The organism is Aeromonas allosaccharophila (assembly GCF_000819685.1).
Classification (GTDB): domain Bacteria; phylum Pseudomonadota; class Gammaproteobacteria; order Enterobacterales; family Aeromonadaceae; genus Aeromonas; species Aeromonas allosaccharophila.
Genome location: NZ_CDBR01000082.1, coordinates 57,672 through 115,342, shown reverse-complemented (window position 1 = coordinate 115,342; position 57,671 = coordinate 57,672). Strand labels below are relative to the sequence as shown.

General features: G+C 59.8%; 46 protein-coding genes, 1 pseudogene and 1 riboswitch (1 of these 48 only partly in view). Of the genes and pseudogenes, 21 read left to right on the top strand and 26 right to left on the bottom strand.

What is annotated here, in order from left to right:
- From BN1115_RS14225 to dcuC, 3 genes are all read left to right on the top strand, one after another.
- Positions 1-1,202: the 3' portion of a C69 family dipeptidase gene (locus tag BN1115_RS14225; RefSeq protein WP_042657665.1), read on the top strand. The gene continues 295 nt to the left of window position 1, outside the view; only the last 1,202 of its 1,497 coding nucleotides appear in the window; its start codon lies off the left edge, out of view; its stop codon occupies positions 1,200-1,202.
- 483 nt (positions 1,203-1,685) lie between these two features.
- Positions 1,686-2,924, top strand: a complete 1,239-nt coding sequence (gene pepT, locus BN1115_RS14220; protein ID WP_042657664.1) for a peptidase T — start codon at positions 1,686-1,688, stop codon at positions 2,922-2,924.
- A gap of 9 nt (positions 2,925-2,933) precedes the next feature.
- Entirely contained in the window at positions 2,934-4,307 is a 1,374-nt protein-coding gene (gene dcuC, locus BN1115_RS14215) for a C4-dicarboxylate transporter DcuC (RefSeq protein WP_042657663.1), read from the top strand.
- Between the two features lie 100 nt (positions 4,308-4,407).
- Here dcuC and BN1115_RS14210 read toward each other — a convergent pair whose 3' ends face one another.
- The 5 genes from BN1115_RS14210 to BN1115_RS14190 form a co-directional block, all read right to left on the bottom strand.
- Positions 4,408-4,932, bottom strand: coding sequence for an acyloxyacyl hydrolase (locus BN1115_RS14210; protein WP_042657662.1), 525 nt, complete (start codon positions 4,930-4,932; stop codon positions 4,408-4,410).
- Between the two features lie 247 nt (positions 4,933-5,179).
- On the bottom strand, positions 5,180-6,844 hold the full coding sequence (asnB, locus tag BN1115_RS14205; protein WP_042657661.1) for an asparagine synthase B: 1,665 nt from the start codon (positions 6,842-6,844) through the stop codon (positions 5,180-5,182).
- Between the two features lie 216 nt (positions 6,845-7,060).
- Entirely contained in the window at positions 7,061-7,429 is a 369-nt protein-coding gene (locus BN1115_RS14200) for a cupin domain-containing protein (protein WP_042657660.1), read from the bottom strand.
- 141 nt (positions 7,430-7,570) lie between these two features.
- Complete coding sequence (locus BN1115_RS14195; protein ID WP_042657659.1) at positions 7,571-9,145, bottom strand: cation:proton antiporter family protein; 1,575 nt, start codon at positions 9,143-9,145, stop codon at positions 7,571-7,573.
- A gap of 54 nt (positions 9,146-9,199) precedes the next feature.
- Positions 9,200-9,949, bottom strand: a complete 750-nt coding sequence (locus BN1115_RS14190; protein ID WP_005337281.1) for an HAD-IIA family hydrolase — start codon at positions 9,947-9,949, stop codon at positions 9,200-9,202.
- 197 nt (positions 9,950-10,146) lie between these two features.
- Between BN1115_RS14190 and BN1115_RS14185 the strand changes: the two genes are divergently transcribed.
- Entirely contained in the window at positions 10,147-11,211 is a 1,065-nt protein-coding gene (locus BN1115_RS14185; RefSeq protein WP_042657658.1) for an adenosine deaminase, read from the top strand.
- A 113-nt stretch (positions 11,212-11,324) separates the two neighbouring features.
- Here BN1115_RS14185 and BN1115_RS14180 read toward each other — a convergent pair whose 3' ends face one another.
- The 4 genes from BN1115_RS14180 to BN1115_RS14165 form a co-directional block, all read right to left on the bottom strand.
- Positions 11,325-12,311, bottom strand: coding sequence for a zinc-binding dehydrogenase (locus tag BN1115_RS14180; protein WP_042657657.1), 987 nt, complete (start codon positions 12,309-12,311; stop codon positions 11,325-11,327).
- Between the two features lie 148 nt (positions 12,312-12,459).
- Positions 12,460-13,581 (bottom strand): alkene reductase, encoded by a 1,122-nt coding sequence (locus tag BN1115_RS14175; RefSeq protein WP_042657656.1) that lies wholly within the window; start codon positions 13,579-13,581, stop codon positions 12,460-12,462.
- A gap of 196 nt (positions 13,582-13,777) precedes the next feature.
- Positions 13,778-15,313 (bottom strand): TerC family protein, encoded by a 1,536-nt coding sequence (locus BN1115_RS14170; protein WP_042657655.1) that lies wholly within the window; start codon positions 15,311-15,313, stop codon positions 13,778-13,780.
- Positions 15,314-15,613: 300 nt separating this feature from the next.
- Positions 15,614-16,540 (bottom strand): cation diffusion facilitator family transporter, encoded by a 927-nt coding sequence (locus BN1115_RS14165; RefSeq protein ID WP_042059343.1) that lies wholly within the window; start codon positions 16,538-16,540, stop codon positions 15,614-15,616.
- A 163-nt stretch (positions 16,541-16,703) separates the two neighbouring features.
- On the opposite strand from BN1115_RS14165, the gene ydiJ reads away from it, so the two are divergent.
- From ydiJ to BN1115_RS14145, 4 genes are all read left to right on the top strand, one after another.
- Positions 16,704-19,781 (top strand): D-2-hydroxyglutarate dehydrogenase YdiJ, encoded by a 3,078-nt coding sequence (ydiJ, locus tag BN1115_RS14160; RefSeq protein ID WP_042657654.1) that lies wholly within the window; start codon positions 16,704-16,706, stop codon positions 19,779-19,781.
- Positions 19,781-20,269, top strand: a complete 489-nt coding sequence (locus BN1115_RS14155) for a hypothetical protein (protein ID WP_042657653.1) — start codon at positions 19,781-19,783, stop codon at positions 20,267-20,269. Before ydiJ ends, BN1115_RS14155 begins: the two co-directional genes overlap by 1 nt.
- Positions 20,270-20,437: 168 nt before the next feature.
- A complete protein-coding gene (locus tag BN1115_RS14150) occupies positions 20,438-20,899 on the top strand; it encodes a hotdog fold thioesterase (protein ID WP_042657652.1) in 462 nt (153 codons plus the stop codon).
- A 181-nt stretch (positions 20,900-21,080) separates the two neighbouring features.
- A complete protein-coding gene (locus tag BN1115_RS14145; RefSeq protein ID WP_042059352.1) occupies positions 21,081-22,991 on the top strand; it encodes a DEAD/DEAH box helicase in 1,911 nt (636 codons plus the stop codon).
- A gap of 600 nt (positions 22,992-23,591) precedes the next feature.
- On the opposite strand, the gene BN1115_RS14140 is transcribed toward BN1115_RS14145, so the two are convergent.
- The 3 genes from BN1115_RS14140 to BN1115_RS14130 all read right to left on the bottom strand — a co-directional run bounded on the left by BN1115_RS14140 (position 23,592) and on the right by BN1115_RS14130 (position 26,709).
- Entirely contained in the window at positions 23,592-24,914 is a 1,323-nt protein-coding gene (locus tag BN1115_RS14140) for a Na+/H+ antiporter family protein (protein ID WP_042657651.1), read from the bottom strand.
- Positions 24,915-25,188: 274 nt separating this feature from the next.
- The gene (gene rnt / locus BN1115_RS14135; RefSeq protein WP_042657650.1) at positions 25,189-25,866 is read right to left on the bottom strand and encodes a ribonuclease T; all 678 of its coding nucleotides are present in this window, start codon (positions 25,864-25,866) and stop codon (positions 25,189-25,191) included.
- A 99-nt stretch (positions 25,867-25,965) separates the two neighbouring features.
- Positions 25,966-26,709 (bottom strand): phosphatase PAP2 family protein, encoded by a 744-nt coding sequence (locus BN1115_RS14130; protein ID WP_042657649.1) that lies wholly within the window; start codon positions 26,707-26,709, stop codon positions 25,966-25,968.
- 247 nt (positions 26,710-26,956) lie between these two features.
- Between BN1115_RS14130 and BN1115_RS14125 the strand changes: the two genes are divergently transcribed.
- From BN1115_RS14125 to BN1115_RS14085, 9 genes are all read left to right on the top strand, one after another.
- Positions 26,957-28,078 (top strand): 4-phosphoerythronate dehydrogenase, encoded by a 1,122-nt coding sequence (locus BN1115_RS14125; RefSeq protein ID WP_042657648.1) that lies wholly within the window; start codon positions 26,957-26,959, stop codon positions 28,076-28,078.
- A 192-nt stretch (positions 28,079-28,270) separates the two neighbouring features.
- A complete protein-coding gene (locus tag BN1115_RS14120) occupies positions 28,271-29,287 on the top strand; it encodes an aspartate-semialdehyde dehydrogenase (RefSeq protein ID WP_042657647.1) in 1,017 nt (338 codons plus the stop codon).
- A 270-nt stretch (positions 29,288-29,557) separates the two neighbouring features.
- Positions 29,558-31,765, top strand: a complete 2,208-nt coding sequence (locus BN1115_RS14115; protein WP_042657646.1) for a FimV/HubP family polar landmark protein — start codon at positions 29,558-29,560, stop codon at positions 31,763-31,765.
- Positions 31,766-31,964: 199 nt separating this feature from the next.
- Positions 31,965-32,774: a tRNA pseudouridine(38-40) synthase TruA gene (gene truA, locus BN1115_RS14110; RefSeq protein WP_005333773.1), complete on the top strand. Its 810-nt coding sequence runs from the start codon at positions 31,965-31,967 to the stop codon at positions 32,772-32,774.
- A gap of 119 nt (positions 32,775-32,893) precedes the next feature.
- A complete protein-coding gene (gene accD / locus BN1115_RS14105) occupies positions 32,894-33,757 on the top strand; it encodes an acetyl-CoA carboxylase, carboxyltransferase subunit beta (protein ID WP_042657645.1) in 864 nt (287 codons plus the stop codon).
- A 2-nt stretch (positions 33,758-33,759) separates the two neighbouring features.
- Positions 33,760-35,019 carry a bifunctional tetrahydrofolate synthase/dihydrofolate synthase gene (folC, locus tag BN1115_RS14100; RefSeq protein ID WP_042657644.1) on the top strand — a complete coding sequence of 420 codons (1,260 nt, stop codon included), beginning with the start codon at positions 33,760-33,762 and terminating at the stop codon, positions 35,017-35,019.
- 74 nt (positions 35,020-35,093) lie between these two features.
- Entirely contained in the window at positions 35,094-35,894 is an 801-nt protein-coding gene (gene dedD / locus BN1115_RS14095; protein ID WP_042657643.1) for a cell division protein DedD, read from the top strand.
- A gap of 171 nt (positions 35,895-36,065) precedes the next feature.
- Complete coding sequence (locus BN1115_RS14090; RefSeq protein ID WP_042657642.1) at positions 36,066-36,383, top strand: heavy metal-binding domain-containing protein; 318 nt, start codon at positions 36,066-36,068, stop codon at positions 36,381-36,383.
- Between the two features lie 288 nt (positions 36,384-36,671).
- On the top strand, positions 36,672-37,274 hold the full coding sequence (locus BN1115_RS14085; RefSeq protein WP_042657641.1) for a hypothetical protein: 603 nt from the start codon (positions 36,672-36,674) through the stop codon (positions 37,272-37,274).
- Positions 37,275-37,388: 114 nt separating this feature from the next.
- On the opposite strand, the pseudogene cysG reads toward BN1115_RS14085, so the two are convergent.
- Both cysG and BN1115_RS14075 read right to left on the bottom strand, forming a co-directional pair.
- Positions 37,389-37,535, bottom strand: a pseudogene (cysG, locus tag BN1115_RS22690) (siroheme synthase CysG); the annotation flags it as partial.
- A 297-nt stretch (positions 37,536-37,832) separates the two neighbouring features.
- Entirely contained in the window at positions 37,833-38,675 is an 843-nt protein-coding gene (locus BN1115_RS14075) for a patatin-like phospholipase family protein (protein ID WP_042657639.1), read from the bottom strand.
- 269 nt (positions 38,676-38,944) lie between these two features.
- On the opposite strand from BN1115_RS14075, the gene BN1115_RS14070 reads away from it, so the two are divergent.
- Complete coding sequence (locus tag BN1115_RS14070; protein WP_042657638.1) at positions 38,945-39,961, top strand: S66 family peptidase; 1,017 nt, start codon at positions 38,945-38,947, stop codon at positions 39,959-39,961.
- Between the two features lie 59 nt (positions 39,962-40,020).
- On the opposite strand, the gene BN1115_RS14065 is transcribed toward BN1115_RS14070, so the two are convergent.
- The gene (locus BN1115_RS14065; RefSeq protein WP_042657637.1) at positions 40,021-42,276 is read right to left on the bottom strand and encodes an LTA synthase family protein; all 2,256 of its coding nucleotides are present in this window, start codon (positions 42,274-42,276) and stop codon (positions 40,021-40,023) included.
- A gap of 255 nt (positions 42,277-42,531) precedes the next feature.
- Between BN1115_RS14065 and BN1115_RS14060 the strand changes: the two genes are divergently transcribed.
- Complete coding sequence (locus tag BN1115_RS14060) at positions 42,532-43,617, top strand: protein kinase family protein (protein ID WP_042657636.1); 1,086 nt, start codon at positions 42,532-42,534, stop codon at positions 43,615-43,617.
- A gap of 81 nt (positions 43,618-43,698) precedes the next feature.
- Here the strand turns inward: BN1115_RS14060 and lysC are convergent, their stop codons facing one another.
- Together lysC and argA are read right to left on the bottom strand one after the other, a co-directional pair.
- Positions 43,699-45,051, bottom strand: coding sequence for a lysine-sensitive aspartokinase 3 (gene lysC / locus BN1115_RS14055; protein ID WP_042657635.1), 1,353 nt, complete (start codon positions 45,049-45,051; stop codon positions 43,699-43,701).
- 90 nt (positions 45,052-45,141) lie between these two features.
- Positions 45,142-45,365, bottom strand: a riboswitch (Lysine riboswitch).
- 107 nt (positions 45,366-45,472) lie between these two features.
- Positions 45,473-46,801: an amino-acid N-acetyltransferase gene (argA, locus tag BN1115_RS14050; RefSeq protein ID WP_042657634.1), complete on the bottom strand. Its 1,329-nt coding sequence runs from the start codon at positions 46,799-46,801 to the stop codon at positions 45,473-45,475.
- 269 nt (positions 46,802-47,070) lie between these two features.
- On the opposite strand from argA, the gene msrA reads away from it, so the two are divergent.
- Positions 47,071-47,703 carry a peptide-methionine (S)-S-oxide reductase MsrA gene (gene msrA, locus BN1115_RS14045; RefSeq protein ID WP_042063404.1) on the top strand — a complete coding sequence of 211 codons (633 nt, stop codon included), beginning with the start codon at positions 47,071-47,073 and terminating at the stop codon, positions 47,701-47,703.
- A 261-nt stretch (positions 47,704-47,964) separates the two neighbouring features.
- On the opposite strand, the gene BN1115_RS14040 is transcribed toward msrA, so the two are convergent.
- The 3 genes from BN1115_RS14040 to BN1115_RS14030 are packed head-to-tail and all read right to left on the bottom strand — an operon-like array spanning position 47,965 to position 49,214.
- Positions 47,965-48,300, bottom strand: coding sequence for a DUF3802 family protein (locus BN1115_RS14040; protein ID WP_042063403.1), 336 nt, complete (start codon positions 48,298-48,300; stop codon positions 47,965-47,967).
- 57 nt (positions 48,301-48,357) lie between these two features.
- A complete protein-coding gene (locus BN1115_RS14035; protein ID WP_042657633.1) occupies positions 48,358-48,834 on the bottom strand; it encodes a GNAT family N-acetyltransferase in 477 nt (158 codons plus the stop codon).
- A complete protein-coding gene (locus BN1115_RS14030; RefSeq protein ID WP_042657632.1) occupies positions 48,831-49,214 on the bottom strand; it encodes an MmcQ/YjbR family DNA-binding protein in 384 nt (127 codons plus the stop codon). The genes BN1115_RS14035 and BN1115_RS14030 overlap by 4 nt, the downstream gene beginning before the upstream one ends.
- A gap of 118 nt (positions 49,215-49,332) precedes the next feature.
- On the opposite strand from BN1115_RS14030, the gene BN1115_RS14025 reads away from it, so the two are divergent.
- A complete protein-coding gene (locus tag BN1115_RS14025; protein ID WP_042657631.1) occupies positions 49,333-50,145 on the top strand; it encodes an alpha/beta fold hydrolase in 813 nt (270 codons plus the stop codon).
- Between the two features lie 37 nt (positions 50,146-50,182).
- On the opposite strand, the gene BN1115_RS14020 is transcribed toward BN1115_RS14025, so the two are convergent.
- From BN1115_RS14020 to BN1115_RS13995, 6 genes are all read right to left on the bottom strand, one after another.
- The gene (locus BN1115_RS14020; protein WP_042657630.1) at positions 50,183-51,367 is read right to left on the bottom strand and encodes a DUF6161 domain-containing protein; all 1,185 of its coding nucleotides are present in this window, start codon (positions 51,365-51,367) and stop codon (positions 50,183-50,185) included.
- Between the two features lie 33 nt (positions 51,368-51,400).
- Entirely contained in the window at positions 51,401-52,000 is a 600-nt protein-coding gene (locus BN1115_RS14015; RefSeq protein ID WP_042657629.1) for a hypothetical protein, read from the bottom strand.
- Positions 52,001-52,522: 522 nt separating this feature from the next.
- Positions 52,523-53,005, bottom strand: a complete 483-nt coding sequence (locus BN1115_RS14010) for an MgtC/SapB family protein (RefSeq protein ID WP_170872271.1) — start codon at positions 53,003-53,005, stop codon at positions 52,523-52,525.
- Positions 53,006-53,253: 248 nt separating this feature from the next.
- Positions 53,254-54,294: a lipocalin-like domain-containing protein gene (locus BN1115_RS14005; protein ID WP_175566094.1), complete on the bottom strand. Its 1,041-nt coding sequence runs from the start codon at positions 54,292-54,294 to the stop codon at positions 53,254-53,256.
- A gap of 185 nt (positions 54,295-54,479) precedes the next feature.
- Entirely contained in the window at positions 54,480-56,903 is a 2,424-nt protein-coding gene (locus BN1115_RS14000; RefSeq protein ID WP_042657628.1) for an ABC transporter permease, read from the bottom strand.
- A gap of 30 nt (positions 56,904-56,933) precedes the next feature.
- On the bottom strand, positions 56,934-57,614 hold the full coding sequence (locus BN1115_RS13995; RefSeq protein ID WP_042657627.1) for an ABC transporter ATP-binding protein: 681 nt from the start codon (positions 57,612-57,614) through the stop codon (positions 56,934-56,936).
- Positions 57,615-57,671: the final 57 nt, after the last annotated feature.

Below are 57,671 nucleotides of genomic sequence, written 5' to 3'. Positions count from 1 at the left end.
AGCTGCACGGCGCTACCGGGTTCAACGAGAAGGGGGTAGGGGTGAGCGGCACCGAGTCCATTTTCGCCTCACCCGACGCGCTCGCCTTTGACCCCTATGTGGAAGACAAGGGGATCACCGAGGATGACATTCCCGATGTGCTGCTCTCCCGGTCCACCTCGGCCCGCGAGGCGATAGCCTTGCTTGGCAACATCATCGAGACCATAGGCGCGGGAGAGGGATTTGGCGTTGCCGTGGTGGATGACAACGAGCTCTGGTATCTGGAGACCGCCACCGGCCACCACTGGATGGCGCAGCGCCTGCCGAAAAATCACTACTTCGCCTCTGGCAATCAGGGCCGCCTGCAGCAGTACGATCCGGCCAGTGTTGACATGATGGGCTCGAAAAATCTGATTGAATTTGCCACCGAGAAGGGGCTCTACCATCCGCAAAAAGATGGGGCGTTCAACTTCTCGAAAGCCTATACCCGCGATGACGAGCGGGATCGCACCTATAACGATCCGCGGGTCTGGACCATCCAGCAGATGTTCAACCCCTCGCTCAAGCAGGCGGTGGATGCCGGTCGCCAGTTCCCGGTCACCCTCTCCCCAGAGAAGAAGATGACGCTGGAGGAGGTCAAGGCGGTGCTGCGCAATCACTATGACGGCACCGAGCACGATCCCTACAGCAAGGGGTTGAATGGTCAGGAGCCGTGGCGCCCCGTCAGCGTGTTTCGCACCTATGAGTCCCATGTGATGCAGGTACGCCCCTGGATGCCGCGTGAGGTAGGGGAGGTGACCTATGTGGGCCTCGGCATGGCGGACTTGACAGCCTTCGTTCCCTACTACAGCGGTCTGGAAGCCTATCCGGCGCACTATGCCATGGGTAGCGACAAGGCCGACAGCGACTCCATCTACTGGAAATATCGCAAGCTGCAGACCCTGGTGATGACCGATTACCCCAAATTGGCCCCCATGGTGAAGCAGGCGTACCAGAGCTGGGAGGCGAAGATCGCCAAAGAGCAGAAAGAGATGGAAGCCAACTATCTGAAAACGGTCAAAACCGACAAGGCCGCTGCCAACAGCATGCTCAACGACTTCAATCTGCGGGTGATGCAGGAGGCCGAAACGCTGACCGACGATCTGACCAACCAGATCTTCACGGTGCGCACCCAGGATATTCAGGCCGATATCTTCTTCGCCAACAAGGCGAAAAAGGATTAATCGCGACGCACTCATCATGCCAAAGAGGGGCCCAGATGGTCAGCCTGAGCGGCCGCCGGGCTGACCGGTTCCTCTGATCACTTTCCCTCTATCGATGCCGGAGCCTGTGCTCCGGCATTTTTCCTCTATGACATCCCGCCAATGTGTCTGGCCCGGGCAGTGGATTTCGCTACCCAATACGAAAGCAGAGACTTTCATTCAGGTTTTTATTTCGCCTTTCAGCATATCAGGCATGTGATCAGCTACCCACTTTTGGTTATCTGATGGCTTTTATGCAGCTTTTCTGTGTTATTTATCACTACCCATTGATTCGACTGTGATGGGCACTCTCTTTATCCATCTCATTTTTTCTCGTTAATCCAAGGCGTTATCGCTTCATCAGACGGCTGTTTGCAGAAAAAGCGGCTGCTTTCTGAATAAGGTGACCGCGCCGCCGGATCTCGTCACGGCATCATATCCGTCACTACTCACAGGACTACCGCAATGCAGATTGTCGACCGATTTTTGGGATACACCGCTATCAATACCACCACCAACCGTGAAGCGGGCGCCGCCGGGGTGATGCCCTCTTCTCCTGGGCAGCGGGTGCTGGCTGACAAGGTGGCAGAGGAGCTGATTGCCCTGGGGCTGACCGTGGAGGTGGCGGACAACGCCATCCTGACTGCCACACTTCCAGCCAATGTGGCGGGGGATCTGCCCACCGTGGCCTTCTTTGCCCATCTCGATACCAGTGCCGAACACACCAACGATACCCATGCCCAAGTCGTGGCCTATGAAGGGGGGGATATCTGCCTCAATGCCGAGCTGCAGATCACCCTGCGCCAGAGCGAGTTTCCCGAGCTGGCCAACTATGTCGGCGATCGGATCATCGTGACCGACGGCACCAGCCTGCTGGGGGCCGATGACAAGGCGGCCATCGCCGCCATCGTCAATGCGGTGGCCTATCTGCAGGCACACCCGGAGATCCCTCACGGCACCATCAAAATTGGTCTGGTACCGGACGAGGAGCAGGGGCTGCGCGGCGCCAAGGTGTTTGATACCGCCCGCTTTGGCGCTGACTTTGCCTACACCCTCGACTGCTGCGGGATTGGCGAGCTGGTCTATGAGAACTGGAATGCGGGGGATGCGGAGTTTGTCTTTCACGGTGCCTCGGCTCATCCCATGTCGGCCAAGGGCAAGCTGAAAAATTCCCTGCTGATGGCCCACAAGTTTATCGCCATGCTACCGGGGGGCGAAGCGCCTGAATATACCGAGGGGCGTGAAGGTTACTACTGGGTCAAGCAGATGCAGGGCAACAGCGCCCAAACTGTGCTCAAACTGGATGTGCGCGACTTCACTCAGGAGGGGTATCAGCAACGAATGACCCTGCTCGACACCCTCGGCAAGAGCTGTCAGGCCCTGTGGGGTGAGCAGAACGTGAGTTACCACTTGAGCGATCGCTACAGCAATGTGTTCAACAGTTTGCAGGGCGATAATCGTTATCCCATCGAACTGGCGCTGGCCGCTTACGAGACGCTGGGGATCACCCCCAAGCCCATCCCGATGCGCGGTGGTTATGATGGCGCTGTGCTCTCCCAGAAGGGATTGCCCTGCCCGAACCTCTTCACCGGTGCCCACAACTTTCACTCCATCTACGAGTACCTGCCGGTCAGCTCCCTCGAGGCGGCCAGTGCCGTGGTGATCGAGATCATCAAGCTCACCCATGCCCGTTTCAGTCGCTAAGGAGTCGTCATGTTTCAGGTAGTTATTGCGGTACTGGTCATCGTGCTGGTGGCCAGGTTGATCCTGAAAGGCTATCGGGCCGAGCCGGTGCTGTTTGCCGCCGGTTTGGTTCTGATGGTGGCAAGCCAGCTGGCAGGGTGGGGGAGTGTGCTGCCCAAAGGGGTCGAGAGCACCGGCATTGCCCTGTTTGATCCCTTTGAAGTGATGCGGGATCTGTTCAGCTCGCGGGCGGCCGATCTGGGGTTGATGATCATGGCGCTGATGGGCTTTGCCCATTACATGGATCATATCGGTGCCAATGATGCGGTGGTGCGCATTGCGATTCGTCCACTGCGCCGGTTGCGCTCCCCCTATGTATTGCTTTTCTTCTCGTACCTGCTGGCCAGCGCGCTGCAACTGGCGATCCCCTCGGCGACCGGTCTGGCGGTGCTGTTGATGGCGACACTCTTCCCTATCATGGTGGGGCTGGGCCTCTCTGCGGCTTCGTCGGCCGGGGTGATTGCCACCTCCCTCGGGGTGGCCTATACCCCGACCGCTATCGATGCCATCCGTGCAACCGATGCGGTGGGCATGGGCCACAACGTGATCGAATATGTCTACACCTATCAGGGCCCCGCCGCGCTGGCGACCGTGCTGGTGGTGGGCTTGATGCACGTATTTTGGCAACGTCGTTGCGATCTGCAGGAGGGGCATCAGCATCAGGGCGCTGCTGCGGTGGACGACTCAGCGCAACAGGTCGGGGTCCCCGGCTTTTATGCCATCTTGCCGATGCTGCCCATCATCATGGCGGTGGGGTTCTCTTCCCTGTTTGTCGATCACATCAAGCTCAACGTTATCACCATCGTGATGATCTCGATGTTTATCAGCATGGTGGTGGAGGCAGCCAGAACCCGTGACATGAAGCAGGTGTGTGGTGGTTTCAGCCACTTCCTCAACGGCATGGGGTCAGCGTTCAGCAACGTGGTGGGGCTGCTGGTGGCGGCGGGAATTTTCGCCCATGGCATCAAGGTGCTGGGGGTAATCGATATCCTGATCGTCGGCGCCGAACATGTGGGACTGCCCGCCTTTGCCATGGCGATCGTTTTTGCACTGGTTACGCTGGTTGCCGCCATCATCATGGGCTCCGGCAATGCGCCCTTCCTCGCCTTTGTCGAGCTGATCCCGCAGATCGCAGCCAGCATGGGGGTCAATACCGCCGCCATGATCCTGCCGATGCAGCAGGCCTCCCATATGGGACGCGCCATGTCACCAGTCTCCGGGGTGATTATCGCGGTCTCCAGTGGCGCCAAGCTGAGCCCGTTTGCGGTGATCAAGCGCACCTCGGTGCCCCTGATGGTCGGTTTTGTCTTCCATACCCTGATCGTGGGGATCTTCTATCTGTAACTGCCCCTTCGGTTATCCGGAGATGAAATAACGAAAAGCCTTCACGGGAGTGAAGGCTTTTTTGCATCGCGTTATGCCACTTGCAGTGGGGTGCCTCCAGCTAAAAACGGTACTCGATATGGAGGGTATGGCTGTCGAGCCCCGGGTTCTTGTCATACATATAGGCGTTGGACATGTGCTCATACTGATAGCCGATCAGCCAATTTTTGGTGATGGCGTAACCGAGGCCGATACCCAGGGTGAACTGGAAGGGGCCGCCGTAATCCTTGTAGCCATAGCCGCGGGTTCCGAATTGATGCTGATCGAGCCAGACCATTTCGCCGGGGAGCCAGGTCACCCAGTTACCCCATTGGCATTCGATACGGGCGCCACCTCCCAGTCTGGCGGTCTCTTCATCTTCTACCTTGAGCGTCCCACCACGCACCCCCACTCCAAATTGGCAGCCTGATTCTCCCCAACGCCAAAACATATGATGGAACTTGGCGTCGGCGATTTTAATGTCGAGCTTTTCATAGCTGAAGGCGTTGCCAAGTTGCAGCACCACGATATTGTCATTGGCCATCGCAGCCGGGCTGACGAGCAGTGCTGCCAGCAGGCCAATCCTTGAAAGAGTGTTAGCGTCCATGCCCCCTCCCGATCCTTGTTGTCATCGTGGTGATCCTGTTGATCACCCTTCAGGCATAGTCAATTGACGCGCTCCCTGTCAATGCATGGTCCTTAGGTAAAAAAATTAAATATTTATGAAAAATCAACTATCTGCGTGGTCTGATGTGGTTTGGCGAGCGTGGCTGTGGGGACATGAAAAAGCCCTTCACCTTGGTGAAGGGCTTTTTGCTATCTGGCGTTATCCGCTCGGGTGAACCCGTTCGGGCTTAGTAGCCTTGCTGGTGCACGTCCATGACGGCGCGGCCTGACGGGTCGGCCATCTCCTTGAACTTGGCATCCCACTCCAGCGCGGTGGGGGTGGAGCAGGCGACCGACTTGCCGTAGGGCACGGTACGGGCGGCGGCTTCCAGCGGGAAGTGCTCGTCGAAGATGGCGCGATAGAAGTAGGCCTCCTTGGTGAGCGGGGTGTTGATGGGGAAGCGGAATGCGGCCGCCTCGAACATCTGATCCGTCACTTCCTGTTCGACCATGGCTTTCAGGCTGTCGATCCACGAATAACCTACGCCGTCGGAGAACTGCTCCTTCTGGCGCCATGCCACTTCGTGGGGCAGCAGATCCTCGAACGCTTCGCGCAGGATGTGCTTCTCGATCTTGCCGTTGCCGCACATCTTGTCGGCAGGTTGCAGGCGCATCGCCACGTCCATGAACTCCTTGTCGAGGAAGGGCACACGACCTTCCACGCCCCAGGCGGCCATCGACTTGTTGGCGCGCAGGCAGTCATAGAGGTGCAAGGAGGCAAGCTTGCGCACGTTCTCTTCGTGGAACTCGCGGGCATTGGGCGCTTTGTGGAAGTAGAGGTAGCCGCCGAACAGCTCGTCGGAGCCTTCGCCGGAGAGCACCATCTTGATCCCCATCGCCTTGATGTAACGGGCCATCAGGTACATGGGCGTGGAGGCGCGGATGGTGGTGACGTCATAGGTCTCGAGGTGATAGATGACATCGCGCAGGGCATCCAGACCCTCTTGCACGGTGAAGTGGATCTGGTGGTGGATGGTGCCCAGATGGTCGGCCACCTTGCGGGCGGCAGCCAAGTCAGGCGAGCCTTCCAGCCCCACGGCGAAGGAGTGCAGCTGGGGCCACCAGGCTTCGCTCTTGCCATCGTCTTCCACCCGACGGGCGGCGTAGATCTTGGTGATGGCGGAGATGACGGACGAATCCAGCCCGCCGGAGAGCAGCACGCCATAAGGCACATCGCACATCAGCTGGCGTTTGACCGCCGCTTCCAGTGCGGCTTTGAGCTCGGCCTTGTCGCTGACGTTGTGCTCGACCGCACCGTACTCCATCCAGTCGCGCTTGTACCACTGCTTAAGTTCGCCATCCTTGCTCCACAGGTAGTGTCCCGGCGGGAAGGTTTCGACGCTCTTGCAGACCGGCACCAGCGCCTTCATCTCGGAGGCGACATAGAAGTTGCCGTGTTCGTCGCGACCGGTATAGAGGGGGATGATCCCCATGTGGTCACGACCAATCAGGTAGGCATCCTGTTCGGCGTCATAGAGAATAAAGGCGAAGATGCCGTTGAGATCGTCGAGAAACGCCGGGCCCTTCTCCTTGTAGAGGGCCAGCAGCACTTCACAGTCGGATTTGGTCTGGAACTGGAAGTCGACCTTGAGGTTCTTCTCCAGCTCTTTGTGGTTGTAGATCTCGCCGTTAACGGCCAATACGTGAGTGCGCTCGGGGTTGTAGAGCGGCTGGGCGCCATTGCCCGGATCGACGATGGCCAGGCGCTCGTGCACCAGAATCGCTTTGTCGGAGCTGTAGACGCCGGACCAGTCAGGCCCGCGGTGACGAAGTCGCTTGGACATCTCCAGCGCCGATTTGCGCAGCAGAGCCGGGTCGGTTTTGATGTCCAGAATGCCGAAAATAGAACACATTGGCGGTAATCCTCTTGATTTTTATATGAGCCCCCCACGTCCGGGCTCGAAATTCCATTTACATTCCTCGTCAGACACAATGCCTAGCGGAAAAACCTTTTGCAAGCGGGAAAACCGCAGAAAATCATGCCGTAAGCGTCAAGCGGATCAACGGGATAAGGGGGCCGGTAGTGGCGCCGGTCGTGGTACAGGGAGTGGTGCCGGGTGACGTGAACGTCAAGCCGAGGCGGGTTCGAAGATCACATAGACCTTGCGACAGGGGGTAAGGGTCTCCCACTCTCCGACAAAGCCGGCGGGAATGACGAATTGATCGCCGGGTTTCAGTGCCAGCTGGCCGCCCTGACTGTCGTGGATCACCACATCCCCCTCCAGCAGCTGGCAATACTCGTGCTCGGTGTAGTGGATGGCCCAGCGGCCGGGCTCGCAGGCCCAGAAGCCTATGTGAAACTGCTGGCTGGGGTCGGAGTAGTGGTTCCACACGGTCTGGCTCGGGTTGCCCGCTTTAATGCGCTCGGGGGCGGGCATCAGCGGAGTGGGGGCCGCTTCGTGGCGGTCGAGCAAAATCCAGTCGTTAAGGGTCTTCATGGTGCCTCCCTGGCAATGGGGATATGAAAGCGGGGCCATCCCGGCCCCGCGTTTGTTCGTTTTATTAAACGAGGTTGAGCATAACTTAAACGATGCACATCCCCTTGCCAAGGGCCCTCGCCAAGCCCCCGATGCCAGCACTCAGCGCGGCTGCAAGCGGCGGATCACATGGCGGGCAAAGCCGCTGCCCGCTTCGTTATAGACATTGAACACTGCATCCACCCCTTGCTCCTGTAGGGAGGCGATATCATCCTCGAAGCGGACGATGGCGGCGATCTTGCCGGTAAAGCCGTGGCTGCGCAGCTTCTCGATGGCGTAGAGATTCCCCGAGTGGTGGGGCATCGCCAGCAGCACCAGATTGACCTGATTGGAGAGCAGCACCTTGTCCCAGAAGTCGGTATCGGTGGCATCCCCCTCGATGACGTTCATCCCCTGGGCGCGCAGGGTGGGCAGCTTCTCGCTGTCGTTCTCCACCCCGAGGATGACATTGCCGTATTTGTTCTCCAGCTCGAAGTATGCCCCCTGACCGATCCGCCCCATGCCGAGGATGATCACCTCGGCATCGCCCAGTTCGATGGGCCTGTCTTCCGGATGGAGGTTGCTCGCCTGCAATCCTCGCAGCCAGTGGCCGATGCGGTGGTAAATGCGCTCGCTCTGGGCATTGAGCGGGGCCGAGATCATAAAGCTCGCCGCCAGCGCCAGCGAGACCGCCACCAGCCACTCGTGGGAGATCCAGCCTGCCTTGGCGGCGATGGCCGCGACAATGAGGCCAAACTCCGAGAAGTTGGTGAGCGCCAGGGTAGAGAGCAGGGCGGTACGCACCCGCAGGTGGGCACCGCTGTAGACCAGATAGTAGAGCGCGCTTTTCAGCGGCAGGGCCAGCACCAGCGCCAGTGCCAGCAGCATGGTGTCGTGGGTCGGCAGGCCATTGAGGCCTATGGTGAGAAAGAAGCAGACCAGAAAGAGGTCCTTGAGGTTAAAGAGAGCCTTGGCCAGCCCCGCCGCCGCCGGATGGGAGGCGAGCAACATGCCGATGATGAGGGCTCCGAGATCCGGCTTGAGGCCGACCACTTCAAAACCGGCGGCCCCGACGACCAGCGCCAGAAAGACTCCGAACAGCACCTGCAACTCGCCGTGACCGGCCCGCTCCAACAGCTTGAACAGCAGCGGGCGCAGCAGCGGCAGCCCCAGCACCCAGAGCGCCCAGATACTGGGCAACTTACCGCTGGAAAAGGCTAGAAATGCCACGGCGAACACATCCTGCATCACCAGCACCCCGATGGCGATGCGGGCGTAGAGGGCGTTCATGTCGCTGCGGTCTTCCAATACCTTGACCGCGAACACGGTGCTGGAGAAGGAGAGGGCAAAGCCCAGCAGCAGCGCCAGCTTCCAGTCCAGCGACAGGGCGAGGTGGAGCCCCAGCCCCTTGCAGACCAGCAGCACCACGGTAAACAGCAGGGTGGAGAGCAGAAGGTGCAGGCTGGTGGTGCCCCACACATCCCGCCGCATCAGGGTCTTGATGTTGAGCTTGAGGCCGATAGTGAACAGCAGCAGGGTGACGCCGAGATCGGCCACCTCGCTCAGGGCGGGGGTATTTTCATATCCCATGCCATTGAGGATAAAACCGGCGGCCAGAAAGCCGAGCAGAGGGGGCAGGCCAATCAGATTGACTACCATGCCGCAGCCAAAGGCCACGGCGATCAGAATGGGTTCCATAACAGATCCTGCAAGGGCAGTTGAGACCTGCCCTGTTTAACGCTTGGGTGGTGATTAGACGATATCGATGTCGACCACGGAGTCGAAAATATGGTTCGGTCGAAACGGCATACGGTCGATATCGGCTACCTTGCTCACCCCGGAGAGCACCAGCACCGTCTCGAGACCGGCCTGAAAGCCCGCCAGAATGTCGGTGCGCAGGTTGTCGCCGATGATGATGGTGTCGTCGGAGTGGGCCTCCATCCGGTTGAGCGCCGCACGAATGATCCAGGCGCTCGGCTTGCCGACATAGAACGGCTTCTTGCCGGTCATCCGTTCGATGGGGGCGCACAGGGCGCCGCAGGCCGGGTGCATCATGGGGCCGTGGGTATCGGGGTTGGTGGCGATAAAGCGGGCCCCCTGATCGACGAACTTGGCCCCCTGTTGCATCATGGTCCAGTTGTAGTTGCGGGTCTCGCCCACTACCACGAAGTCCGGGTCGATATCGGTGATAGTGAAACCGGCCTTGTAGAGCTCGTGGGTCAGCGCCCCTTCACCTATCACATAGGCCTTCTTGCCATCCTGGCGCTTGAGAAAGTCGGCGGTGCCCATGGCGGAGGTGTAGAAGCACTCTTCCGGCACCTCGATCCCGGCGGAGCGGAAGCGGTTTTGCAGATCTTTCTGGGTCTGGGCCGGGTAGTTGGTGAGGAACAAGAGCTTGCTGCCCTGCTCCAGCAGGCGATGGACGAAACGGTCGGCACCGGGGATGAGATCGTTGTTGTGCAGGATGACACCGTCGATATCGCAGATGACGTTCTTCTTCATGAAAACTCCTTGTCAGGGCGCAGGCGAGCCGCCAATCGTTAAGATGTTCAATCATTTATGATTTTTGTGACGCCATTATAAGTCTGTTTGATGACAAGTCTCCCCTGTCTCGCCACTTCGGTGCACAATAAAGCTGCCGTCGGGTCAGTCTGGTGGAGGGGCTGACGCCGGATCACTTTGCTGATGGAGCCGTCGCTATGGACACCCCGATTTCCAAGCCAGTCACACCCGAACACCTCACCGCCGCGCAATTTATCGCCGGACTGCCGAAACTGGAGCTGCACCTGCATATCGAGGGCAGCCTCGAACCCGAGCTGATGTTTGAGCTGGGCCGCCGCAACGGTGTGCCATTGCCCTGGCCCGACGTGGCCAGCGTGCGCGCCGCCTATGACTTTGACTGCCTGCAATCTTTTCTCGACCTCTACTATCGCGGCGCCAGCGTGCTGGTGACCGAGCAGGACTTCTTCGACCTCACCTGGGCCTATCTTGAGCGGTGCGCCGCCGACAAGGTGGTGCATGTGGAGATCTTCTTCGACCCGCAGACCCACACTGCCCGCGGTATCTCCTTTGCTACTGTGCTGAGTGGCATCGAGCGGGCGCTGCAGCGCGGGGAGCAGGAGTTTGGCATCAGCTGGCGGCTGATCATGAGCTTTTTGCGCCACCTGAGCGAGGATGAAGCGTTCGCTACGTTGGAAGAGGCTATGCCCTTCCTGTCGCGCATTCATGGCATCGGCCTCGACTCGGGGGAGAGGGGCAATCCGCCCACTAAATTTGCCCGGGTCTTTGCCAAATGCCGCGAGCTGGGGCTGCCGGTGGTGGCCCACGCAGGTGAAGAGGGGCCTGCCGACTACATCTGGCAGGCGATCAACGAGCTGAAGGTATGCCGCATCGATCACGGGGTGCGCTCGGCCGACGATCCCGAGCTGCTGCGCTATCTGGCCGATACCCGGCTGCCGCTCACCGTCTGCCCCCTCTCCAACACCCGGCTCAAGGTGTTCGGCAATATGGCCCAGCACAATGTGTTGCGGCTGCTGGAGCAGGGGCTCTGCGTCACCATCAACTCGGACGATCCCGCCTACTTCGGTGGCTACATGGGGGCCAACTTTGCGGCGCTGGCCGATGGCCTCGGCGCGACCATGAGTCAGCTCTGCCGCCTCTCGCTCAATGCCGTTGAGGCGAGCTGGCTCTCTCTGGCTGACAAGGCGCGGCTGACCCGCGAGATCCGTGGCTATGCCGCGACCCACGGGGTGATCCTGCACTGAGTCAGGTGCCAATGTCCTCGATATGAAAAGCAGTTGATATAAAAAGAGGCCCGCCATCACTGGCGGGCCTCTCTCTTTTCAATGGCAGGTGTAGCTGCCGGGTGAAGTCATAGTTACGCCACCCGTACCAGAAACTTCTCGCCCTGTCCTTCGCGCTTGAAGCGCTCAAGCAGAGTAGGCAGTGCCTCAAAGTCGCCCACCACCAGCGGCGGCAGGGTCAGCTCGCCGTTCGCCATCTGCGCCATCATGGTGACACCGGCAGCCACCAGTCGGCTCCACTGCTTGTCGGTGCCAAAGGCGTGCTGGGCACCGAGCGCAATCTCGTGCAACGAGTGGCAATGGCTAAAGGCGGGCAGCGGGTTGTGCGGGATGCGCCCGAGCACCGTCACCATATGGCCGTAGTAGCCAAGGGCGGGCAGCAAGCTTTCTGCCTGTTGGCTGGAGACCAGATCGATGATCCCCTCGAACGGTTCGTTGCCGTTGGCCGCTTGCAGGGTGGCCAGCCACTCCGGATCCCGATAATCGGCCACCCCCTGCACCCCGATCTGTTTGAGCCACTGATGGTGGCGTGGACTGGCGCTGGCAAAGAGCCGCGCCCCCTGTTTAAGGGCGAGCTGCACCGCAAAGCGGCCGACACTGCTGCCCGCACCGGTGATAAGCAGCGCTTCGCCGTGCAGGCGTGGCAGTTTGGCCAGCGCCTGCCAGGCGGTGAGGCCGGGGCAGGGCAGGGCGGCCGCTGCCTCATCACTCAGAGCATCGGGCACCGGCAGCAGGGCGCGCGCCGGTACCCGGGTGTGGCGGGCAAAGCTGCCGTGGTGGCGCAGGTCGGTGTGGTAGGCGACCCGGGCGCCGAGACGCAGATGGCTGACGTTGGCGCCGAGCGCCACGATAGTGCCCATGCCATCGACGCCGGGCACCTGACCATCCTGCCAGTTGGAGTGGCCATATTCGATCAGCTTCCAGTCCACCGGGTTGAAGGCGATAACCCGGTTGGCTACCAGTACCTCGTCAGGGGCGAGCGGTGCCAGGGGCAGATCGGCGAGGGTAAGCTGGGTCGGTTCACCGGGGGCATGCCAGCACCAGGCTTGGGTGTGATTCATGGGGACTCCTTGTGGAAGCCAGGGGGAGAGAACAATGAGGTCATTGCAACAGTGATTCGGTCAGTCATATCACTGTTGCTAATGCGCAACAATACGACAGGCCCCAACCTGTGGGGCCTGCTTTACGTGGCCGGTTGGCCATTGGTAATCAGCAGTTGGTAGCTGCGTCATCGGCCTGATAGACGGGGTAATCGGTCAGCCCCTTCTCGCCGCCGCCAAACAGGGTGGCTGGATCGTGGGGGGCCAGCGGGTAGCCGTGGCGCAGCCGGTTCGGCAGATCCGGGTTGGCGACGAAGGGGCGGCCAAAGCCAATCATGTCGGCCCAGCCCGCTTCAAGGGCGGCGCGAGCCCGCTTGCCATCATATTTACCGGCGTAGATCAGGGTGTTGGGGAAGGCATCGCGCAGACCCTGCTTGAAGTTCTCCGGCATCAGGGGGGCATCGTCCCAGTCCGCTTCGGCAATGTGCAGGTAGACCACGTTGAGCTGGCCCAGCAGGCGGGCAGCCGCCAGATAGGTCTCCTGCGGATTGGCATCCACGGTGCCGTTGAGGGTGGTGAGCGGCGCAAGACGCACCCCAACCCGATCCGCGCCGATTTCGCTACTGACCGCCTCGGTCACCTCTTTGAGAAAGCGCAGCCGGTTCTCCAGCGATCCGCCGTAGCCGTCGGTGCGGGCGTTGGACTCGGAGTCGAGGAACTGGTTGATCAGATAACCGTTGGCGGCGTGCAGCTCGATTCCGTCAAAACCGGCGCTGATGGCGTTGCGAGCCGCCTGACGGAACTGGCCCACTACCGCATCGATATCGGCTTGGGTCATGGCGCGCGGAGTGACGGTCTCGACAAAGCCCGGCGCATCGCTGCCGTTATCGACGAACACCTTGACGCCCACTGCGGGCAGGGCTGAAGCGGAGATGGGCTGGGCGCCGCCGATGTTGTCCGGATGGGTGACCCGGCCCACGTGCCAGAGCTGGGCGAAGATGGTGCCCCCCTTGGCGTGCACGGCATCGGTCACACCCTTCCAGCCCGCGATCTGCTCTGCGCTGTAGATCCCCGGCGTCCAGGCATAGCCCTTACCCATGGGGTCGATTTGGGTGCCTTCGCTGATGATCAGGCCCGCCTCGGCGCGCTGGGCGTAGTAGCTCGCCATCATGGCGTTGGCCACATCACCCGGCTGACTGGCACGGGAGCGGGTCATGGGGGGCATGACGATGCGGTTGGCAAGGTGCAGCTGGCCGAGGCGCAGCGGGCAGAACAGGTGATCGTGGCTCATCTTGAGTTCCTCATGGTGGAAGTGAGGCCACTCTATGCCGGTATCTTGTTGTGAAAAAGAGGGGGAATTGCACAAGAGAATTGCGCTTGATGCAGCAATCAGCGCAAACCGCCGAGAGAGGCGGCGTTGAGGCATAAAGTTGAAGCATAAAAAAGAGGGCCGTATGGCCCTCTTCAGTTTTTTGCCGGTGGCAGGCTCAAGCCGCGCCCGGCATCACTTTCACCCGCTCGATGCGCCGCTCGCTCACCTCGATCACCTCGAAGTTGAGCTGCTGCAGTTGCAGCTGCTGGCCCGGGGTGGGCAGGGTGCCGAAGTGGGAGAGCAGCATGCCCGCCAGGGTCACGTACTCGTCGCTCTCGCTCACCAGCCCCTCGTGCTCCAGCACCTGCTCCACATGATGGATGTTGGTGCTGCCGTTGATCAGCCACCCTTCGCCATCGCGCACGATATCCGGGGTTTCGTCCTCGTCCGGCAGTTCGCCGACGATGGCCTCCAGCAGATCGTGGGTAGTGACCAGCCCCTGAATGACGCCAAACTCGTCTGAGACCAGAATGAGGCTCCCCTTGGCTTTGCGCAGCTCCGCCAGCAGGCGGATCACGTTGATGGTCTGCGGCACGATAATGGGGTCGTTCTGCTTGGCCAGTTCGCTTAAGGATTGCCCTTCGTTCAAGGCAAACAGCAGGTCGCGCGCCTTGAGCACCCCGATCACCTCGTCCAGATCGCCGTCACAGATGGGGAACAGGCTGTGGGGCTCGCGCTGCAGCAGGGCACGGATCTCGTTGCTGGAGTCGTTGATGTCGATCCAGGCCATCTCGGAGCGCGGGGTCATGATGGTGCGAATGGATCGCTCGGCCAGCGACAGTACGCCGGTCACCATGTAGCGCTCCTCCTCGCCAAAGCTCAGCGGCGCAGGCGCCGGTGCGTCCAGATCGTCACCCGGCTGATCCTGATAGGCCTTGCTGCCCATCAGCTTGAAGATGGCGGCAGTGGTGCGCTCGCGCAGCGGCTGTTTGGCTTCGTGGCGCTCGGCGCTGCGCTGGGCCAGCTGGTTGAAAAACTCGATCAGTACCGAGAAGCCGATGGCCGCATAGAGGTAACCCTTCGGAATGTGGAAGCCGAAGCCCTCCGCCACCAGGCTGAAGCCGATCATCAGCAGGAAGCTCAGACAGAGCACCACCACGGTCGGGTGAGCGTTGACGAAGCGGGTCAGCGGCTTGGAGCCGAGCACCATCACCACCATGGCGATGGTCACGGCGGCCATCATGACGCCCAGGTGTTCCACCATGCCGACGGCAGTGATGATGGAGTCGAGCGAGAAGACCGCATCGAGCACCAGAATCTGGGCGATCACCACCCCGAAGCTGGCGTAGGCGCCGACCGGGCCATCGTCATGGGGTTTGGCTTCCAGCCGCTCGTGCAGCTCGGAGGTGGCTTTGAACAGCAGGAACAGGCCGCCCCCCATCAGGATCAGGTCCCGACCGGAGAAGGGGTGATCCCACAGATGCAAAATCGGGGTGGTCAGGGTGACCAGCCATGACATCACGCTCAGCAGCGCGAGTCGCATCAGCAGGGCCAGCGACAGGCCGATGATGCGCGCCTTGTCCCGCTGGGCGGGGGGCAGTTTTTTCACCAGGATGGCGATGAAGACCAGGTTGTCGATCCCCAGCACGATTTCCAGAATGATCAGGGTAAACAGACCAATCCAGATATGGGGATCCAGCAGCAATTCCATTGTATGACCTCAATAAAAACAGACAGAGCAAACAGTGATCACGGCGCGCGATGGCCGCAGTAACAGCAAGGCAAAGGTGTTATTCAGAGGCGCTGATGAAGCAGATAAAGATAGGCTTTGACAGAAAGGGACGAAGGGCAACTTCGGGGATTGTCCATGATGGGCAATAAAACCTCGGGTAAAAAATGAGCCCTGATGATAACGATTGGCGCCAATTTGGCAAGTGCAGCATCAACGGGGCGTGACGGGACTGTGATGAGACAGAGGGAGGCGGCCGCGCCGCGCTCCCCCGTGCGGTCGTTACAACCAGCGTTTTTCGCGGGTGAAGCAGACCGAGAGCCAGGCATCGCCCAGGGTATCGCCGAGGCGAGACCAGAGCTCATGGCGCAGGGCATCCTGCCGTTCGACCGGCCAATCCTGATCCGGTGCCACCAGAATGTTCAATTCCAGATCGAAGCGGCGACCGCTTTTCGCCAGATGGCTGTAGCACTCGAAGCCATAACGCTGGCGCAGCGTCTCTATTTCCCGCTCGACGTGCTGTGACACATCGCCCTTGGGGGCAATTTTGAATACTTCCCGCAGGTTTCTGCTCAGCACCTTGATGGGAATGAGGGTGGCACAGAGGGCCAGCAGCGAGACCAGCACCGGGTCTATGTAGCGGTTGTATTGGCCGTGGCCGATGGCATCCAGACCAATGGCGACCAGAAAGCCGACCAGCAGGGTGGCACTTAAAATGGTATCGACCAGCCACTCCTCGGAATCAACCCGCACCAGTTCGGAGTTGAACTGCTTGGCCAAGCGGGCTTCGACCAGATAAAGCAGCGAACAGAGGAAGGTGGAAATGGCCGCACAGATGAGGGCGTGACCGAGGTTGATCTCGCGGCCACCCTCCAGCAGGGTGGTGATGCCGTTATAGAGTGCCCCCAGGCAAAGCAGCAAGATGATGAGGCCGTTGATCACGTTGGCGATGGGTTCGAAGTGGGCGTAGCCGTACTGGAAGCGCTCATCGTAGGGACGGGTAACGAAGTAGGCCGTGACCAGACCCAGACCTGTCATGCCCATGCTGAACAGGCTGAAAATACCGTCGAGCATGATGGCGTGGGAGCCGACCAGCAGACCGTAGCCAATACCGAAGATGGCAAAGGCGATGCTGCCGACGAGCGACAGGGTGAGCGCCTGCTTCTCGGTGGTGATAAGCGTACTGATAACATGGCTGGGGTGAGCCATAAAAGTCCTCCTTTCAAATGGTGAATATTGCCAAGCGCAAGCGGTTTTCTAGCTGATATACTGCCCGCTCACATGTGAGCGGACTGGCCTGATTGCCATTGACAGGCGGCCAGTCGTAGTCGCCGGCGTGCCGGCATCAAGCAAAGGATGGGAACAAGGATTCATGATCCCGAGACTCGATTACCAGGACAGTTTGTCACCCGCAACCCTGCAGTTTCTTGAGTTGCTAGAGCGCAGCGCATTTCGTGGTGATATCGAAAAGTCTTATGCAAGCCGGTTGGCGATGGCGACGGATAACAGCGTCTATCAGGTAGTACCTCAGGCGGTTCTCTATCCGCGCAGTGCGGACGACATAGCAGCAATGCTCAAGCTGGCCGCAGAGCCGGCGTTCGCCTCCTTGAGTTTTTTCCCTCGTGGTGGCGGTACCGGCACCAATGGTCAGTCATTGGGCGGCGGCATTATCGTCGATCTCTCCCGTTATATGAACCAGATCATGGAAATTAATCTGGAGGAGGGGTGGGTGCGTGCCCAGGCCGGGGTGGTGAAAGACCAGCTCAACGCCTGGCTCAAGCCTCACGGCTACTTCTTCTCGCCGGATCTCTCCACCTCCAACCGCGCCACCTTGGGCGGCATGATCAACACCGATGCCTCGGGGCAGGGGTCACTAGTCTACGGCAAAACCTCGGATCACGTGCTCGGCCTGAAAGCTGTGTTGGAGAACGGTGACATCATGGTCACCGAGCCGGTCAATGGCTCCCGTCTTGAAGACAAGCTGGCGCTGGATAATCGGGAAGGGGAGATCTATCGCACCCTCTATCGCATCGGCAAGGAGCGTCGCGCCGACATCGAAGCCACCTTCCCCAAGCTCAACCGCTTTCTGACCGGTTACGATCTCAAGCACCTCTATCAACCGGATACAGATACGCTGGATGTGAGCCGGGTGCTGTGCGGCTCGGAAGGGTCTCTTGGCTTTATCACCGAAGCCAGACTCAACATCACACCGATCCCGCGCTACCGCACGCTGGTTAACGTCAAGTACGACAGCTTCCCCTCGGCTCTGCGTAACGCCCCCTTTATGGTGCAGGCGCAAGCTCTCTCGGTGGAGACGGTGGACTCCCGGGTGCTGGGACTGGCCCGCGCCGACATCATCTGGCATTCGGTGAAAGAACTTATTCAGGATGTGCCCGGCAAGGATCTGCAGGGGCTCAATATCGTAGAGTTTGCTGACACCGATGAAGCCGCGCACCACGCCAAGGTAGCGGAGCTGTGTCGCCGTATCGATGCACTGCTGGCCAAGGGCGAGGCGGGGATCATCGGCTATCAGGTGTGTGACCACCTGCCGAGCATCGAGACCATCTACACCATGCGCAAGAAGTCGGTGGGACTGCTGGGCAACGCCGAAGGTCGCAAGAAGCCGGTGGCCTTTACCGAAGATACTGCCGTGCCGCCAGAGTCGCTGGCCGATTTCATCATGGAGTTTCGCGCCCTGCTGGACGCCCACGGCCTCGACTACGGTATGTTCGGCCATGTCGATGCCGGTGTGCTGCACGTGCGTCCGGCGTTGGATCTCTGTGACCCGGAGCAGGAGGTGCTGCTGCGCCGCATCTCCGATCAGGTGGTGGCGCTCACCGCCAAATATGGCGGCCTGATGTGGGGGGAGCACGGCAAGGGTTTTCGCTCCGAATACAGCCCTGCCTTCTTTGGCGAGCTGTGGGAAGAGTTGCAGCGGGTCAAGGGGGCGTTCGATCCGGCCAACCGTATCAACCCGGGCAAGATCTGCATCCCCTATGGCAGCGGCGCCGAGCTGGTGTCGGTGGATGGCCCCAAGCGCGGCAAGTATGACCGCCAGATCCCGCTCGCCGTGCGTACCAGCTACACCCGCGCCATGGATTGCAACGGCAACGGTCTCTGTTTCACCTTCGAGACCGACTCCCCCATGTGCCCATCGGTCAAGATCAGCCGTGACCGCCGCCACTCCCCCAAGGGGCGTGCGGGCCTGATGCGTGAATGGTTGCGTCAGCTGGCGGAGCAGGGCTTCGACCCGTTGGCGGAAGAGGTGGCGCTGCAATCCGGTGGCGTACGCTTCAAACAGCTGGTGGACAAGGTGCGCAACAGCTGGGCCAAACAGCGTGGCGAATATGATTTCTCCCACGAGGTGATGGAGGCGATGGCGGGCTGTCTGGCCTGCAAGGCGTGCACCAGCCAGTGCCCGATCAAGGTGGATGTGCCCGATTTTCGCGCCCGTTTTATGCAGCTTTATCACGGCCGCTATCTGCGCGCGCCGAAGGATTACTTCGTCGGCACCGTCGAAAGCTATGCGCCGCTGCTCGCCAAAGCGCCGAAGCTGGTCAACTTTTTCCTGGAAAAAGAGTGGGCCCAGAAGGCGACCGAGAAGAGCATCGGCATGGTGGATGTGCCGCTGCTCTCGGTGCCGACCCTGGCCGAGAGCCTGCACGACAACCGCGCCCGCTATTTTGATCTGCCGGGACTGGAGCGGATGAGCGCCGAGCAGCGCAAGCAGGTGGTGCTCATCGTGCAGGATCCCTTCACCAGTTACTACGATGCCCCCGTGGTGCGCGACTTGGTGAAACTTGCCAGCAAGCTTGGGTTCCAGCCCTATCTGCTGCCCTTTAAACCGAACGGCAAACCCCAGCATATCAAGGGGTTCCTGCGCGCCTTTGCCCGCACCGCCGCCAACAGCGCCCAGTTCCTCAACAAGGTGGCGGCGCTCGGCATCCCCATGGTGGGGGTGGATCCGGCCATGGTGCTCTGCTATCGCGACGAATATGCCAAGGCGTTGGGGTCGGCCCGAGGCGATTTTCAGGTGTTGCTACCACAGGAGTGGTTGCTGTCGCTGCCAGCAGAGCTGCTGCCCGTTAACGCCAACAAGGCAAAGTGCGAGGAGGGGAGTGAACCCGAGCCATGGTATCTGTTTGCTCACTGCACCGAGAAGACCGCCAAGCCCTCGACTCACGGCGACTGGAGCACCCTGTTTGGCCGCTTCGGGGCCAGTTTGCAGCCGGTCTCTGTGGGTTGCTGTGGCATGGCAGGCACCTATGGTCACGACGTCAAACAGGTGGAGAACTCCAAGGGCATCTATGGCCTGAGCTGGGCCGATCCCCTTGCTCGTCTGCCCAAAGCGCGCTGTCTGGCGACCGGCTATTCGTGCCGCAGTCAGGTCAAGCGGATGGAGGGGGAGAAGCTCAAACATCCATTGCAGGCCCTGCTGGAGCTGCTTTGATGCTGCGTTTTCCCAAACGGTTTCGGGTGCCGAAGGCCTATCGGCACCCGCGCTTTTTGCTGTTGCCTGCCACCCCAGCTCAGGCGGTGGTGGAGTTTGTCGCCATGTTGCGCGAGCGCGAGCAGCTTCATCAGCTGTTTCGCCCGAACGATATATGGCCCTCCGCCAACTTCAGCCTGAGCCTGCACGAAGGGGATCTGGAGTGGCAGCAGTCGGAGTTTCTGGCCAAGCGCTCCTTTGCCTATGGCCTCTGGAGCCCTGATCGGGAGCCGCAATTCTGGGGCGGCGTTTATCTCTACCCCTCGGTGCTGCCGGAGGTGGCGGTGGAGCTCTTCTTCTGGAAGGTGGCCGAGGCGCCCATCACGGATGAGGAGCTGGAAACGCAGCTGCGCGACTGGCTCGCCAGGGTGTGGCAGTGGCCGGAACCCCGTCTGCCGGGGCGAGAGGTGCCGTGGGCCGAGTGGCCCGGAGTCACCTACCCTTGGTGACATCCCGCTTAAGGGCATGATTGTGTAACACGCAGCTCCGGGTCGGGGCTGCGTTGTTACCACGTCACCCGGTAACCAACAACTCACATAACCGAACCATTTTGCCGATGGAGGGCGTTGCACTCATATCGGTACGCATTCATCGCTTACATAAGGAGTCTGCTCGCCATGAGTCAAGAAAACGCCCCCATCTGGCGCAAGCCCATCAGTCTGGACGGGCTCAACGCCACCTCTCGCAACACCCTGATGGCCCATCTCGACATCGTCTATACCGGCTTTGGCCCGGACTGGCTGGAAGCGACCATGCCGGTGGATCACCGTACCCATCAGCCCCTTGGCATGCTCCATGGCGGCGCGTCGGTAGTACTGGCGGAAACCCTGGGATCACTGGCAGCCAATATGGCTGTGGGGCCAGATAGCTACTGCGTGGGACTGGAGGTGAATGCCAACCATCTGCGGGCCAAGCGGGAAGGGGTGGTGATCGGTCGTTGCGCGCCGCTGCATCTGGGGGCGACGACTCAGGTGTGGCAGATTGAAATTCGGGACGAACGGGGACGTTTATTGTGTACCAGCCGACTGACGATGGCGGTGCTCAAACACAAGCGGGGCAAGGACTCCAGCGAGGAGTGACCTGCAATAACGCACCAGTAGTGAAAAATAAGCAAGCCATAGTCGCAAGATCCCTCTATAATTGCCAACGTCTTGAGAGGCTTATCACATTTTTCAAGACAGCAGAACAAAGTGGCGCTATAATCGCCGCCTTTTTGCTATTCCGCGGTGCTTAGCCGCCTGCCTTAATCTGGAAGAATCTATGTCTGATACCGAACAACTGCCCCTTTTTAGTGAGCTTGGACTGGCCGCGCCTGTATTGAAAGCGCTGCAAGACGTGGGCTATGAGCGCCCGTCACCGATCCAGGCCGCAGCAATTCCCCACCTGATGGCGGGACACGATCTGCTGGGGCAGGCGCAAACCGGTACAGGGAAGACCGCTGCTTTTGCCTTGCCTCTGTTGTCTCGTCTGGAAGCTGGTAACCGCAACACTCAGGTTTTGGTGCTGGCTCCGACCCGTGAACTGGCCCTGCAGGTTGCCGAGGCGTGCCAACGTTACGCCAAGCACATGCCTGACTTCCACGTCCTGCCGATCTACGGCGGCTCCTCTTACGAAACCCAGACACGCGCCCTGCGTCGCGGTGCTCAGGTTGTCGTCGGTACCCCGGGTCGGGTGATGGATCTGATCCGTCGCAAGAACCTGGACCTCTCCGGCCTGAAAGCCCTGGTACTGGACGAAGCCGATGAAATGCTGCGTATGGGCTTCATCGACGACGTGGACTGGATCATGGAGCAGTGCCCGGCCACCCGTCAGGTTGCCCTGTTCTCCGCTACCATGCCGGACCAGATCCGTCGCGTTGCCCAGAAACACCTGAAGCAGCCGAAAGAGATCAAGATCATCACCAAGACGTCCACTGCACCGACCATCCGCCAGCGTTACTGGCAGGTAACCGGTCTGCACAAGCTGGACGCCATGACCCGTCTGCTGGAAGTCGAACCGTACGAAGCCGTACTGGTCTTCGTGCGCACCAAGAATGCTGCCGAAGAGCTGGCTGGCAAGCTGGCCGCTCGTGGCCACGCCTGTGAAGCGCTGCACGGCGACATCCCGCAGAAACTGCGTGAGCGTACCGTTGACAAGCTGCGTCAAGGCCAGCTGGACATCCTGATCGCCACCGACGTTGTCGCTCGTGGTCTGGACGTTGAGCGTATCACCCACGTAGTGAACTACGACATTCCGTACGACACCGAATCCTACGTACACCGTATCGGCCGTACCGGTCGTGCCGGTCGTAAAGGTGAAGCCATCCTGTTCGTTGCTCCCCGTGAGCGTCGCATGCTGCGCGCCATCGAGCACGCTACTCGTCAGGCCATCGAGCCGATGAAGATGCCGAGCACCGAGGACATCAACCAGCACCGCCTGACCAAGTTCAAAGAGCGCATCCGGGAAACCATGATGGGTGAAGAGCTCGAGATCTATGTGAACCTGGTTAACGAGCTGATCGAAGAAGATTCTGCCGATCCGCTGGAGCTGGCTGCCGCACTGGCCAAGCTGGTACAGGGCGACCAACCGCTGCTGCTGGATGACTCCATCCCCGATCCGCTGCTGAATGCCAGCAACGATCGTGGTGGTCGTGATTTCGACCGTCGTGACGGTGGTCGCGATTTCGGTGCCCGTGACTTCGGCGACCGTGGTGATCGTCCTGCCCGTCGCATGCCGTCCCTCGAACCGCGTCCGCTGAAAGACAACCCGGATGTGGAGATGGAGCGTTACCGCGTAGACGTGGGTGCCCATCACGGCGTCAAGCCGGGCCAGATTGTTGGTGCTATCGCCAACGAAGCGAACATCGAGAGCCGTTTCATCGGTAACATCGACATCGCCGATGACTTCTCCACCGTCGATCTGCCGAAAGGCATGACCGCCGATGTACTGGAAGTGATCAAGAAAGCCCGTGTTTGCCAGCGTCCGCTGCAGATCACTCGCTACACCGAAGTGCCGGCCGGCAGCAACACTGCTCCCCGTCCTCCGCGCAGCGATCGCCCCTTCAACAAGGAGCGTCCTTTCAACAAGGATCGCCGTCCCCAGGGTGACCGCCCGTTCAACAAGAGCGGTGAGCGCCGTGAAGGTGGCTTCAACAAAGATCGCAAATTCAGTGGCAAGCGTCGCGAAAGCTGATTGCTGACCCCGTTATGAAAAAGGCCGCTCATTGAGCGGCCTTTTTTTGTGCCTGCGGTTTTGCCCTGTGTTCTTGCTGAACGCCAGGGTGACATAAGGTGTTGTGGGTAGAGCGCATAATGACCGCTACTTGATCACTGGATGTCGGGGAGAGAGAACGCCTTTTCTACTCGACAGGCGGTTGTGACGTGGTCTGGTGTCATCCACCGTTCTGCCATAGCGCAGGGCGGGCAGCCGTTTCTCTATATTGGCAAGCATTGAGCGAACCGATAGTGCTGCGCGATAGTACAGCGACAGTGCAGCGCATCGTTGTGCAATCCACTGGAGCGCACAACGATGCGCACTCTTTATGACATCAAGGTCAGGCGTCGGGATGTGTGCGCTTGGGCGAATGGTTGGACGGGGAGTGACAGCATTGCGCCCGGTGACTTCGGCGGTCGGAAGTGGAGGCGGTGAGGTGGTCGCTCAGAAGGCCTATCTGGCTGGCGGCCACTATTCATGTCGAGCGGTAGAATCGGTTGGTGTCAATGAAGAAGGCGACCATCAGGTCGCCTTCTTGTTGTGCATGGTGAGGTGCTCTGGTCGCAGCCAGCGGGGCTATCAGAGCACCATGGCGGCAATCCAGCCGAAGATCACCAGCGGGATGTTGTAGTGAATAAAGGTGGGCACCACGCTGTCCCAGATATGGTCGTGCTGACCATCGGCGTTGAGGCCGGAGGTGGGGCCCAGAGTCGAGTCGGAGGCCGGTGAACCCGCATCCCCCAGCGCGCCTGCGGTACCGACCAGCGCGATGATCGCCATCGGTGAGAAGCCCAGTTGCAGACAGAGTGGCACATAGATGGTGGCGATGATGGGCACGGTGGAGAAGGAGGAGCCGATCCCCATGGTGATGAGCAGGCCCACCAGCAGCATCAGGAAGGCGGCGATGCCCTTGTTCTGGCCGATGCCGGAGGCGACCACCTGAACCAGCGTATCGACACCGTGGGTTGCCTTCATCACGGCAGCAAAGCCGGCGGCGGAAATCATGATGAAGCCGATCAGCGACATCATGCGCACCCCCTGGGTGAAGGCATCCTGGCTTTCGCGAAACTTGATGACGCCGCCGCAGGTGAAGATGACAAAACCGGCCAGCGCACCCAGTACGATACTGTTGGTCATCAGTTGCAGCCCCAGTGCCACGCCAATGGCCAGCAGAGCGACCCAGATGTGGGTGAGATTGAGTTCAACGGTCTCAGGCTCCGCATCCAGGATCTTGGCGAGATCGTACTGGCGCGGTTTGCGATAGCTGATGAACACTGCGATCAGCAGGCCCAGCAACATACCGGCGACCGGAATGGCCATCGCCAGCGGGATCTGGCTGGTGGTGATGGGCACGCCGTTATCGATCAGATTCTTGGCCAGAATGTTGTTCAGGAAGATGCCACCAAAGCCGACCGGCAGCACCATATAGGTGGCGGTCAGACCAAAGGTGATGACGCAGGCTACCTGACGACGGTCGATCTGCATCTGCGCCATCACATGCAGCAGCGGCGGGATCAGGATGGGAATAAAGGCGATATGAACCGGGATCAGGTTCTGGGACGAGATGGCTACGGCCAGCACGGAACAGAGCAGCAGGGTCTTGACCCACATGATGCGGGTCGAGCTGGCATCCTTGCCCAACTGGCTGATCACCTTGCGGGCCAGCAGGTCGGTGATCCCGGAGCGGGAGATGGCAACCGCAAAGGCGCCCAGCATGGCGTAGGAGAGGGCAATCTCGGCGCCACCGCCCAGGCCACCGCTGAAGGTGGTGAGGGTATCGGTTAACGACAGCCCGCCAACCAGGCCGCCAGCAATGGCCCCCAGCGCCAGCGAGACCACCACATTGATCCGCAGCAGACTGAGCACCAGCATCAGCCCGACTGCGATAACAACTGGATTCATTTGATTTCCTTATAGTTTGTTATTGCTGTCTGTCATGTGAAGGGGAGTTAGTTTGCGAAAAATGTGACAAATGTCGAGAAAAAAATCAGTCAACCCCCTCATATCGCAGCAGCATCTGGCACAAGGTTGATCAAAATGAGGGTTTGTGGCCGGTTTGTCTCCGTGCATCGCGTGCGCAGCGGTGGATAGTGACGTTGATGGTGCTTTCTTGTGCGCCGTGCGATCAATCAAATCCTCGAAAAAACGAAGGCTGCCTGTGGCAGCCTTCATCCGTTTATTCCTGCCCGTCGTCATCGGCAGGGGTATCCGGCGTGTCGTCATCCGGATGCGCTGGCGGCCAGCCCCCCATGCTCTTCCAGCGGTTGACGATATGACAGAACAGCTCGGTGGTACGTTCGGTGTCATAGAGGGCAGAGTGCGCCTCTTTATTGTCAAACGGGATGCGGGCGCTCTGACACGCCTTGGCCAGCACGGTCTGACCCAGCGCCAGCCCGGAGAGGGCGGCAGTGTCGAAGGTGGCAAACGGGTGGAACGGATTGCGCTTGAGGCCAGCTCGTTCGGCGGCGGCCATCACGAAGCCGTGATCGAAGGTGGCGTTGTGGGCCACTATGATGGCGCGGCCGCAATCCTGCTCCTTCATCCCCTTGCGGATCCCCTTGAAGATCTCGGTCAGTGCCTCTTTTTCCGAGACAGCGCCACGCAACGGGTTGTAAGGATCGATGCCGGTGAACTCCAGCGCGGCCTTTTCCAGGTTGGCCCCTTCGAAGGGCTCGACATGAAAGTGGAACACCTGGTCGGGAACGAGCCAGCCCTGCTCATCCATTTTCAGGGTGTAAGCCGCGATTTCGAGCAAAGCATCGGTCTTGGCGTTGAACCCGGCTGTTTCAACATCGATGACGACGGGGTAAAAACCACGGAAACGGCCCTTGAGGGTATGAACTGCGTCGGTCATGGGATCTCGGTCGGGATAAAATGAGGCGGCATTATGGCAAAAAAGCACAGGCTTGTCCTCCCATCCCACGCAGGAAGCCTGTGCAAGATGGCGCTGGATTCAATATCTGTGTAGCCACCAGCGGGCGGCGATCAGCGCCGTGACAGTGCCAAGCAGGGCGCTGGTCAGCACATCCATCGGCCAGTGCATGCCCATCACCATGCGCGACAGGCCAATCCCCAGCGCCCACAGCGGTAGCAGCCAGACCCCCGTGGGGGCGCGGGCCAGCCAGATGAGGCCGAAAAACTGGGCCAGGCTGATGGCGGCGATGCTGTGGCCAGAGGGGAAGGCGTAATTTACCTCCTTTTGCCAGTGGTGGCCGAGCCACTCGGGCAGGGCCAGCAGCTGGCTGGCGGCGTGAACCTGTTCGCTGCGTACCTCGACGCTACTGGCGTAGAAGCTCTTGATGGCCGGGATCAGCGCCTGACTCTCCAGCCAGAGCAGGTAGGGTCTGGGCTCTTCGGTCAGGTGCTTGATCAGGCTCTTGAGCACCCAGTCGCTGGCAAGCAGGGCCGCCAGTGCACACCCCAGCGCAATGAAGGGGGCCCACTCCAGTTTCAGTTTGTAGCGGGTCAGCAGCAGCAAGAGGGCTCCACTGACACCGATCCCGGGAATATCGACCATGCGGGTGAGGGCGTATGACCACCATAGCCAGCCAGCTTGCAGCGAGCCGGTCAGAAACGGTTGCCAGGGCAGCGTGACGAGCAGCAGCAGGGGCAGGATCAACAGGGCACTGAATCCGAGCACCTGGCTGCGGGTGAGTGAGGCGGTTGACGCTGGGAGCGACGGGGCGTGTTGCGGCATGGTGGGTATGGGCGATCGCGAAAAAGAGGGGCATTGTGCCACCGTGACATGCCCGGACAAAGCCGAGCAGTCAGTTTGTTACCTCTGCTTACACATTTGTGGCAAAAAACCCTGTTTGAACGGGTGGATGGGGCGGCCGCCGCGCAATGTGGCCCCCTTTCGCGCCGGATTGCATCACAGGCTGAAATCTCGGGCGGCTTTGCGCTAGAATGGCGCCCCCGTGGCGGTTGTGACCAAAGAGAGCCCGATGAAGATAGTCGTTGATGAGAATATGCCCCATGCCGTGGAGCTGTTTGCCGAATTTGGCGAGGTGATTCCCTTGCCCGGACGGCAGATGCAGGCCCGCGATCTGCTGGATGCCGATGTGCTGCTGGTGCGCTCGGTCACCCGCGTCAACGGCGATTTGCTGGCGACCAGCCCGAAACTCGGGTTTGTCGGCACCGCCACCATAGGCACCGACCATGTGGACAAGGCGCTGCTGGCGAGCCGCAATATTCCCTTCTTCAGCGCCCCCGGTTGCAACAAGTATTCGGTGGGGGACTATGTGCTCTCCGCCCTGCTGGTGCTGGTGGAGCGTTACGAACTCGACCTCTCGGCCATGACGCTGGCGGTGATTGGTGCGGGCAATACTGGCGAGTGTGTGGCTGGCAAGGCCGAAGCGCTCGGCATGCGGGTGCTGCGCTGCGATCCACCCAAGGCGCGGGATAATCCTGATGCGGGCTTTGTCGATTATCAGACCGCCCTTGGCGCCGATATCGTCAGCTTCCACGTGCCCATCACCCGCGAAGGGCCGGATGCCACCTACCATCTGCTGGATGCCGAACAGATTGCCGCCCGTCCTGCCGGGCAGATCCTGATCAACGCCTCCCGAGGCGAGGTGTGGGATAACCGGGCCCTGCTGGCGCGTCAGTTGGGCGATGCGCCATTGCGACTGGTGATGGATGTGTGGGAAAACGAGCCCGAGCCACTGGTCGCGCTGGTGCCCCATACCGAGATTGCCACCCCTCATATCGCCGGTTACAGCCTGGAGGGGAAGGCGCGCGGCACCTGGATGCTCTATCAGGCGCTTTGCCAACAGCTGGGGCGCGAGCCTCGTCAGGATTTGAGTCGGCTGTTACCTGCCCCCGATGTGCAGGCGGTGGTGCCGGGCCGCGCGCCGGATCTGGCGTTGATCAAGCAGCTGGTGCATTTGGTCTATGACGTGCGCCGCGATGATGCCCGTTTTCGGGCCCGACTCGGCCAGCCCGGCAGCTTTGACGAGCAGCGCAAACACTATCCCGAGCGCCGTGAACTATCCTCCCTGCAGATCGAGGGAGCCTTTGCCGACAAGGCGCTGGGCGCACTGGGATTTGCACTGTCACGCCCCTGAACGGGGGCAAATTGTTGGAAGATAACCGGAAGGGGTGAGCCGCGCTGGCCACACCGACCCCATTTTTTACTGAGTTGGCGCAGATGCTACTGTGCCGGTTCAGCCATATCAGGCAGCGTCATCTCGCAGCGCGAGAGCCTGCCGACCATGGCGCCAGCCGGTGCCATTGCAGCATTATCAGAGGAGAACAGAATGAGCCAGCAGTTTAACGTAGCGGTATTGGGTGCCAGCGGCGCCGTGGGTCAGGCGATGATCGAGATCCTGGAAGAGCGCGAATTTCCGGTGGCGACCCTCTATCCGCTGGCTTCCAGCCGCAGCGCCGGTGATACCGTGCGTTTTGGCGGCAAGAACCTCGAGATCCTCGATGTGGAGGAGTTTGACTGGAGCCAGGTGCAGATCGCGCTGTTCTCCGCCGGTGCCGAGATCTCTGCCAAGTGGGCACCGATTGCTGCCGAGCACGGCTGCATCGTCATCGACAACACCTCCTGCTTCCGTTACGACGAAGATATCCCGCTGGTGATCCCGGAAGTGAACCCGGACGCGCTGGCCGATTTTCGCAATCGCAACATCATCGCCAACCCCAACTGCTCCACCATCCAGATGCTGGTGGCCCTGAAGCCGCTGCACGATGAAGTGGGGATCGCCCGTATCAACGTGGCGACCTATCAATCCGTCTCCGGCTCGGGCAAAGAGGGGGTCAGCGAGCTGGCAGGCCAGACCGCCCATCTGCTCAACGGTCGTCCGGTGGAACCGACCATCTATCCGCATCAGATTGCCTTTAACCTGATCCCGCAGATCGACAGCTTCACCGACAACGGCTACACCCGTGAAGAGATGAAGATGGTGTGGGAAACCCAGAAGATCCTGGGCGATGCCACCATTGCCGTGAACCCCACCTGCGTGCGGGTGCCGGTCTTCTACGGCCACGCCGAGGCGGTACATGTCGAACTGCACCAGCCGCTCGATGCCGAACAGGTCAAGGATCTGCTGCGCAATGCGCCGGGCGTGACCCTGTTTGATGACGAAGGGGATTATCCGACCCCGGTGCGCGACGCAACCGGCAAGGATGAGGTGCTGGTCGGTCGGGTGCGCCAGGATATTTCTCATCCGAGTGGTATCAATATGTGGATCGTGGCCGATAACGTTCGTAAGGGCGCGGCAACCAACAGTGTACAGATTGCCGAGCTGCTGGTTCGCGACTATCTGTAAAGCTGAACGATGCCACCGATGCGCAGCAGGGAGTGCTGCGCATCCGGCCGGTGAGTACTGCGGGGTGTGACCCATGCCGCACTCCGCCACTTCAAGATTCTGTTGCGATATCAACTGATTAAGTTTTTTCCTACACTCAGAGTCAAGTTGGGTGCTAAATGTGTCGGACTGCTGGCTTGCTAGGCGAGCCTGATTTATATTGAACCGACTGTTTTGGGGTAACTATCCAGATTTTTCAATGCGATAGGGCCGTCATACGAAGGAACGAATATGGGACATTCCCGCATAACATTGGCAACGCTACTCGCATTGGGTCTGCTGGGCACCGTCCAGGCTGAAGACTCGGCGCGGGAGCCTTTTTTTGTCGAGCTAAAAGGCCCTGACGAACCTGCACCTCCTGCCGTCAATTCCCAGCCGCTGGCGCAACCGGTCGCCAGACCCGTGGCGCAGCCGGTGCGCGCAACCGCCGAGCCGGTGGTGCGTCAGGTCACGGCCAATGCCGGTAGCTATGGCCCTGTTCGTCCGACCGATACCCTCTGGAGTCTGGCGAGCAAATATCGCCCCTCTACGAGTGTCAGCGTCTACCAGACCATGGTAGCGATTTACGAGAAAAACCCCCGCAGTTTTGCCGATGGCAATATCAACCACATTCTGGTGGGCTCCCGCATTCTGCTGCCGACCGCGGCCGAGGCGAGCGTCATCACCGATGCCCAGGCGCGCGCCAAATTCCGCAGCGACAACGCCAGCTGGAAAGGGCTGAGCCCCAAATATCTGGCCAACAAGCAGGCCCACACGGCCAAACCGGTTGCTGCCAAACCGGCGAAGGTTGAGGCGGCCAAATCCGAGCCGGTGAAAGCTGCCCCGGCACCGCTGCCGGTGGCGAAAGCCGCCCCCATTCCTGCGCCTGTTGTGGCACCGCAACCGGCGGCTGAAACCAAAGAAGTAGCCAAGGTGAGCGAGCCCGCGCCGAAAGAGGCTGTGGCTCCCGCGCCTGTACCAAGCGCTGCAGAAGGCACTACACCGGCGCCTTTGCCTTCCGATCTGGATAAACCGGTGGGCAAACCGGCCACCGAGATGGCGCTGGCACTGGAAGATGCCAATGCCCAGCTCGGCCAGGTGACCGAAATGAACCACAGGCTCAAGCTGCGCCTGCAATCGCTGACCGAAGAGGTGGAGACCCTCAAGGCCCAGCTGCAGGATCAGACTGCGCTGCAAAAAGAGATTGCCGAGCTCAAAGCCCAGCCGGTTCCGCCGGTGGTCGCTGCGCCCGAGCCCAAGCAAAATTGGCTGATGGATCTGCTCGCCTCACCGCTCAACCTCGCCATGATCATTCTGTTGCCGGTGCTGCTGGTGCTGGCACTGGTGACCCTGTGGCTGCGGGCCCGTGCCCGTCGCGAGCTGGAAGAGCAGGAGAAGAGCCTCTCCGAATCCACCGCCATGATGATGGATCAGGAGCAGAGCGAATTTGATGATCTGCTGAGCGTCGATGTGACCGACAATGAGCCGGTGCGCCCAGTGCCGGATCTCAACACCCCCGATGGCTTCATGCCGGTTGAACCGGACAAGCCGGAACTGGATCTGGTGTTCAGCGACGACGGTGAGATGGATCTGCAAGGCTTCGAGCCGGAGCGGATGGCGGCCCAGCCTGCCAGTCGTGACCCGGATCTGGTGCCGGATCTCGATCTCTCGCTGGATGAGCCCATCGCGCTGTCCAACGAGCCCGCCATGGATCTGGCCAGCGAGTTCAATCCCAAGCCCAAGGCCGCTGATGAAGTCATGAGCGAAGAGGAGCTGCAGGCCGCCCTGTTTGCCGAGCTGGATGCGGATCTCTCTGCCGACCTCGAGCCCGATTTGAACTCCATTGACGAAGTCGGCGCCGCTGACGACGATCTGGCCAGCTTCGATCTCGGCGAGTTCGAAAATGCCTTCGACGAGCCCGCCGCAGGCAAAGATGACAACGCCATTGATCTCAGTGCAGAAGACGGCGCCGACGAGAGTGCCGATGCGATGCTGGCTGAGCTCGGTCTTGAGCCGACCAAGGCGAAGACGGCGAAGGACGCCGAGCTGGATCTGGAGTGGGATCCCAACGAGCTGGCGCTCTCCGATTTCGAAGATGCGTTCGCCGAGGTGGAATCTCATCCGGCCGATGTGCAGCCCCGTGAGCAAGCGCAGGAGAGCGGCTACGTCGAGATCGACAAGCTGCTGGCCGAGGCCGATGCCAGCACCACTGAGCAGGAGCCTTATCAGGGCTTCTCGCTGGATGTGGGGCTCGATGGCTTCCCCGAGGTGCTGCCGGAATCCACCGGGTTTGACGTGGATGCCGACGACGGCGGTGTGGGTGCCAAGCTGGATCTGGCCCGTGCCTACCTCGAGATTGATGACAAGGATAGCGCTCGCGAGCTGCTGCAAGAGGCGGCAGAGCAGGGCAGCGATCACCAGCGCGCCGAAGCCGAGAAGTTGCTCAAGCGGTTGGGCTAAATCAATTCCCATCACGGGATCAGCAAAACGAGGGCAGCCAGTGGCTGCCCTCTTCTGTTGGCGAGTTGCGATGGGGTGAGGGTGGCCGCGCAGGCTGACCATCCAGGCCAATTGCGCGCGTGGTGGGACTTTTCGGGCTGAGCGCGTATAATCCGCCCCGTTTCTTTCACTGCGTTTTCACAACAAGACAAGTTTATCCATGCGAATTGCCCTAGGTATTGAATATGACGGCAGCCGGTATTTCGGCTGGCAGCGTCAGCGTGAAGTGATCAGCGTGCAGGCTGAACTGGAGACGGCTCTGAGCCGGATTGCCAACCACCCTGTCTCCATCCAGTGTGCCGGACGCACCGATGCCGGTGTCCATGCCACCGGCCAGGTGATCCACTTCGATACCGAGGCGAACCGCGCCGAGGGCGCCTGGACCCTGGGGCTCAATTCCAACCTGCCGCCGGATATCGCCGTGCGCTGGGTCAAGCAGGTGGACGAGAGCTTCCACGCCCGCTTCAGCGCCACCGCCCGTCGCTACCGCTATGTCATCTACAACCACAATTACCGGCCGGCGATCCTCGGCAGTGGCGTCAGTCACTATCACGAGACCATCGATGCCGAGCTGATGCACCGGGCGGGCCAGAGCCTGCTGGGGGAGCACGACTTCAGCACCTTCCGTGCCGTCGCCTGCCAATCCAACACCCCGTGGCGCAATGTGACCCATCTGTGCGTCAGCCGCTCCGGCCCCTACATCGTGCTCGACATCAAGGCCAACGCCTTCCTGCACCACATGGTGCGCAACATCACCGGCTCCCTGCTGCTGGTGGGGCAGGGGCTCAAACCGGTGGAGTGGATTGCCGAGGTGCTGGCTGCCAAGGATCGCAATCTGGCCGGGCCGACCGCCAAGGCCGGTGGCCTCTATCTGGTCGACGTCGATTACCCGGCCGAGTTTGCTCTGCCGCAGTTGCCGCTCGGCCCGCTGTGGCTGCCGGACTCGGCACCGGGTACGACCAGTTTTTAGTAACTGCGCCCGAAAAATTGTGGTTTAATGACCCGTCATTTGTTGCCATCGAGCTAGTAAGTCATTGAACAATCTAGGCTCGATGCGTTTTGTCAGGCACAAAAGCATTAAGGAATTCCATGAGCTGGCTTGAGAAGATTCTTCCCAAGAGCAAGATCACTGCGCCCCGTCGTCACAACATTCCGGAAGGGGTGTGGACCAAGTGCAGTGCTTGTGAACAGGTGCTCTACCGGGCAGAGTTGGAGCGCAACCTCGAAGTGTGCCCCAAGTGTGATCATCATATGCGCATCAGCGCCCGCGCCCGTCTCGAGAGTTTCCTCGATGAGCAGGGTCGTACCGAGATCGGTGCCGAGCTGGAGCCGCAGGATGTACTGAAATTCAAGGATTCCAAGCGCTACAAGGATCGTTTGTCCGCCGCCCAGAAAGATACGGCAGAGAAAGATGCGCTGGTGGTGATGAAAGGGACCCTCAAAGGGGTACCGGTTGTCGCCTGTTCGTTCGAATTCTCCTTCATGGGTGGCTCCATGGCCTCCGTGGTCGGTGCCCGCTTCGTGCGCGCCGTCGAGGAGTGCATCAAGGAAGGTCGCGGTCTGGTCTGCTTCTCCGCCTCTGGTGGTGCTCGCATGCAGGAAGCGCTGTTCTCCCTGATGCAGATGGCCAAGACCAGTGCGGCGCTGGACAGACTCACCAAGGCGGGCCTGCCCTATATCTCGGTGCTGACCGACCCTACCATGGGTGGCGTCTCCGCCAGTCTGGCGATGCTGGGTGACATCAACGTGGGCGAGCCCAAGGCCCTGATCGGCTTTGCCGGCCCGCGCGTTATCGAGCAGACCGTGCGCGAGAAACTGCCGGAAGGCTTCCAGCGCTCCGAGTTCCTGCTGGAAAAGGGTGCCATCGATATCATCATCGATCGCCGCGAAATGCGTAACCGTCTGGCCAGCCTGCTCGCCAAAATGCTGAATACTCACGTCATCGAAGAGTGAAGATGAGTTCAAACATGCAACAATCCCAAAGCCGGTCGCTTGTCGACTGGCTTTCTTATTTGGAGCAGATCCACCCGGTCAATATCGACATGGGTCTGGATCGGGTCGGTGCCGTCGCCCGGCGTATGGGGCTGACCCAACTGCCGTTCAAGGTGATCACGGTGGCGGGCACTAACGGCAAGGGCTCCAGCTGTGCCATGGCGGCCAGCATTCTGATGGCCGCAGGCTATAAGGTCGGTGTCTACTCCTCGCCCCATCTGCTGCGCTTTACCGAGCGGGTGCGGGTCAACGGGCAAGAGCTGCCCGACAGCGATCACTGCGCCGCCTTTGCCGAGGTGGAAGCTGCTCGTGGCGAGATAGCGCTCACCTTCTTCGAGTTCGCGACGCTCGCTGGTTTGTGGCTCTTCTGCCGCGCCGCACCTGATGTGCTGCTGCTGGAAGTGGGGCTGGGCGGCCGGCTCGACGCCACCAATGTGGTGGAGTCCGATGTGGCGATGATCACTTCGATTGCCCTCGATCACTGCGACTGGCTGGGTGATACCCGTGAAGCGGTCGCGGTGGAGAAGGCTGGGGTGTATCGCGCCGGTAAACCCGCCATCAGCGGGGAGCCCAATCCGCCTGCGACCATTGCCAGCGAAGCCGCGCGCATTGGTGCCAACCTGCGTCAGGTCGGTATCGATTTTCGTGGCGATGAGCACGAGAGCGGCTGGGATTACCAGGGCCTCAACCAGTGGCGGGATCTGCCAAAACCGGCCTTGCCGCTGATGAACGCCGTGACCGTGCTGGCGGCGCTGGAGTCCCTCGGCTTGCCGCTGCCGGAGTCCGCCATTCGTGACGGGCTGGCCAATGCCCGACTGGCTGGCCGGATGCAGCAACTGCAAAGTGCGCCGCAGGTCATCGTCGATGTGGCCCACAATCCCCATTCGGCGGCCTATCTGGCGACCCAGCTGCGTAAAATGCCCTGCGCAGGCGTGCGCCGCGCCGTGGTCGGCATGCTCAAAGACAAGGACATGGCGGGCTCGCTTGCCGAACTCGATAGCCTGATTGGCGAGTGGTATCTGGCCAGCCTGACCGGCCAGCGCGCCGCCACGGCCACGCAGCTGGCTGCCGCGCTGGGGGAGGGCAAGGGGCCAGCCAGGGAATTTGATGATGTCAGCGCCGCTTATCAGGCCGCGTTGGCCGCATCGAGTCCGGACGATATGGTCATTGTGTTTGGTTCGTTTTACACTGTCGCCGACATTCTGGCGGGTGTCGCCGTCTAGGCCACACCCCGGCTCCCCGGCCTTCTGGCGGGGAGCCAAATCGTATATTGAGTTACGTAAAGGTAGGATTCAACTTGGCCTCGAAGTTTCAAAACCGTCTGGTGGGCACCGTCATACTGGTGGCCCTGGTTGTTATTTTCCTGCCGGACTTGCTGGATGGTCACAAGCTGGCGCAAAAGGAGGAGGCCTTTGCCAAGATCCCGCTGCGCCCTGAGCTGGAGCCTGCCAAGCCTGCGCTGCAAGTCTCGGCGGCCAGCACCTTGCCTGCTGAGCATCTGGCCAGCCAGCAACAGGCCTCTGCGGCCCAGCAGTGGCAAGTGGAAGAGGTGGCTGACCCCATGACCCTCGCCGGTCAGGGCAACGGCGCGCAGCCGGCGACAACCCCTGCCGCACCTGCGCCGGTCCAGTCGCAACCGAATGCCCAACCCAAGCCACAGCCCAAGCCGGAAGTGGTGGCCAAAAAACCGGTTGAACTGCCAAAGCCAGCACCCAAGCCGACGCCAGCCAAACCGGTTGAAGTTGCCAAGGCACCCGCGCCGGCCAAGCCGCAGGCGGGTCAGATCAAGTCCCTCGACGATCTGATTGAAAGCAAGATGACCCAGCCGAGCACACCTGCGCCTGCTGCCGCACCAGCGCAGGGTAGCTGGATCCTCCAGCTTGGCGCCTTCAAGAACGTCGACAGCGTCAACGCGCTGGTGAGCAAGCTGCGGGCGGCAGGCTACTCTGCCCACACTTCGCCGCGCACACCAGTGCAGGGTCAGCTCAACCGGGTCTTTATCGGGCCGGATGTCTCCAAGGCCAAGCTGCAGGGCATGCAGGGGCGGATCTCCCAGATGACGGGCCTGAGCGGCTCGGTGGTCTCATACAATCCGTAACGGCGTGCCGTTGGCAATGGCACTCTGAAAAAAACACCGCGCCCCGTGCGCGGTGTTTTTTTATCTGGCCGTCGTGATTTTTAAGGTCGGGGTCGCACAGGCCACCACCCGGTTGGGATTTGCGGGCAGTTGGGGTAGTCTGAGCCCTTCTGCTACTCACAGGAGTTCAAGATGATCCTCTCGACGACCCCCACGCTGGAAGGCAAAACCATTCGTGAATACCGCGGCATCGTGGTGGGCGAAGCCATCCTCGGCGCCAACATTTTCAAGGATCTCTTTGCCGGGATCCGCGACATCATCGGTGGCCGCTCCGGCGCCTATGAAAAAGAGCTGGCCCGTGCCCGCGAGATCGCTTTTGACGAGCTGAAAGAGCGCGCAGCGGCCCTTGGTGCCAACGCAGTGGTCGGCATCGATATCGACTACGAGGTGGTGGGGCAAAACGGCAGCATGCTGATGGTCAGTATCAGCGGCACCGCCGTGGTGTTCTGATATCCTGCCGCCAGCTGTTCGGGCCAAAGCCGATAACCGGGTTATCGGCTTTTTTGTGCCCGGCTGCGGGCAACGAGGCGTGAACGGGGTGTTGAGCCCATGCCATTAATGAGTCTAAGTTGATGATTTCAAACTTTTATAGTTTTTCATAACCCGATGGCTCGGGTTTTATTTTTTTTAACTGGGCCCCCCTGGATCGCCGGACTAGAGTGACAGCCATCAGGACGACACCTCATCACGGATGACCCTCATTTTGCATGAACCACTCTTTCTTGAAGGCGTATCAAGATGCACAAAAAATCTGCACTGTTGACTGTTATCACGCTGGCCATCTCTGCTTATGCCGGAAGTGTTGCCGCAGCCGTTCCCAACTTTACCGCCAGTTGCCCGATGAATATTCAGGTCAAGGCGCAAGGGGGCAATGTCTTTATCAATGGCAAGAAGGCCACGCTGAAAACCGATGCGCCGACCGCCTATACCGCCCAGAGCGGCAAGATCATGATCGGCATCACCTCTGACTCCGCGACCAGCGAGCCCAGCGTCGATTACGCCATCAAGCATGACAAACGCGCCAACGGCATCTGTACGGTCAGCGCCTGGTCTGCTGGCAAGGCGGCTGCGCTGCCGATGGCCAAAGGGGATTCCCCTTATCAGGGCAAGTGGACCGCCAAAAATAGCGAGACCGGTGCCACCGTGGCCAACATTCAGGTGGATGGCAAGGAGCAGGTGTGGGTCAACGGGGTCAAGGTGAAGGCCAAGCGGGCCGATGGTGCGCTGCAGTTTCGTCAGGGCACCATTCTCTATACCCTGCAGGGGGATCCGCGCATTCGTTATGAGAGCGACTGGAATGACAGCGATGCCCAGAACACCGGCCCCATCACGCTGGAGTAAGGGGCGCGCGGTTTAGCGCTTATCCTGTTGATGAAAAAAGCAGACACCGGTTGCCTGGTGTCTGCTTTTTGTCTCTGGAGGTCATTATCCCGCCCTCTGGACACGTCTGCCGGATCAGACACCGGTGAGGGTGTTGGCCTCCCCATACCAGTCCAGCTTGTCGGCCAGAGTGACCACAGAGCCGATGATGATCAGGCTCGGGCTCTTCACCTGACGAGCCAGTGCGACCAGCTGTTGCAGCTCGCCGCGCACCTCTCGCTGGCCGCCCCGATATTCGGCCGCGGGCGCCATGATCCGGTAATCGGGCTGCAGCCGCTCGAACAGTTGCGCCAGCGCGGGATGGGTGAGAAGAAACGACATAAATAAACACCTTGTATGAGGGTGAGATGCCCTGGCATAGGGATGAGGGCAAGCCGCTCAGAGTGTCTGGCACCGGTTCTGGCCGCGCTTGCCTGCCACGGTCTGTTTTTATGACTCATGTTGCTCAACTGACCCGATTGTTGTTGTGTTGGCGGCGCGTGCGTCGCGGCAGGCCGGGTCATGCCTGTAAAACCCTTGTCAATTGAGCAGGGCGGCCTGATAGCCTGCGCACTTGCCCATTACGTATCCCATCTCCAGCTTGTTGATATCTCGGGTGAAACGGGAAACGGGGAAGTAGTCGGCCGGGGCGATCACCTCGATCTGGCAGTCATCCGGTGGATTGGCGATAAAATCGAGCGCCTCGTTATAGCTGCGATCCCGCTGCTCCAGCGCATGGGCCAGCGCGGGGCGGGTCTTGAGCAGGGTGCGGATCATCCAGGGGAACGGCATCGGTTTGAGCCGGTAGCCGAGCGGCTCGGAGAGGATCACCGTCATATGACGGGCGCCGCGGCGGTAGGCCTCGATCACCGGGATGGAGTCGGCGACGCCGCCATCGGTCATCGGTACCCCATGGACCTCCGGGTATTCGTGGGAGGCGAGGGGAATGGCGCAGCTGGCGGGCAGCACCTCGTTCATGTTCTCCGGCTTGACCCGGATGTACTCCGCCTTGCCGGTCAGGGTATTGGTCACCACCGCATAGAAGGGGATGCCGGTCTCGCGATAGCGATGGATATCGAGAGGGTATTTGCGGCAGCTGGTGTTCCACAGCCAGTGGATATCCACCAGACTGCCCCCCTTGGCAAAGCGCAGGGGATCCATAAACTGCTGGCTGCACGCCAGCTCGGTCAGGATGTCGTGGCTGCGGCCATGCTGGCTGGCGAGGTAGGCCAAGAGGTTGGTGGCTCCCGCCGAGACGCCGATGGCGAAGTCAAAGGGGCGATAGTCATGCTCGATAAACGCATCCAGGACACCGCTGGCAAAGATGCCGCGCATGGCACCGCCTTCTACAACCAATGCGCTGGGGGATGCGGTTCTATTCATGACAAGCACCTCATTGATAAGTGAGAGATAAAAGATAAGTGGGGGAGAAACGTCCGGGCTGTCAGACCGACCGCTTTGATAGCCAACCGGGGTTGGCCATCGCAATGAGGTCATTCTAGGAAGGGGATGGTGTTTAGAATATCTGTTAATAATGAATGTAGTGTTTTGTATTTCTAAACACTAACGATAAAACCCGTTGTGATCAAAGGGGTTATGTAGGAGTCTCAAAGATTCTGTAATGGCTGGATGTTGGCAAGGATGTGCGTGTCATGACGTTATTGGTTCCCCCGCTGCTCAAACGTGGCGATACCATCGCTTTTTTCTCCCCCTCAAGTGCGGCGACCGCCTGGGCTCCCAACCGTTTTGCCCGTGCCAGGGCGTTTCTTGAGGGGCAGGGTTTCAAACTCAAGGCGGGCAGCCTCACCGGCCAGCAGGATCACTGGCGTTCCGGCGCCATCGCCGCGCGGGCCGAAGAGCTCAACGCCCTTATTCGCGAACCCGAAGTGCGCTGCATCATGTCGGTGATTGGCGGCAGCAACTCCAACTCCCTGCTGCCCTATATCGATTACGAGGCGCTGAGACGGGATCCCAAGATCATCGTTGGCTATTCCGATGTGACGGCGTTGCTGCTCGGCATCTATGCCCAAACTGGCCTGGTTACCTTCTATGGCCCGGCGCTGGTGGCCTCCTTTGGCGAGTGGCCGCCGCTGGTGGATGAGACGCTGGCCAGTTTTTTACAGATTGTGTTGGCCGATGAAGCTGGCGTCCCCTGCACGCTGCCTACCCCCGCGCACTCGAGTGATGAACGACTGGATTGGGAAAACCAGACTCGGGCCAAGCTCTGCCAGCCCAATCGTCTGATATCGGTCGGCTCTGGTCGGGTGCAGGGGCGGCTGATCGGCGGCAACCTCAACACCATGGCGGGGATCTGGGGTTCTCCCTATATGCCGACCATCGAACACGGCGATATTCTGTTGCTGGAGGACAGCCTGAAGTCTGCCGAGACGCTGGAGCGCTCCTTTGCCCATCTCAAGCTGTGTGGGGTGTTTGATCGGATAGGCGCGCTTATCCTCGGCAAGCACGAGCTGTTCAACGATCAGGGCAGCGGCAAGCGCCCGCTCGATATCCTGCTGGAGGTGGTGGGGGAACCGACTTTCCCCATTCTGGCGGAGTTTGATTGCGCCCATACCCACCCCATGCTGACGTTGCCGCTGGGTATCGAGGTGGCGCTCGATCTCGACCGCCAGCGGCTCACCTTGCTGCAGCCCTGGTGGCGAGCAGAATGAGTGCGAAATGAATGTCAAAAACAAGGCCGCTGATGCGGCCTTGTTTTTGGCGAGAGGGATCAGGGCAGGGCATCGGGCCGGAAGCTGGCGCGGATCTGCGGCACCAGGCTCGAGGGGTCGAATCCCTTCTCCTCGCCCAGCACCGGATGGAGCAGGGGTTTGTCCTCGATGGGGGTGATATCCCCCGCCAGCAGCTGACGAGTGGCCTGACCCATCTGGTAGAGCTGGCGCACTGGCGCAAACTGGGTTGCCAGATTGAGGGGATCATCGGCGCGGGCAAAGGCCATCATGGGGATCTGGTAGGTGGCATCGCGCGTCGGTTTGTCACCGTGAATGCCCTTGCCGGCGGACATCAAAAACGGCTGGTGATCGCCAAAGGCCACCACCAGATAGCGTTTGCCCGACTGGTCGAGTGTCTTGAGCAGCCGCTCCAGCGAGGCCATGGCATCCACTACCCCGGTGTAGTAGGTGTTGAGCAGCTGGGTGTCGCTCTCGCTCTGGTTCGGGCAGGCGCCGCTGCGCTCCTGCCCCTGATAGCGGGGGCCATCGAAGGGGCCGTGCCCTTGCATGGTAACCGCGTAGGCAAACAGCGGCTGGCTATCCTGCTCGCTGCGCTTGAGCATATGGTCGATCAGCGCATCGTCGGAGATATAGAGCCCCTTGTGCTCGAGGGTGGTGAAGCGGGTATCGAACCAGCGCTCCTCGTAGCCGAGCGCCGGGATCGCCTTGGCACGGCCCCAGAATTTTTCTACATAGGGGTGGGCGAACAGCGTCTTATAGCCGCTCTGTCTGGCGCTCTGGGCCAGCCCCGGCACCTGCTCAGAGAGGTAGTAGTAGGGCACCACCCCCTGCTTGAGCAAGCCCACCGGCAGGCCGGTGTTCATCTCGAACTCCGCCAGCACCGTCATGCCACCGGTAGTGGGGGAGTGGATGGTTTTTTGCCACTGCTGCACGCTGGCAGGCAGGGAGAGGGTGGGGGCCGGGGCACAGATCCGCCCCTTCCAGTCGAGCCAGAGCGACTCATATTGCAGCACGATCACCAGATCCCAGCGCGGCGCAATGCCCTGGGGCGGATGGCTCAGTTGCGGGGTCAGCTCGTTGATCTGCAAGGGGTAGCGAAACACGCTGCCGCTTTGCAGCATCTCGTCCACCAGATTGAACAGATAGAGGCCGGGGCCGGAGCGGATGATGTCCCTGTGGTAGTTGACCGCACGGTCCACGTAACGAATGTTGGCCCCCAGCAGCTTGTTGCCGGTCTGGGTGGCAAACACGCACAGGGCAAAGAAGGTGGCGGTGGCGGCGGCGGTGCGCAGCACCCAGCGTGACAGGGCAAAGCGCCAGCAGAGAAACAGTGCCAGTAAAAGGGTGAAGATGGGCAGGATGGGGTGCTGGTCGAGCAGGATCCGCAGCAGCGCCAGCAGGTTGCCAAAATCATCACCCCCGAGCGGCACGCCGTAGATGGCGATCTTCATAAAGTTGGCGAGCAGGCCTATTCCCGAAAGCGCGGTAAAGACCAGTCCCATATAGAGGTTGAAACCCGCCAGCGCGCAGAGGCTCCAGCCCAGCACCATGCTGCCCCAGGCGAGATAGTAGTGCTCCGGCCGAAAGCCTGACCAGAGCAGAAACTCCCCCAGCTTGAACACCACGAAGCCGTGCAGCAGCACGAAGGTGAGGTTGCCGAGCAGCAGGCTGCCGATGATCCGCCAGCGCAGGCTGCGGCGCAGCGTTGGCAGCACCGTCTTGAGCACGGCGGCGCTCAGGGCCAGTACCAGCGTCAGGCTCACCACCAGATAGGTGAGGTTGAAGCCCTGCTCCGGCAGGGTTTGCAGGATCTGGCTGAAATTGCCGCTCTCGGGGCGATCTTTGAGCAGCAGACCAATGCGTAGCTGATAGCGGCTGGCCAGCGCATCGTCCGGGGCGCGCAGGGTGCTGTTGAGATCCAGCGAGCAGCGGTTATTGCGGCACACCTGACGCTTATCCACCGCTTGACTGAGCTGGTCGATCCGCTCCCCCTTGTCGTTGAGCAGCTCTACCCGCACCTTGTCCCCCGCTTGCAGCGGCCCTCGCAACTGCCACTGGCTCCGTACCACCAGATAGAGGCCGCGGCTGTCGCTTTTATAGAGCAGGGCGTGGCGGGTGAGGGTGGCCAGCGGATTGTCGGCGGGGCCCAGCACCAGCGGTTGGGCACGGCCCAGCCAGCTACCGGGATTGATAAGCGGCAACAACAGGGTCAGCAGCAGCAATCCGCCCAGCAGGGCAAGCAGCAGAGAGGGCAGACTCAGGACGCGGGGGCGGCCTGAGGAGGGGCGATTCATATAAGCTCATCCTTTGAGCGAGTGAGGGAGAGATCGTTCATCCGCATAGAGTTTGACCCGATGGTGCGGGCCTTGTTCCGGGTTGTCAATTTAATGACCACTCAATGAATATTTGGTTACAGTTCAACCTTGCAAATTGTGATCCCGATCGAGGGGTTGCACGGAATATGTGATGAAAGCGTCATCATGGGGTTTTGCCGCTGGCCTGGGAGAAAGGCGCTGTTTAGTCTCTCAATAGCGACAGGAGGTACATGTATGAATCCTAAGGTGATGGCGCGCCAGGCCAGATTGCTGCGCATGCTGGAGAGCAAGGAAGAGATCCGGATCGGGCGCGAGCGTGACTGCCCGTTGCCGCTGGCCCAGCTGGTCAAACTGAAGGATACCCATCCGGCTGTGATCAAGGTCTATCGTCACGGTCTCACCGCCGAGGTGTTTCACCTCAAGGTGGAGGGGCACCACTGGTGTCTCAAGCGGCGGCGTCAGGATTCGCTGGTGGCCAACCTCGATGGCAAGACCGCTTTTCTGACCGAGCTGGAGCGGCGGCGTGAAATCGAGGCGCTGCGCGAGCTGCACCCCACCATCCTCTCCCATGTGGTCTGCACCAGCTTTGGATCGGCGCGGGCCGGAGTGCTGGTCTCCCCCTGGTTGCGGGGTGTGCCGGTGCATCAGCTCAACGAACGTAATCTGGCCCAGATGCTGGAGGTGCAGGGGGAGCTGGCCCGCTGGGGCTGGTTTGACTGGGACCCGAGCCCGGGCAACCTGCTCGATGACGGCGAGCAGATCAGCGTGTTCGATTTTGGCTATATGTGGACCTTCGATCCCCGCTTTGAATACAACTCCAATGGTCTGGTCGACCCGCAGTTCCATGTACCGGAGCGGCTGGAGAGCCGCACCCTGTCAGGGCTTTGGCTCGATGAGGCCGATCCCTTGCCGCAATTTCGCTACTGGCGCGAGCTTTGTCTGAAATGGGTCAAACGGGAGATCCATCACCTGATCCGTGAAGGGGCCAGTGCGCCCGTGCTGGCCCGCCTGCACGCCCTGCAAGGGGAGTGGAGCGCCGCACTGGCAAGCGACGAGGCGCTGATCGCCAACTGGTGGCGGGACATGTATCGCAGCCACCGGCTCGATGTGGCCGATGATCTGAGCGGCCAGAGCTGCGGCCCGCTCACCCTGCGTCGCCTCGACTGGTTGATGCAGGCGGTGACGGATCACTATCCGCTGCTGGTGAACAATCTCTCGCCTCAGGAGACGGAGCTCGGCCAGACCGGGCTGCTGGCCCGCTTGCAGCAACTGCGCCGCGAAGCTGTGGCCTGCCAGTTGCCTGCCACCAGCCTTGCCTGAGCCAATACCTTTGCGGAGTACAAATGAACAGGGCGCCTTGTAGGCGCCCTGTTGCGTGTTCTAAATTGCCTCGGGTGAGGATCAGTCCAGCAGCTCCTGATGGAGGCGGTTGACGATATTGCCCGCCTCGCTCTCTTTGACCAGGAAGCAGAGGTTGTGGGCGCTGGCGCCGTAGCAGATCATCCGGATGTTGTGCTCGCGCAGGGCGTCAAAGACCTGACTGCCCACCCCGTTCACTTCGCTCATCCGGTTGCCGATGAGCGCCACCAGTGCCAGACCGGTTTCCACCTCTACCTTGCAGAGTTGCCCCAGCTCGGCCAGTACCTTGTCGCTCAGGAGCGGCTCGCCGTTGCTCTGGCTGCCGGTGTGATCCAGGGTCAGCGACACGCTCACTTCCGAGGTGGTGATGAGATCGACCGAGATGCGGTGACGGGCCAGAATGCCGAATACTTCCGCCAGAAAGCCGTAGGCGTGGAACATGTTGAGGCTGTGCAGGGTCACCAGCACCTGCTGGCGGCGCAGGGCGACGGCGCGAAACAGCGGGCTTGAATCTGTGCTGGCGCGGATCCAGGTACCACCGGCGGCCGGGTCCCTTGCAGAGCCGACAAACACCGGAATATTCTGGCGTACCGCCGGTTGCAGGGTGGCGGGGTGCAGCACCTTGGCGCCGAAGGTGGCCATCTCGGCCGCCTCGACAAAGCTGATTTCGGGAATGGGGCGGGCGCGGGTGACGAGGCGCGGATCCGTGGTGTAGATGCCGGGCACATCGGTCCAGATCTCGATAGTGGCGGCATCGAGCGCTTCGGCGAGCAGGGCTGCGCTGTAGTCAGAGCCGCCGCGACCGAGCGTGGTGGTGCGGCCATCGCCATCGGCGCCGATAAAGCCCTGGGTGATGATAAGGCTGTCGCCCAGCTGCGGGCCCAGCGTCTGCTGGCAAAGGGTTCGGGTGGTGGCCAGATCGACGGTGGCCTTGCCAAAGCGGCTGTCGGTGCGCATCAGCTGGCGCACATCCTGCCAGTGGGCCTTGACGCCGCGCTGGCGCAGCAGCTCGGTAAAGAGGCGGGTAGACATCAGCTCGCCGCAGGCGATGAGGCGATCGGCCAGCTCCGCATCGGTATGCTGGTGAGCTTGCTGGGCCATGAGGCGGATCTCGTCCAGCTGACCATGAATAAGGGCGCTCACATCAACGGGGTTGCCGAGATCGGTCAGAATGGCCTGCTGGATCCCGGCCAGTTTGGCTAGCTGCTCGTCGCGGCCCGCTTCGTCCAGCTCCCCTTGTGCCAGGGCGACCAGCAGGTTGGTGACACCGGCGCTGGCGCTCAGCACCACCATCCGGGTGGCGGGATTGGCCAGCACGATATCGGCGCAGTGGTTCATGGCCGCGGCGTTGGCGACACTGGTTCCGCCAAACTTGGCGACATTGATCGGGCTCATTGCTTACTCCTGTCTTAATTTAAGATTCCGGTTCCATCGGGCAAAAAAGAGAGGAGGAGGCTGAAAATGGCAGGAATGAACGAAGCTATCCCGGCCAGAAGCACTCCACCTGCAGAGCCCATCCCGTACCGCCCCTGACAGGGCGCGGTGGGGGATGATCACTACCGATGACAACCCGGGGGATTCAGCCCCCGCAGCCGACGTTGAGGTCACCAGTCTCCTCATTCGTCTCGGCGCTGCTCCCCCTGACCCAAGTTCACCGGACGCCGGCGTCCTCCCTTGGGCTGCCTGGGCAGCGCTCCTCTTCTGGCTCCACCAAGGCGGTGGAGTGCATTTAGAAATACCCTGCGTTGGATTGCACTGTCAATCGAGTTTGTGAAAAAGTTCAAATTGTCGGCTAACTCAACGCAGAATCAATGACTTAGGCAATGGTCTTTGACAAAACCTTGGAACGGCGCTGCCAGTTGTAGAGACGCTGACGCGCCACCGGCAGATCTTCCACTTCCAGCGGATCGAAGCCCCGCTCCCGGAACCAGTGGATGGAGCGGGTGGTGAGCACAAACAGGCGGCGAATGCCAAGCCGCTTGGCCCGCTCGGCCACCTTGGCCACCAGCTGATCTCCCCGGTTGGAGTTGCGATAGTCGGGGTGGATGGCGACGCAGGCCATCTCCGCCATCGCCTCTTCCATAAAGCAGTAGAGGGCCGCGCAGCCGATGATCAGGCCATCGCGATCGATGATGGTGAACTTGTCGATCTCCATCTCCAGCTGCTCGCGGGAGCGGCGCACCAGAATGCCTTCCTCCTCCAGCGGGCGAATGAGATCGAGAATGCCGCCGATATCCTCGATGGTGGCGGCGCGGGCCTGCTCGGCGCTTTCCCGCACGATCTGGGTGCCGAGGCCGTCACGGCTGAACAGCTCCTGCAACATGGCGCCATCATCCTGATAGCTCACCAGATGGGAGCGGGGCACCCCACCGCGGCAGGAGGCAATGGCCGCGCGCAGGTAGCGAGCGGTGCCGGACATCTCTTCACCCGCCTGCTCCAGCTCCACCAGCAGCTCTTCGGCCTGCTCGGGGAAGAGCTCGGAGATGGCTTCGCCGCGTCTGTCCATGACCCCCTGGGTGCTACTAAAGCAGATGAGCTTGTCCGCCTTGAGATCGACCGCCACCCGACGCGCCACCTCTTCCGAGCTCAGGTTAAAGCTCTCGCCGGTGACCGAGCAGCCGATGGGGGAGATGAGCACCAGACTCTTCTGATCGAGCTGGCGAGTGATCCCCTCCACGTCGATGCGGCGCACCCGGCCGCTGTGGCAAAAGTCGATGCCATCATCCACCCCGAGCGGCTGGGCGGTGACGAAGTTGCCGCTCACCACGCTGATCCGCGCGCCTTGCATCGGGGTATTGGCGAGCCCCATGGAGAGCTGGGCGGTGATGTCGTATTGCAGGCCGCCACACACCTGTTTGATGATGGTGAAACTTTCGTCATCGGTGACCCGGATCCGCTTGTGATACTGGGCCTCGATACCGGCGCGGGCCAGCGCTTCATCATTTTGCGGACGTGAACCAAACACCAGCACCAGGCGTATGCCCAGTGTCTGCAGCAGGGCGATATCGCTGACGATATTGGCGAAGTTGGGGTGGCAGATGGCTTCTCCCCCCATCATTAGCACAAAGGTGGCACCCCGATGCACATTGACATAGGGGGTGGATTGCCGAAAGGCATTGACCAGACTGGGTTCGCGTTCACGCACTTGATATTTCTTCCATAAAAAAACAGCGATTGGCTCAATATATGAAAATTAATTCACAAATCAAGACTAAATATTGATTTTGACTGTTTCTGGTCTACCAGAGACGGCTTGGCCGTGCGGATCGGGGAAGGGGGGCGGGAGGCTTAGATGGTATGACGGGGCGAGCGGGAAGGGGCCCGCCGGTTGATCCGGCGCGATAAACTGCTATCTTCGATGCTCCTTTTCGTCAGCTGTGTGATTTCACAGGGTTTTATACAAGGACAGAATTCATGGAACAGATTATTTCACCGGCAGATGCCCTGCCGGGACGACGCGAAGCGATGGTGATTGGTCAGCAGCATGCGGTGAACGGCAACCCGACCCAGGGCCCCTGGCCAGAAGGGATGGCGGTGGCCTGGTTTGGCATGGGCTGTTTCTGGGGCGTTGAGCGCCTGTTCTGGCAGCAGCCGGGGGTCTACTCCACCGCGGCCGGTTATCAGGGCGGTGTTACCCAGAATCCCACCTACAAAGAGGTGTGTAGCGGGCTGACCGGCCATGCCGAGACGGTGCAGGTGGTGTTTGATCCGGCGGTGATCAGCTACGGCGATCTGCTCCGACTGTTCTGGGAGCAGCACGATCCGGCGCAGGGGATGCGGCAGGGGGGCGATGTGGGCACCCAGTACCGCTCGGTGATCTTCTATGGCGACGAGAGCCAGCAGATCATTGCCCAGCAGAGCATGGCGGCCTATCAGCAGGCGATGGCGGCGAGCGGCGACAGCCGTGCCATCACCACCCGTATTCTGCCGCTGGCGCCCTTCTACTACGCCGAGGATTACCATCAGCAATATCTGGAGAAAAATCCGGATGGCTACTGCGGATTGGGTGGCATTGGAGTCTGTTTGCCGCCCAGCCTGAACCGCTGAACAGGTTTGTAGTCGATTTCTTAATAAAAGTGAAAATAAATGGTCGGAGGAGGGAACTTATTGCGACTAGTCGGGACTAACTAGGTAGCGTCCAGGGATCGGATGCAAAGTCCAGACACATTTCTTGCCTTGAAAACCACCTGATGAATGAACGCATGGGTGGATTGAAAATGATAGCAAGCAGGGCTGCCCACCAAGGCGGCCCTTTTCCTTATCTGCTGTTCTGAAACCTTGCGTTGGGCGGGAGAACCAAGCGGCAGATCAGCCGATGGCGCTGTCGAACAGGTTCTTGATAAGGTCGATAAACTCGATGAGGAAGGCTTTTTGTTCCGGGGTCGGGGCGCGCAGCCAGACGGCGGAGAGCACCTCTTCCAGATCGGCGACCACGGCGTCGGCCTCCTGCATAATGGCAAAACGCACCTTGGCATCGAGCTGGGGATTTTGCTCGCAAATAGCCATCAGGTTGCTGGCAACACGGCCACTGACCAGATCTTCGATGGTCTCTTCACCGTTGCTCTGCTGTTGGGATTCAAACAGTCCCAAACTCTCCACCAGATACTCGATCAGCGAGATATAGCCTTCACTTTCTACCACCATGGTTGCTGCCTCAATACAGTAACAATACGAAAATTAAGCGTATTTTAGTGGCTTGCCCTAGCTTGGCAAGCAGCAGTGCAGGCGATGGCGAGTAAAACTGACTCCGCCCCGCTCTACGCACTCCAGCCCGGTCAACGTAAAGCCATGTCGTAAAAATAGCTCATAACTGAAGGCGCTGGCCTCGGTGGTGATGTGCTTCAGACCGAGCGCCCGAGCCCCCGCCAGCGCCGTGGTGAGCAGCAGATTGCCCAGTCCCTGGCGCTGATGGTCGGCGCTCACATAGAGCAGACTGAGGTGGCCATCGGGGCTCAGGGTGACAAAACCGAGGGGCACATTGCCAAGCTCCGCCACCCAGCCGTGGTGTTCGCGCAACTGGCTGACAAAGCCGGGATGTTGTGAACCGAGCGCCCACTGCTCCACCTGTTCGGCGCTGTAGTGCTCGGGGCCGCTGCGTCGCACCGCCTGCTCAAACAGGGTCACGAGGGCGGGGATATGTGCCTCGCTAAGGGGGACAATACGTAATTCCGGGGTCATAAGGTCTGGTCGTCAGTGGGTTGGAGGGGGCGTGGCGCTTGTGGCCGTTTGGCTTTGGGCAGACCCGCGACAACACGCTCATAGGAGTGGTGCACCCAGCCCTGCCACCGATCGTCCGGCAGCGCATCGGTTAACGTCACCGTGTTCCAGTGCTGCTTGTTCATATGCCATCCCGGTTTGACCTCGGGGTGGATCTCGCGCAGCAGCAACGCCAGCTCGGGTTCGCACTTGAGGTTGATGGTGAGCGGCTCGGCCTGCCAATCCACCAGCGCAAACATCTTGCCCGCGATGCGGTAGACCAGGATCTCCGGACCAAACGGGGTATCTTCGGTGGCGCCCGGCAGGGTCAGCAGAAAGTGGCGCAAACGGGTCAAATCCATGGTGGGTTCTCGCGCAAGGGGTGATCCGGGTCATGTCAGGCGCATATCTATCGGCGGGCCTGTTCTGTTAATATGCGCGCAGCCGAGTATACCCCCCATCACCAAGGGAGCCTATTGGATGTTGTATCACAAGACTTTCGAACTGGGTCCCGAGCGGGATTGGGTGGTGTTTGTCCACGGCGCCGGTGGCAGCTCCTCCATCTGGTTCAAGCAGCTGCGCGCCTATCGCGAGCACTTCAACGTGCTGCTGCTGGACTTGCGCGGCCACGGCCAGTCCCACCAACTGCAACAGGTGGTCAAGGGCCACTACAGCTTTCGGGAAGTGACCGAAGATATCGTTCGGCTGCTCGATCATCTCGATATCCGCCGCGCCCACTTTGTCGGCATATCCCTTGGCACCATCCTTATTCGCCATCTGGCCGAACTCTGCCCGGAGCGGGTGAAAAGCATGGTACTGGGGGGCGCCATCCTGCGGCTCGATATCCGCTCGCGGGTGCTGGTGCAGCTGGGCCGACTCGGCCAGCACTTCCTGCCCTATATGTGGCTCTACCGGCTGTTTGCCTTCATCATCATGCCGCGCCAGCACCATCAGGAGTCGCGCAACCTCTTTGTGCGCGAGGCCCGCAAGCTCTGCCAGAAAGAGTTCAAACGCTGGTTCCGCCTCGCCACCGAGGTTAACCCGCTGATGCGTTACTTCCGCGAACGCTCCCTGCCCATTCCCACCCTCTATGTGATGGGGGAGGAGGATCATATGTTTCTGGCACCGGTACGCGAACAGGTGGCCCGCGATGCCAGCTCCTCACTGGCGGTGATCGAACAGTGTGGCCATGTCTGCAATGTGGAGCAGCCGGAGCAGTTTAATCGCCGTACTTTGGCATTTATTCAATCGCTGGGGAACGAGGAGATAAGATTTAATAGGGTCTGTAGATAAACTTAAATTGATAGTGTTTTATCTGACAACTGGGTTACTATTTTTTTATCTTGTTGATAAATTCAACGAGGCTATGAGGTGATGCATCGTCAGTAATAATTCCTGTCGATACAGGTCTAAATATAGCTTGCAATACTAAATTGCGCTCCTCGTTTGAAGATGCTCCTCCTTCGCTAATTAAAGCCAAGTATGCTTGCGTCATTACCACTCTTTCTTGAGAGTTCATTTGCATATGATTATGACTTAAATACATTCTAACTAGAATTCGAATCAACCATATTGCAAGGGATGTTGTGAACGCAACAACACCCACTTTACCCCATATAATTTGTTCGCTAGCAAGTATTTGCCATGCGACATAAGCGATGGGTAAAAAAATAATTAAAGATAGAAATATACTAGCCATGCCAAATCTGAATGCTGATTTCTTGTGATGCCTCACATTTTCAGACCAATACTGAACAGGAGCCTTAAGTTTCATTTTGTTTTTATATGCATCAACAAAACTATCAAATCTTTGTTTGGATGCTAACTTTTCTGCTTCTAATGCTTCGCGCAAAACTTTAATTGAATCATCATAGCCTTGTGATGCATGCCTTATTTTGGATTCCAGCTCAAGTTTCAATGCACCATCTAGATTGTTTTTAATTTCTTCAATATCAAGAACTGCTTTCTTCTGTTTGTCACTTTCAATTCTCAAGGAGTTACATGCAGATGTTAATTCAATTACAGCTTGCTGGCCGATCCGAAGTTCGTTGTTTAAATTATTTAATAATTCTTCTATATTTAAATCGTATTCTTTAGATTTCTTTTTTAGGTCTCTGATGGTCTCATTTATTTTTTCTTGTTCAGAAGCCAGTTCTCTTTTAAATCCTTTCTTGTAAAAAATAGCGTTGATAATCCCTTGAGTACGCTTATCAACGCCCAGAACAAATGCGAGCAGACACTCAGCCGCGATTTCCTTTTCTTGAATAGAGCATATAAATCGTCCTTTAGATGAAGTTGACATGATATAGGATGTCGTACTGAAAATAGCCGTGATATCTTCGAGGGTAGATTCATTGCTCTCACCTTTAATAATGAAGTCAGAGTCTTGGGGTTTTTCATTTTGGAATAAGTTAAAAAATTGTCTATATGCATTAAGATTTTCGAGTATGTTTGGATAACTCAATAGCCATTTCCAATTTAAAAACTCTTTGTTAATGATATCTAAATGGTCCATTATTTACTTCCAATAAAATGTTTAAAAGTTGCTTTATAAAGGGCTGCCTATTCTTTTTATTAGGTCAATGGATGAGGTGATTTTTACATATTCCTCTACGCTCATATATGCCAAAGTCAATAATGCCAATATAGCAAATAAATAAACGCTGAACCCTATATGTCCATTGAGTGGATACGCAGGCATTTGTACAATCATTAAAAGCCCTGACATCGCAGAGATGTAATATACAAACATATAAATCACTTTGTATATCTTGAGTTGTCTCAGCCCAAATTTGGTTTTGTATTCTAACTGCTGCTTTTGCTGATTGTATTTTAAGTAACTTTTCCCAAAAAGATAATCTTGAATATTTTTGCTGGGTGATTTAGTTTTTGTTAATAATTTTATTGCAGGGTAGTCTATAATCGTGCCAAATCTGTTTTGAAATATTTGCTCTGTAACTATATGGTAAGTAGTGGAGTTTTTTTTAATTTCCTCTATAAAAATAGAAATTCTACTATGCCGTTCATTTTTATAGCGATCTATGCGTGTTTTGACAATTTTAAATACGGTTACAAAAAGTATCATCACTAAAGCTGAAACTTTATCTATACCAAAAACGTCATAACCAAACTGTATTAATGATTCCAACTGTACACCTTTTAAATATTGAATATATGAAGGTTAGGAAGTATTAATGACGGGTGTGAGTAATCAAGCCATAAAGATAATCCAATAATTTTTATTTATTGAAAAAAATTGATATTGCTACCGCACGGGGTTACAGCTCCCCGAGTACTGCTTTTAACCAGATTGAAAATGGGTAAATCATGGGCTTACCTCGGCTGCCTTTGGGGCTATGAGTGCCGGATGAGAAAGATATCAAACGGCGACCAATCAAAGTGAGCAAAAAGTTAGTTATCGCTCGTATTTTGAAAGGTTTTTTGACGGGGATCAGCCTTGAGCCAAGTTGGCTGTGGGTTGAGTGGGCGAGGGGAGTTTAATAAATAAACAGATAAGGCATCCTTGGCTACTGGCGCCAAGTGACTGGAATGGCTGGGCAATATCACTGTGATGCCCTGTTATAAGGGCTATGGGTTTCGGGTCATCGAGCAGACCGACCACTCGGGTGGCCGGTATCTGCAGAGGGCCGCAGTCAGTGGGGGGGGAGGATTACTCACGGCCCTCTTTTTTGATCCCCAGCAGCCAAGGCACGATGGTCAGAATAAACAGCGCGATCAGGGTGGCGAGCACCGCGGTGGACTCTCGGCCCATACCCGCGGCAATACCGATGGCTGCGGTGACCCAGATACCGGCGGCCGTGGTCAGCCCCTTGGTTTCTGTTTGTCGGGTGCCCAGAATGATGGTGCCAGCCCCCAGAAATCCCACCCCGGCAGTGAGACCCTGCAACACCCGGGTCAGATCGGCAGTTGATGCGCCAGCTTGCTGGGGGATCAGCACGAACAGGGCGGCGCCAATACTGACCAGCATATGGGTGCGGATACCGGCACTTTTCCCTTTCTGTTCACGTTCGTAGCCTAATAGACCGCCGAGCAGACCAGCCACCAGCAGGCGCAATACAATCTGGGTCATCTGCTTGATATCTTGAATATCGGTGAACTCGGAGACGATGGTCTGCCAGATCTCTTGCCACATAAATGCCATCCTTGTGCATGTTGCATATGAATTGAACGAATCAAACCGGTTAATGCTGTCGCCATGGGGGCTGTACGAAAATACGCCATGAGACCTCATCCGCAGGGTATCAAACGCTGACTTCCCTTGTTGAGTAAAAAGTGTTGAGTAAAAAGCTGTCCAAGTTGTCGGATTTTAATGAGTTCTTGATAGCGCCCCGCTTTTTAAGCGAGCGTCAGAATAAGGGATAACCGGCGATGGCCGCAGGCTTAATAGCCGGTCATTTCCAGATAGCCGACCCCCTTGGCATCCCCCGAGACAGAGACTGCACCCTCCCAGTAGTCAAAGCGGCCTGTCATGGCCTGATTGGGCTGACGCGCTTTGATGGTGAGGTTCATCCCGGCGGCGTTTAGCTGCCACTCGACGGGGTAATCCTGCCCCTTGGGGCCGCGCCAGGTGTTGCCCGGCGTAAGGCGAATGGCGTCGGGGGCGAGCACCCGGCTGCTGCCATCCCGCTCAATCAAAATGCCGTAGCGGTTCTCGGGCTCTGCGCGGCCCGCCTTGGTGCGCAGGCGAAACAGCATCAGCTCGCGGCCATCGGCCAGTTGCAGCGAAAACCAGTCCCAGCCCGATTGCCATTCGGCCAATACCGAGCTGCTCCACTCGTGATCAAACCACCCTTGTCCGGTGACGGTGCGGGTCTCGCCATCGCGAGTCAGGGTGCCGCGAAGAGTGAGGCGCGGGTAGGAGTAGTAAAAGGAGGCGTTGCCCGGGCTCTTCTCGCTGTAACCGGCCTTGCCTTGCAGCACCAGCGGCTTGGCGGCGGTGACGGTGAGGTTCAGCTCGCCAATCTTGCTCTGCACCTTGAGGGTGGCGGGGAAGAGCGCAGCCCCTTGCGAGGCAAGTCGCCACTCCTTGAGCCAATATTGGCCGCCGCTGGCCCCCGCCAGCCCCGGCCCCTGCCGACTGGCCCGTTCATCTTGCTGGTGAGTGCCACGGTCGAGATCCGTGATGGCAAACTGGGCCAGCCAGAGCTGGGGGGTGAGCCAGGGGTTGCCGGTGCGAAGATCTTGTTCGATCCCTTGGCGAAACAGGGTCCACTGCATGCCATATTCGCGCCCCTGTTCATCCTTGAGGTTGCCGGTGAGATACCACCACTCGGAGCGGTAATCGGGGTGGGCGGCGTGATCCTCCGGCAATTGGATAGTTTGCCCCGGCAGCACCTTTTTAAAGCTGTCGTTGCCACCCCCGAGCAGGGCGCCCAGATCGCTGGCCTGCGCGCTGCCGATCATGGCAATCAGCGGGATCAAGAGGGCGGCGAGCCACAGGGGCCGTAAGGAGGACAAGATCCCCCTCACCCTGGCCCTCTCCCGAAGGGAGAGGGGATGGTTCAATGCCGCACTCTGCTCTTCTCTGCGCTTAAGAAGGGGCGGAGAGAGGGAAGTGGTCAATGGGGTCGTCAAGCCATGGCTTAGCCAGTGCGCTAACCGATATTTCATACCACTCTCCTTGCCGCATACCAGGAGGCCAATGCGCCACAGACCGGCGCCAGCAACAGGGCGGTGACGGCATGGAGGGGGGCGGCCTCGAAGGCGAGGCGCCAGCCAAAGGCGCGGGGGTTAACCACCTCGATCAGCACCCAGGCGAGGCCATACCCCACCGGCAGCGCCAGCAGGGCGGTGAGCAGCCCCAATCCCGGCCCTTGCCATACCAGCAGACGGCGGCAGTGGCGGGGGCTCAAGCCCAGACTCTGCAAGGTCTGCAGCTCGCCACGGCGTGCCAGCCCCAGCACCATAAAGGCCGAGCCGATCCCGACAAAGGCGATGCCGAGGATCAGCAATTTCAATAGCTCGGTTACCACAAAGGTCTGATCAAACACCTTGAGGGCGGCGCTGTGGATGGCGGGGGCTGACAGCAGATTGAGCTGCTCGCCAAAGCGCTCGCGCAGGCGGTCGGTCAGCTGTTCGGGGTCGTTGCTAAATAGGGCGAGGGATTGCACCGCTCCCGCCTCGAAGGCGTGCAGGATTTGCCCCTTGTCGCTGCCGTAGTCCTGATAGACGCCGGTGACGGTGAACTGCCTTGGCCCCTGCTCACCGCTGATCGCCAACTGCTGGCCCACCTTGACCCCGAGGCGCACCGTCAGCGGTTCGCTCGCCAGCACTTCGTCGGGACGGGTCGGCCAGCGTCCGGCCAGCAGCGGATAGGCCGCTTTAAGCTGGGGAATAAAGTCCATCTGCGCCCACTCGATGGGCTGCCCCTGCCAGCGGGCAGGGTGCACCGAGCGGCGCGAGGCGGCGCTCACCAGCGGATTGGCGAGCAGAGTTTTAAGGGTGGCTTCGTTCAAGGTGCCCTTGTTGCCCGCCACCCCCTTGGGGGCGGTGACATAGAGATCGGCGGCCAGACGCTGGCCGAGCCAGATCTCCACGCTTGAGCGAAAGCTCGACACCATGACCCCGATGCCGATGGCCGCCGCGATGGCCAGCTGCAACGCCATCACCGCGATGGCGGTGCGATCGAGGTGATAGAGGGTCTCGGCCACCCCGAGCCGGGCGGTGAGGGGGCCGCCCGCGCGCCGTCGCAACCAGCCAAGCAGGCCGCGCAGGGCATCGGGCAGCCAGAGCGCCATGGCCAGCAGCCAGCCTCCGGCGATAAACAGCGCACCGGTGAGACCGGTTTGCGGCAACCACAGGCACAGAGCGCACAGCAGCAAGATGACGATGGCCAGCACGCGCCGTCGCCACGGATGAGCGGGAGGGCGGCTGCTGCCGGCGCGCAGTTCGAGGGGGGATTGGCTCAGCAGTTGCCACCAGCCGGGCAGGTTGGCGGTCAGCGTGCCGAGCAGCCCGATCAACAGCGCCTTGAGCAGGCTCACAGGGGAGAGGCGAAGCAGATCGATGGGGTTGGGCCCATAGAGATCGGCCAGCGCCTGGGTCAGCTGGCCCATCAGTGCCAGCGCCAACAGGCTCCCCAGCAGCACCCCTAGCAGGGTGCCGAGGGTGGCAAGAATAAACAGCTCCAGGATGAGCCAACGTAGCACCCGACTCGGCCCCATTCCCAGAATGATCAACTGGGCCAGCTGGGGGCGGCGCACGCTCTGGACAAATCGCTGGGCGTTGAACACCAGAAACAATCCCACCGCCATAGCGAGCAGTGACAGCGCCGTCAGGTTAAGGGCCAGCGCATCACCAAGCTGGCTGGCATCGAGCGCCGGGCTGATGGGCTCAAGCCACAAGGGCTGGTTCGGATAATCGGTTTGCAGGGTGGCCTGCAGGGTGCGAGCCTCGGCGTCGCTTAATTTGAAGACGATGCGATCGAGCCGACCCGCTTTGCCCAGCAGCGGTTGGGCGAGGCCGATGTCGGTTATCAGCAGTCGCTCCATGGGCACGGCGCCCGGTTCAAACGTGCCCGCCAGCGTCAGGGTCAGGGCGCTGGCGCCATCGCTGCCACCCAGCACAAAGCGGCGACTCTGGCCCGCTTGCCAGCCAAGGCGCTCCGCTTCGGGGGTTGCCAGCCAGATGCTGTCGGCACGGTTGAGGGAAAAGTCGGGCTCGCTTGCGGGTTGGGCGCCAAACAGCTGGCGCAGGGGGCCGGGGTTGAAGAGATCCATTCCCAGCAGTTGAAAGCTGCGCCCCTCTTCATCCTTGAGCCAGCCATGGAGCTGGGGCATGGCATCGAGGGCGGGCTGGCTGGTCACCAGCTGCACGTAAAGCTGCTCATCCAGCCCGCCTGCAGGAGCCAGCCGGTAGTTGGCTTCCCCTGCCAGCTGGCTGCGGGCGGCGACAAAGTTGGTGCGAGCGCTGTGATTGAGCAGCTCGATGGCCACCACCAGCGACACTCCCAGCACCAGCCCGGCCAGACTCATCAGCAGCAACCAAGGGTGACTGCGATAGAGGCGCAGCAGCGCTTTGAGTGGCAGCATCAGCGTGCTCCCGGTAGGTGCAGTTGCTGTTTAGTCATGACGGGGCCCCTTGAGCTCGATAAGTTGACCCCCTTCGAGGCGCAGCACCCTGTCGGCCAGCTCGGCATAGGCGGGGTTGTGGCTCACCAGCAGCAAGCCTGCGCCTGTGCCCCGCACTGCCGCCACCATCAACGCCATTACCTGTTCGGCATTGTGCTCATCAAGGCTGCCGGTGGGTTCGTCGGCGAGCAGCCAACTAGGTTGATGGATAAGGGCGCGGGCCAGCGCCACCCGCTGTCGCTGACCGCCGGAGAGCTGCTCCGGCCAGGCATGGCGCTTGTGGCTCATATCGAGCCGGTGCAGCAACTGGTCAATCTTTGTCTCATCCGGTGGCATACCGTTAATGGCGAGCGGCAGGGCCAGATTCTCGGCCACGTTCAGGGTCGGCAGCAGGTTGAAATCCTGATAGACGATACCGAAATGGCGGCCCCGCAGGCGCGCCCGCTCGTCGGGGGAGCGGGTGTCGATCCGGGTCTCCCCCAGCCAGATCTCCCCTTCATCCGGTGCAATCAGCCCGACGATCAGATTGAGCAGGGTGGACTTGCCGCAGCCGCTTTGGCCCAGCAGCAGGGTGATCTCGCCAGCGGGGAGGGCGAGATCGAGATGGTGGAACAGCGGCAGTCGTTCACTGCCGTTATCGAAGCTTTTGCAGAGGTTGCGCAGGGTCAGCATGGGATAACCGTTTGATGGTCAATGGCTTTCATCATGCTTGGTACGCTAGCACGGCCA

Bases quoted from the DNA above. Each gene is read 5' to 3' on its own strand.
- pepT (WP_042657664.1), top strand. From the start codon at position 1,686: ATGCAGATTGTCGACCGATTTTTGGGATACACCGCTATCAATACCACC.
- dcuC (WP_042657663.1), top strand. From the start codon at position 2,934: ATGTTTCAGGTAGTTATTGCGGTACTGGTCATCGTGCTGGTGGCCAGG.
- BN1115_RS14210 (WP_042657662.1), bottom strand. From the start codon at position 4,932: ATGGACGCTAACACTCTTTCAAGGATTGGCCTGCTGGCAGCACTGCTC.
- asnB (WP_042657661.1), bottom strand. From the start codon at position 6,844: ATGTGTTCTATTTTCGGCATTCTGGACATCAAAACCGACCCGGCTCTG.
- BN1115_RS14200 (WP_042657660.1), bottom strand. From the start codon at position 7,429: ATGAAGACCCTTAACGACTGGATTTTGCTCGACCGCCACGAAGCGGCC.
- BN1115_RS14195 (WP_042657659.1), bottom strand. From the start codon at position 9,145: ATGGAACCCATTCTGATCGCCGTGGCCTTTGGCTGCGGCATGGTAGTC.
- BN1115_RS14190 (WP_005337281.1), bottom strand. From the start codon at position 9,949: ATGAAGAAGAACGTCATCTGCGATATCGACGGTGTCATCCTGCACAAC.
- BN1115_RS14185 (WP_042657658.1), top strand. From the start codon at position 10,147: ATGGACACCCCGATTTCCAAGCCAGTCACACCCGAACACCTCACCGCC.
- BN1115_RS14180 (WP_042657657.1), bottom strand. From the start codon at position 12,311: ATGAATCACACCCAAGCCTGGTGCTGGCATGCCCCCGGTGAACCGACC.
- BN1115_RS14175 (WP_042657656.1), bottom strand. From the start codon at position 13,581: ATGAGCCACGATCACCTGTTCTGCCCGCTGCGCCTCGGCCAGCTGCAC.
- BN1115_RS14170 (WP_042657655.1), bottom strand. From the start codon at position 15,313: ATGGAATTGCTGCTGGATCCCCATATCTGGATTGGTCTGTTTACCCTG.
- BN1115_RS14165 (WP_042059343.1), bottom strand. From the start codon at position 16,540: ATGGCTCACCCCAGCCATGTTATCAGTACGCTTATCACCACCGAGAAG.
- ydiJ (WP_042657654.1), top strand. From the start codon at position 16,704: ATGATCCCGAGACTCGATTACCAGGACAGTTTGTCACCCGCAACCCTG.
- BN1115_RS14155 (WP_042657653.1), top strand. From the start codon at position 19,781: ATGCTGCGTTTTCCCAAACGGTTTCGGGTGCCGAAGGCCTATCGGCAC.
- BN1115_RS14150 (WP_042657652.1), top strand. From the start codon at position 20,438: ATGAGTCAAGAAAACGCCCCCATCTGGCGCAAGCCCATCAGTCTGGAC.
- BN1115_RS14145 (WP_042059352.1), top strand. From the start codon at position 21,081: ATGTCTGATACCGAACAACTGCCCCTTTTTAGTGAGCTTGGACTGGCC.
- BN1115_RS14140 (WP_042657651.1), bottom strand. From the start codon at position 24,914: ATGAATCCAGTTGTTATCGCAGTCGGGCTGATGCTGGTGCTCAGTCTG.
- rnt (WP_042657650.1), bottom strand. From the start codon at position 25,866: ATGACCGACGCAGTTCATACCCTCAAGGGCCGTTTCCGTGGTTTTTAC.
- BN1115_RS14130 (WP_042657649.1), bottom strand. From the start codon at position 26,709: ATGCCGCAACACGCCCCGTCGCTCCCAGCGTCAACCGCCTCACTCACC.
- BN1115_RS14125 (WP_042657648.1), top strand. From the start codon at position 26,957: ATGAAGATAGTCGTTGATGAGAATATGCCCCATGCCGTGGAGCTGTTT.
- BN1115_RS14120 (WP_042657647.1), top strand. From the start codon at position 28,271: ATGAGCCAGCAGTTTAACGTAGCGGTATTGGGTGCCAGCGGCGCCGTG.
- BN1115_RS14115 (WP_042657646.1), top strand. From the start codon at position 29,558: ATGGGACATTCCCGCATAACATTGGCAACGCTACTCGCATTGGGTCTG.
- truA (WP_005333773.1), top strand. From the start codon at position 31,965: ATGCGAATTGCCCTAGGTATTGAATATGACGGCAGCCGGTATTTCGGC.
- accD (WP_042657645.1), top strand. From the start codon at position 32,894: ATGAGCTGGCTTGAGAAGATTCTTCCCAAGAGCAAGATCACTGCGCCC.
- folC (WP_042657644.1), top strand. From the start codon at position 33,760: ATGAGTTCAAACATGCAACAATCCCAAAGCCGGTCGCTTGTCGACTGG.
- BN1115_RS14090 (WP_042657642.1), top strand. From the start codon at position 36,066: ATGATCCTCTCGACGACCCCCACGCTGGAAGGCAAAACCATTCGTGAA.
- BN1115_RS14085 (WP_042657641.1), top strand. From the start codon at position 36,672: ATGCACAAAAAATCTGCACTGTTGACTGTTATCACGCTGGCCATCTCT.
- BN1115_RS14075 (WP_042657639.1), bottom strand. From the start codon at position 38,675: ATGAATAGAACCGCATCCCCCAGCGCATTGGTTGTAGAAGGCGGTGCC.
- BN1115_RS14070 (WP_042657638.1), top strand. From the start codon at position 38,945: ATGACGTTATTGGTTCCCCCGCTGCTCAAACGTGGCGATACCATCGCT.
- BN1115_RS14065 (WP_042657637.1), bottom strand. From the start codon at position 42,276: ATGAATCGCCCCTCCTCAGGCCGCCCCCGCGTCCTGAGTCTGCCCTCT.
- BN1115_RS14060 (WP_042657636.1), top strand. From the start codon at position 42,532: ATGAATCCTAAGGTGATGGCGCGCCAGGCCAGATTGCTGCGCATGCTG.
- lysC (WP_042657635.1), bottom strand. From the start codon at position 45,051: ATGAGCCCGATCAATGTCGCCAAGTTTGGCGGAACCAGTGTCGCCAAC.
- msrA (WP_042063404.1), top strand. From the start codon at position 47,071: ATGGAACAGATTATTTCACCGGCAGATGCCCTGCCGGGACGACGCGAA.
- BN1115_RS14040 (WP_042063403.1), bottom strand. From the start codon at position 48,300: ATGGTGGTAGAAAGTGAAGGCTATATCTCGCTGATCGAGTATCTGGTG.
- BN1115_RS14035 (WP_042657633.1), bottom strand. From the start codon at position 48,834: ATGACCCCGGAATTACGTATTGTCCCCCTTAGCGAGGCACATATCCCC.
- BN1115_RS14030 (WP_042657632.1), bottom strand. From the start codon at position 49,214: ATGGATTTGACCCGTTTGCGCCACTTTCTGCTGACCCTGCCGGGCGCC.
- BN1115_RS14025 (WP_042657631.1), top strand. From the start codon at position 49,333: ATGTTGTATCACAAGACTTTCGAACTGGGTCCCGAGCGGGATTGGGTG.
- BN1115_RS14020 (WP_042657630.1), bottom strand. From the start codon at position 51,367: ATGGACCATTTAGATATCATTAACAAAGAGTTTTTAAATTGGAAATGG.
- BN1115_RS14010 (WP_170872271.1), bottom strand. From the start codon at position 53,005: ATGTGGCAAGAGATCTGGCAGACCATCGTCTCCGAGTTCACCGATATT.
- BN1115_RS14000 (WP_042657628.1), bottom strand. From the start codon at position 56,903: ATGCTGCCACTCAAAGCGCTGCTGCGCCTCTATCGCAGTCACCCTTGG.
- BN1115_RS13995 (WP_042657627.1), bottom strand. From the start codon at position 57,614: ATGCTGACCCTGCGCAACCTCTGCAAAAGCTTCGATAACGGCAGTGAA.